Origin of the sequence: uncultured Paraglaciecola sp. (genome assembly GCF_937123705.1) — a bacterium.
Classification (GTDB): domain Bacteria; phylum Pseudomonadota; class Gammaproteobacteria; order Enterobacterales; family Alteromonadaceae; genus Paraglaciecola.
In genome coordinates, this window is the sequence record NZ_CAKZKO010000098.1 from 57672 (window position 1) to 115342 (window position 57671).

A 57671-nucleotide genomic window follows, 5' to 3' on the forward strand; every position below is an offset into this window, starting at 1 on the left:
TCTGTTGGAAGTTGATAGTAAATCATCATTTGTTTATGAAAGCGCCTATATGGCGCTTTTTTTATACCCAAAACTAATCTAATATTTTATCTCTAATCGTTTTTATGGATGAATAACAATGAAATGGCCCAACCTAAAGCATCTTCACTACTTAGTTGTATTACACCAAGAACAGCATTTTCACCGCGCCGCAAAGCACTGCCATGTGAGTCAATCTACATTAAGTACGGCGGTACAGAATCTTGAAGAGCTATTTGGTGCTCAGTTGTTGGAGCGAGATCATAAAAACTTTGTCTTTACCCCTTTTGGTATAGAGTTGGTTGAACGCAGCAAGGCCTTACTAGTAGACGCTCATGAATTGATGGATTTCGCGCAAAGTGCCGGTAATTGGCAAGCTGGCAACCTCAAAATTGGGGTTATTCCCACCATTGCGCCTTTTATATTTGAAGGTTTGATTAATACCGTGAAACAACATCTGCCTGATATTCGATTGCAACTGCAAGAAGACACCACGGCTAACTTGTTAACCCAACTCAATGAAGGCGGGTTAGATCTCCTTATTTTGGCCTTACCTATAGATACACCCGGTTGTAAACAATTGATTTTAGGTCACGACCCTTTTCATTTAATAGCCCACAATGATCTATTAAAAACTAAAAATCAGCCCCTGAATGTGTCTGATTTACCAAAGCAAAGTATTTTCTTACTGCAACAAGAACATTGCATGACCGGACATGCGGTAAGTGCTTGTGGTTTACAACATAGTGAACAAGTGAGTACGCTGGCAGCCAGCAGTTTGTACACCTTAGTACAACTTGCTAACAGTAAACTGGGATATACTTTTATGCCGGAATTGGCTATTCATAATAATATTTTGCTTAATACCCCTTTGGTCGCTATGCCCGCTGAAGATAAAGCCTATCGCGAAATCGGAATGGTATGGCGAAGTGGTACTACACGAGTCAGATTATTTCGTTATTTGGCAGAATTAGTCGCACCGCTCATGCCAATGAATACTTTGATCCGTTAATATCTAAATTATTTTTGTAAAAAATAAACTTTTTGATTTTGTCCCTCGACTTTATGTATGAAAAGGGAAAACGCCCTCTATCTGGGAACTAATAAAAGTGTTTGAGAAAACCGATGAACAGTTAATAGCAAAAGCACTGCGAGGCAATAAATCGGCCTGGATGAGTTTGTTAAAACGCTATGAAAAACAAATATACAATTACGGCATGCGCATGACGGGGAAAAACGAAGATGCACTGGATTTGATGCAAGAGGTGTTTATATCGGTGTTTCGTAATTTGTCGAGTTACCGAAATGAGGGCAGCTTCAAGAGTTGGATGTTTCGCATTGCCCATTTTCGTTGCATAGAATTTTACAGGCGCAAGAAACCCATGCAGGGCTTAGATGATGCCCCAGAGATTGAAAGTGAAGCAATCAGCGCCGCAGATAGCATTCACACATCTCAGGAAAACAAACAGTTAATTAGCGCCATGCAACAACTGCCGCTGGCACAAAAAGCAGTGGTGGAATTAAAGTTTTTTGGGCAATTTACTTTCGATGAAATTGCCGAGCAAATGGGGATTTCAGCCAATACGGCCAAGTCGCGCTTATATGGTGCATTAGATAAATTGAAAAGCTTAATGGAGGTTGAGTATGCCTGAATATACCGCACAATCAGATAGATCTAAATTAAGTAACGAGCAGTTGCTTGGGCTGTGGGCAGAACAGCAACTGTCTTCACAACAACAAAAGGTATTTGAACAGCGCTGCCTAGACGATAGTGATTTTGCTAAACAAGTTGAGGCATTTAACTTGTTTTCAATGCAAACAGATCATTACCAGTCTATGGATGTGCCTAATTGGGATAGAGACAGCTCATTTGATATGCCAGATAAAGCAAAATGGTGGCAATGGCAAGGACTACCTACCTTATCTTTTGCTACTTCTTTGTGCGCTATTGTAATGGTGTTATCGGGATTGCAAGTCCATACCGATAACGGCGCCATGACCATTAGTTTTGCCCCTAAGCAAAATCAACAGGATATCGATAAGTTAGTGAATGACCGTTTGGTTGAATTTCAGCAATCGCAACAACTGGCATTAACAACCTATACCCAAAATTTGCAGCAACAGCAATTAGATACCAGCACCCAACTGACTCAATATCTGTTAGAAGCAAGCCGTCAAGAAAGGCGCGAGGACTTTGCTGAATTAATCAAGTATGTGAACCAGCAACGAGGCGATGATCAATTGTTTTATGCCCGTCAACTAAATCAATTGCAACAAGATATATATGCCCAGCCTGAGTTATCAGGTACCGGCAACATTAACGAGTAAGGAAGTAATCATGAAGTTATCCATTAAAAAAACGTTTTTAGCTTTAGCGTTTAGCAGCTTAGCTATGAGTTCATCTCTAGCCCAAAATAGTGCAACCAATATGAAAGAAATACGCAATGAGGTGGGCATCATGCTCAATATTTTACAAGCCTCGTTGAAACAGCAAAGTTCTAAAAAAAATATGCGTTTTAAGGCCCATGCTGTTTTTTATCTCGCTAATCAAGGTGTAGTGTTTGAAATTGGCAGTAGTCGACGTGGCGGTAATTGGTTTGATATTGATTTAGGTGGGTTAAATGACTTAATGAGCAATCTTCCTATTGCATCGAGTTCCCGTAATATGAGTGAAGATGAACTTAATATTAATATAAATGAAAATGAAATCGAAAGAATGGTCAAAAACTTTGTCACACATGGGGATGATTATGATGATGATTTTAGTGACAAAATGCGTGATTTAAATGACGAACAACGAGATGTAGATTGGGAGAAAAGGGAGCTTGAACGAACTCGACGAGACTTAGATTTTGAAAAAAGAAATGCAGACTCGGATCGTCGCAAAGAAATAGTCAAAGAAATGGCCAAGTTAAATAAGGAAGTGACAAAACTAGAAGCCAAAAAAGCGGAATTACAGAAGTTTCACAATGAATTAGAGGCGCAGCGTAACCAAGAAATGGTTAATCGTCGGGCTGTGAAGAAAAAGCTATACAAAGAATCACTTGCTATATTTGAGGATACCATTGGCGATATGCTGTGCCGTTACGGTGCAGGGCTGCGCTCTTTAGCTGATGACGAGAATATTACATTCTTATTATCTGATTTTATTGATGCGGATGATGATAGTGTCATCAGATCTCACGACAAAGTGTATGTATTCAAAAATAAAGATGTTAACGACTGTGTTACCGGTAAATCGGATAAAAATAAATTGCTAGCGGCGGCTAATAGTTACATCTTCTAGTTAAAACCATTTTGCCCCAATTAACTTGCTAGTCATACAAAGTGGCTAGTTATTATATGCGGATTGGTAACCCTAAGGTTAGTTGCAAAATTTATTGTTCTAAAAAGTCAGCTTCAAGCTGACTTTTTTATTACAAACCGATAAGCTAGCAAAATATCAGCCACATTAATGTTATGTCAATGTGGCCCAAAATATTTTAGTTAGGACGATACATGACACCTTCTGTAGTAATTAGCGGTTCTGGATTATGGAAACCCGATCATAGCATTAGCAATGAAGAACTTGTCGAAGCATACAACGCTTATGCTGAACAGTTTAATCAGCAAAATCAACAAGCAATTGAGCAAGGAGAATGTGCATCTAAACCCTTATCAAGTGCCGAGTTTATTGAGAAAGCTTCGGGTATCAAAAGTCGGTATATTTATATCAAAGACGGGGTGTTAGATATAAACAGAATGCGCCCCAATATTCCTGAGCGTTCAGAAGACGCGTTGTCTGATCAAGCCGAAATAGCCATTCATGCTGCTAAAGATGCCTTAAAGTCGGCCAATAAGACCCCTGAAGATATTGATGTGGTTATTGTGTCTTGTGCCTATACCCAAAGATCGTACCCAGCTTTAGCCATTGAAGTGCAAGGTGCCTTAGGTATCAAAGGCTTTGCCTTCGATATGCTAGTCGCCTGCTCTGCGGCGACCTTCGCCTTACATCGTGCTTATGAAATGATAGCGGCGGGTACCGCAAAGTCTGTTTTAGTCATCAATCCAGAGTTAACCTCTCCACAAGTGAACTATTGTGATCGCGATAGCCATTTTATCTTTGGTGATGTAGCCACAGCTATGGTGGTAGAAAGTGCTGATACCGCTGATTCAGAGCATATGTTTGAAATTATGAGTACCAAAGCGGTGACTCAATACTCCAGTAATATTCGTTCGAATTTTGGTTATGTAAGCCGCGCTAATGATGCCGACCCATTTGCTGCTGACAAACTGTTTCATCAACAAGGGCGTAAAGTTTTCAAAGAAGTCTGCCCTATGGCGGTGGAACATATTTCTGAGCATTTAAGTCGCCATCAGCTAAATTCAGATGATGTTTCCAGATGGTGGTTACATCAGGCTAACATCAACATGAATACTCTTATCAGTCGTAAACTACTCGACAGACAACCTTCATTAGAAGAGGCGCCTATAGTATTAGATACTTTTGCAAATACCGCTTCTGCTGGCTCAATTATCGCATTTTGTTTAAATCACAAAGATTTAAACTCCGGTGATGTTGGCTTGCTGTGTTCGTTTGGGGCAGGGTATTCAATCGGTAGTCTAGTCATAAAAAAACGATAGAGGGCTCACTATGATCGCAACAGTTGGTTATGCAATCAGTGCCCTTGGTTATGCTTTTTTATTGTTGCTGCTGCTAACTGTTCGAAAATCTGGATTAGCGAAATACCTGTTAATTCTTGCTACAGGTGCTACTTGTTTTTGGTCTATTTGTCCTTTTATCTTTGCACCGTTTTCCCTCGATAAGCTTATTCTTTTCGATAACATTAAAAATTTGTTCTGGTTGCTGTTTTTAGCGTCATGCCTAAAAGACAACTTTACAAACATTGTCGAAGTACTCGCTCGAAAAGAAACTTGGTTGATTTTACTTCTCCCTATAACGGCTATTATTTTACCTTTTTTAGGTGTGAATGATGAATCTTGGTGGTTTCTTTTACAAACCGTAATACCTTTGCAAGTACTTGTATTACTTGAAGTTATTTATCGTCAGTCGGGTGACAATAAGTGGTCTTTAAAACCACTAATCATCTATTTGGCAGTCACCAGTATTTTTGAATTTGTGACTTTTGCGAATGCTTTGATGGTGGAACAAATTCATATCAATTACATCACAGCAAGAGGGTACATTTACACCGCCATGATCCCGTTTTTAGTGCTGGCCATTAGACGGGTCAAAAATTGGGGAGTAGAAATTTATATTTCCCGAGACGTAGTGATGCATAGCACCTTGTTGATGGTAGCAGGTGGTTATTTATTTGTGATGGCGCTGCTTGGTTATGCCGTTAAGTACTTTGGAGGCCAATGGGGAGCGACAATCCAAATAGTGCTTATTGCTTTGTCTTTGGCGTTGTTGGTCACTTTGTTTCTTTCTTTAAGTTTTCGCACCAAAATAAAGGTATTTATTACCAAACACTTTTTCGCCAATCAATTTGACTACAGACAAGAGTGGCTAAGGCTCACAGATTGTCTCAATACCAAAGAGGCAGATGGTAATGTTTATGCAACAGCACTACGAGGTCTTACTCAGGCAATTGATTACCAAACGGGTAGTTTTATTCAGATCCAGAATGGCGAATTAAAAATGCTGGCACACATCGATATGCCAGATTTAAGTGATGCCGAGCAAAGTGTGCTGTTCGAGTTTTGTGCTTTTTTTAAAGCAAAAAATTGGATCATTGATATGGATGAGCTCAGAACAAAACCCTATGTTTACGAAGGACTGAAGGTCAACCATGGCTTGCTCAATAGCGTCACGTTTCAGTTGGTTATTCCCATCTATAAAGAGCAAGAATTTTGGGGCTTGGTAGCTATGCAGGGTTCAGAGAACACCAGCAAAAAACTTAATTGGGAATTAAGGGATTATTTAACTGCGGTCAACGCTCAAATTTCGAATTTTTTGTTTCATCACCAGGCGGCAGAAGAGCTTGCAGAAAATGCACAATTTGCCGCATTTACTCGTATGTCAGCTTTCATCGTGCATGATTTAAAAAATGTATTGGCACAGATTGACCTGATTTTATCAAATGCCGAACAACACAAAGATAATCCCGAATTTATAGCGGATACCTTTGAGACCTTAGAGCATACTAAGGCTAGAATGGATAAAATGCTGCTGCAATTAACCGAAAAAAACGCCTCTCAAAATGGCTCTGATAGTTTAGTTTGCTTATCAGAGTGTATTAAATTGGTAGTGGAACAAAGATGTGCATCTTATTTACCTGAGCCTAAAGTCATTGTCAGCAGTGAAACTCAAGTTGTTTTAGACAAAGACAAGTTTAGCAATGTGGTCTATCACTTAGTAAGCAATGCCCAGCAAGCCACAAGTGACGATGGTAAAGTTGAAATTTTTATAGAATTATCTGTCGATGAGAAACATATGTTGATCAATATTGTGGACACGGGCTGCGGTATGAGCGAAGATTTTATCCAAACACGTTTGTTCAAGCCTTTTGATACGACTAAGGGTAACGCTGGTATGGGCATTGGTGCATTTGATGCTAAGGCCTTCCTAGAAAAAATAGGTGGCCATTTATTGGTGAAAAGTGAGTTACAAAAAGGTACTACATTCACATTACGCATTCCAACTAACTAGGACAAAAGGCCCTAGATTAAAACAAAGGATTTTGACAAATGGATAAGATTTTGGTCGTTGATGACGATTTAGGGATCCAAAAACAATTAAAGTGGAGCTTTTCGGGCTACGAGGTTATTTTTGCTGAAGACAGGGCCTCTGCCATCGCGCAATTAAGGCGTTTTGAGCCTAAAGTTGTCACCTTAGATTTAGGCTTACCACCGGATCCCAGTAATGCCACAGAAGGGTTAGCCACCTTAGAAGAAATATTAGCCTTAGCTCCTCAAACCAAAGTCATTGTGGTAACAGGCAACAATGATAAGACCAATGCTTTAAAAGCGGTCAATTTAGGTGCCTATGATTTTTATCAAAAACCCATAGACTCAGATACTATTCAAATATTGGTAAGCCGTGCTATCAACCTGTTTGACTTAGAATTGGAAAATCGTCATCTAGCTAAAGTGGCGCCTTCAATGGATAAGATCATTGGCCAAAGCGAAGAACTTCTAGCAGCAAGTAAAAAAGCCGAGCGTATCGCCCAAACAGACATCAGTACCTTATTACTGGGCGAAAGTGGTACAGGTAAAGAAGTGTTTGCCCGCAGTATTCATGAACATAGTTTGCGCAAAGATGAAGCTTTTGTGGCAATTAACTGCGCCTCTATTCCAGAAAACTTACTCGAAAGTGAACTGTTTGGGTATGAAAAAGGTGCTTTTACTGGTGCCAATAAAACCACCCCCGGCAAAATAGAAAGTGCCCAAGACGGTACCTTGTTTTTAGATGAAATTGGCGACATGCCAATAGGTTTGCAAGCTAAGATGCTACGTTTTTTACAAGAGCGTGTAATTGAACGAGTGGGAGGGCGAACCGAAATTCCAGTTAATATTAGAGTGATATGCGCTACCCATAGAGATATTCCCACTATGGTAGCCGAACAAACTTTTCGTGAAGATTTGTTTTACCGCGTAGGAGAGATCAGTATTCTCATTCCCCCTCTTAGAGCGCGGGACAATGACGTAGTACTGTTAGCTAAAACTTTCTTGGTTCAATATAATTCTGAGTTTAAAACTAAACTAAAAGGGTTTAGTGAATCGGCGATTAAAGCCATGAAGCAACATCAATGGCCAGGAAATATTCGTGAACTTCAAAACAAACTTAAATCAGCAGTCATTATGGCAGAAGGCTCTCATATTCAAGCCGAGGACTTGAATTTAATGGTGCGTGATGATGCTCCAAGTATCGATACACTGAATTTAAGAGAAGTACGAGAGCAAGCCGAGAGTCGCGCTATTCGCAACGCTTTTTTGGTGGCAGAACACAATATGTCCAAAACCGCTGAATTACTAGGTGTTACGCGACCCACCTTATATTCTCTTATTGAAAAATATCATTTAGAAGATGTTAAAACTGGCACCTAGCTGCATGACTTGGCCTAGGTTGATTTTATTGTGTTAAAAAACAATGTTGTACAATCAACTTTGGCTGTTTTTACGCTTATTTTGTTTTGGTGGTTGGGATATGCACTAAGTCACTTTATAGCGTTACCTCCTGCATTACTTGGCCTGTTACTACTATTCTTCGCCCTAGTGATTTTGCGACGGGTGCCTACAGCCCTAGAAAACGTTAGTCAATTTTGCTTAAAACACCTATCTCTATTTTTTATCTCCCCTTTAGTGGCCGCTTGGTTTTATGCCGACCAGCTAGGTGAGCAGTTATGGTTGTTTTTGTTTGGCATAGTGCTGAGTACTTTTATTAGTTTGTGGATAACCTCGTGGTTAGGACAACGTTTCTTTGGCAAGTTAGACGAATCAGCTAAGCAGGACGACTAAGATAAATACCATGAACCAGCAGTCATTATTGTCCTTCTTCACTGTTATGGAACTCATATGGATCTTAGGTACGGTACTGGCGTACGGGTTGGCGCTGGGGGCTTTTAAATATGTTGGGCACAATATGGTGTTCCATCCCATAGTAGTAGGTGCAATTTTGATTACTGGGATCTGTGCTGTGAGTGACACGCCACATCTTGCGTATCAGGGGTATGTGAGCCCTATTAACTGGTTGCTTGGACCCGTTACTGTGGCATTGGCCATTCCTTTGTATCGGCAAATTAAACAGATAATGACCACTGGTATAAGAGGGATCTGGGTGATTGTCATCGGTGGATTCATGGCACCTTTGATTGCCTTCATTTGCTTGAATAGCCTGGAGTTTTCTGACCCAGTTAGAATGTCGGTACTTACCAAATCAATCACTACCCCCTTGGCAATGGATACCGCAAAAATGATAGGTGGTTTACCCGAACTTGCCGCTGCTGTCGTTGTGTTTACTGGCATCATAGGCGTGATGTTTAGCCAAATGATTTTTAAGCTTACAGGTTGTAAAGATCCTCGAGCGAAAGGCTTAGCTTTAGGCACTGTATCTCATGCAATTGGCACCGCTAGGGCGCATCAGTTAGATGCAAAAATAGGGGCTTTTTCGACTATGGCGTTATGCGTTAATGGCATACTCACCGCCATAATATTGCCCGTTGCTTTTATGTTGCTGGGTTAAATGCCACTTGCCAATCTAATGACGTTCTACTGGCGCATAAATTGCTTATCATTTTCTTTTGTCTAAAAAGGTAAACGATTGTTCATGGCTATTATCCACAATAAAAAATTTCTGATTGTTTGCTGTGTTTTATCTTTTTTAGGGGGGTGCTCTGGCAGTACCCTCGACAGTGAGACTGACGCTCCTGCTCCTAAAGTCTTGGTGAATGCTGGAGGTGACGTGTCAGTTGATGAACAAAGCACTGTTATTTTGAACGTACAAGCGAGTGGCCAAACCGATGAACTGCGCTATTCATGGAGCGTAACACCCGACCTTCCAATAGTGCAGGAGGATGATACTTTAGGCACAGCTAGCTTTATCGCACCTAGCACTAGTGAAGTGATGACCTATACCTTTAGAGTTGATGTGACAGATGCTTCTGGCAATAGAGGCAGTGACACTGTGGTATATCAAGTTAATCCAGTGAATGCTTCTCCCCTTGCCATTATTCAGGTCAGTCCATTGTTAGGGGACCCTAGTATGCCATTTCCCGCGGGTTTTGACATAGTACTCGATGCCTCATCAAGCGATGATATTGATAGTGTTTCGGACAGCAATCCTATTGCGGCATATTTGTGGCAACAAACGGCCGGAGAGCCGGTTTTAGGTGGCATTAGTTTGCAAGGTGATAGCCTAGCTTTTACTACACCGATTATCGCACAAGCCAACGTCATAACTATAAGCCTGACGGTCACCGACCAAGAGGGCGCCGAAGACGTGGAAACCCTGACCCTTAATATTAAAAGTGCGGGAGAAACATTACCTGTTGTGGATGCTGGGGTGGATCACGAGGTGTTTTCTGGTGAAAGCATTAACCTGTATGGCAGTGCTAGTACCTCAATCGCTGCTTCTGAGCCCTTAAGTTTTATATGGTTGAATGACTCCGAGAAAGATCCTCAAGTTGACGACTTTAATGCATTGCAAACGGCGGCTATTGCGCCGCAGGTAACAGATATAGAAACCGTTACTTTTACCCTAAGAGTAAAGGATGCGCGAGGGAATTCAGTGGATGACAGTCTAACAGTGCGGATTAAACCGTTGCCCATTCAACCTCTAAATGATACAGGGGTTATTTTACAGGCGACAAACTCCGAAATATTGAGCGATTTTCAAGGTGATTTTCCCGGTCAAGATGGACAACGTGGTCAAGATATCATCCATACCAATAACATGTCGGCAAAAGCCGGTGCCGGTAGTCAAGGATTTGATTTTACTCGATTAGATCTCATTGGCGACGAGGTAGACGATGAAACGTCTACTTGGCATTGTGTGCGGGATAACATTACTGGTTTGATTTGGGAGTCAAAGGCTAGCGGCTCAAGCAGTGGTTTACATAGTAGCAGGCACCGCTATTCTTGGTATCAAAGTAACGATGTTAATGGTTTTGATGGTGCCCAAAATGGCACGAGCACACGTTGTTCTATAGGCAACTGCAACACCGAAAATTACATCGCTGAGGTGAACTCCCAAGGTTTATGTAACTTTAGAGATTGGCGTTTACCGACTCACAATGAGTTGTTATCAATATTACATCTTGGAAAAACCACTGCACCTATGATCGATACCGATTATTTTCCTTATACTGGCACGTCCCAATCTTCTGCCCTTTGGTATTGGACCCAAGACGCGAGTGCCGACGGTATCAGTAATGAACAAGCACACAGTGCATGGGCTATAGATTTTGCTTCGGGCGATGATCATTTTTTAAATAAGATCAGCGCTGGGCGCGTTCGATTAGTTAGGGCAGGGCGTTAGTATGAAAATTGTTTGTTTTTTAGGTGTGTTTTTATCATTTTTGGTCAATAGCCAAACCTGTTTGCCTAGCTTTGACGTAAGTCTTAGCAGTGAAAAATTTGTCGATAACGGTGATGGTACGGCTACCGATCCCGCAGTGGGATTAGTATGGATGCGTTGTAGTCTCGGCCAGTCTTGGGTAAATGAAAGCTGTACAGGGGATGCCACTGAACTGACTTGGCAACAAGCCTTGCAAGCTGCCCATGGCTATGAGTTTGCTGAACAAACTGGTTGGCGCGTGCCAAACATGAAAGAACTAGCCAGTTTGACTGAGCGAAGTTGTGTACGCCCAGCCATTAATGAGTTATTTTTTCCCAATACCCCTTCTGATGATTTTTGGACTTCTACTCCTTCTGTTGTCGATGCTGAACGAGCTTGGGTTATAGCCTTCTTTAACAGCAGTAATTCTCTTAAAAATAAAGATTTGTTTGTTTTCACGCGTTTAGTACGAACTGCAGATTAACTTTAGTTTTCTCTGTCCTGTCTTATCTTATATTGCTTTTATTGTGATTAAAGGCACACTACTAGCTGATTTATGATAATCGGTAATTTATGCGTTTTTTATTTTTTACATTGTTAATTTTAAGTACTTCAGTTTTGGCCGGAACCGAATGTGAGGTGTCCCTCGATTATGGTGTGGTTGTGAACGATAGGCAGATCAGAGTTATTGGTCCAGGTGGCCGCACTGAATATCAAATTAACCATCCTTCACAACTCATTGTACAAGGTGAGTGGATTGATCTTAATAAACAACAGGCCCATGATCTTGCTGAGCTATCAACGGGAATTCACCATGTTGTACCTAAAATGATATTGCTGGCAAATGAAGGGGTGGAACTTGCTATTGAAACCATTGAGCAAGTCTATGGTGGCTTAGTCAAAGACGATGAAAGTCAGAAAAAACTGCAAAAATCCCTTAAACGTGTACAAGTTAGTGTTAAAGAAAGATTTATTCGGGCTAATGACAATTTTTATATGGGCCCTGGCAGTCTTGAGCAAGTTGATGACTTAGTCGATCGTGAGCTAGAAGAACAGCTTGAACAAGCCATTAGTACCTCTGTTGGGGGCATTTTATCCGCTATAGGGGGGCTGGTTACTAATGGCAAAGGCAGTGAAGAAAAAATTACCGCCATTGCTAAACAATTAGAAACTATGGGTGAAGAAATTGGGGAAACAGTAGGACCCAAAGCCGATAGTCTCAAACTCAAAGCACAATGGTTTTGTAATAAATTTAAAGAGTTAGATAAAGCCGAAGACAGGTTAAGAGGCTCTATAAAAGAATTGGCCCCTTATAATGTTCTACAAACAGGGACTAATGCCTATTTGGTTGAGTAGTACTGGTGCAATTTGAGCCTTATACCATCATCTCTAATAACGTATTTAAATAACGCCTACCTAAAGGTGTGACTTGCCATTCATCTTTTGATTCGATTAACAAACCGCGATTTAAGGCACTTTGTAGATTTTGTTTAGTGGCATGATCTAACCGCACTCCAGTAAAATCCGCGTAGTCCGACTTAGGGCAAGGTTCTAGTAAGCGAAAGCGATTCATAAAAAATTCAAAGGGTAAGTCTGTTGCTGGTACCACTTTTTTATCGCTAAGATAACTGCGGGTTAAATCCATATAGCCTTTAGGATGTTTAACTTTTACGGTACGAATTATCTTATTCTCATCGGCTAAAGTGATTTTTCCATGGGCGCCGCAGCCTATGCCTAAGTAGTCACCAAAACGCCAATAATTTAAGTTGTGCTGACATTGTTGCCCTTTTTGGCTGTAGGCGGAGATTTCGTATTGCTCGAATCCCGCTTGCTTTAATAGCGCATCTCCTTGCTCTTGAATGTCCCATAGTAATTCATCTTCTGGCAACTTAGGCGGCTTGGAATGAAACTGGGTATTTGGCTCTATGGTTAATTGATACCAAGACAAATGTGGCGGCTGTAGGTCAATAGCCGTGCTTAAATCAAACAATGCATCTTCTAAAGATTGTTTGGGTAAGCCATGCATCAAATCAATATTAAAACTATTTAGGCTAATATTTTTGGCAAGCTTTGCCGCTTTTAGGGCTTGATTTTCATCGTGAATACGCCCTAATGCCGATAATTTAGTCGGTTGAAAACTTTGTATGCCAATAGATATGCGAGTAATACCTGCTTTAACGTAATCGGCGAAACGCTGGCTTTCTACTGTACCGGGATTGGCTTCCATAGTGATTTCAGCATCATCCAATAAGTTGACGCGGTCTTTAACTCCATCCAAAAGCGTTTTAATGGCCTTAGCAGAAAACAAACTGGGTGTGCCGCCGCCAATAAAAATGCTGTGAACGGCTCTATTACCTACCAGTTTTGCATCCTGTTGTAAGTCATCTAACAAATGGCTGACATATTCGACTTCGGGCAATTGCTGCTGTTTTTGTCCGTGGGAATTAAAGTCACAGTAAGGGCATTTTTGAACGCACCAAGGAATATGAATATACAACGATAGGGGCGGTAGTTTTAGTAAAGTTTGCTGTGTTGGCAAGTGGTTAGCCCAGGTGATTTTGTAGTTGTGCAAGCAAGATTTTTAATGCCTTACCACGATGGCTCATTAGATTTTTCTGTGCTGCAGATAATTGCGCCGAGCTACAATTTTGCTGCTTCACCCAAAATACCGGATCGTAACCAAAACCATTTTCACCTTGTTGCTCTGTGGTGATGTCTCCGTGCCATTCGCCTTGGCAAATAATTGGTGTGGGGTCGTTTTCATGGCGCATAAAAACCAACACACATAAAAACTTGGCTTGGCGTTGATCCTTTGGAATATTGTCCATCACATCAAGTAACTTGGTGATATTGCTTTGATCCGTAGCTTGCTCGCCAGAATAACGGGCTGAGTACACCCCCGGCTCGCCACCAAGGGCGGCAACGGCTAGACCCGAGTCGTCGGCAATGGCTGGTAAACCTGTGTGTTTGGCTGCGTGGCGCGCCTTGATAATAGCATTTTCGACAAAAGTAGTGCCGGTTTCGGCTACCCCAGATACAGCAAATTCACTTTGGGGCACCACTTCGATGCCGAGAGTAGACAACATACTCGCCAGCTCTTTGACCTTACCTTTATTGCCTGTAGCCAACACCACTTTATTGATATTTTTATAATCCATCATTTAAGACTTAGGCCCTCGACCTTTCTTTTTGCGGCTTTTGATTTTAGCGGTACGTTTAGCCTTTAAAACCGCTTTTTTGGTTTTATTACTGACCTTTTTCTTGGTGGGTGGTTTAGCTTCTTTATTGGCTGGGCGCAATGCGGCAATCACCCTACGTTTAAGCACTTGCTCGGTGTAACGTTCAATTTTTGGCACTATGCCAATATCGTGCGCTTCGACCAAAGAAATTGCGGTGCCTTTGTTGCCCGCGCGACCAGTACGGCCAATGCGGTGTACATACACATCGGCAGTGCGCGGCATATCAAAGTTTATCACGTGGCTGATGTTATCTACGTCTATGCCTCTAGCCGCTACGTCTGTAGCGATTAATATTTTCACATCGCCCTTTCTAAAGCGCTCCATCGTCAGGTTGCGTTTATCCTGAGGCATTTCGCCTTGCAGCCAACAACAATCAATATCCACCGACTGTAACTGCCCGACTAAGGTCGCTAAGCGCTCCCGTGTTTTTACAAAGACAATAGCAGTTTCGACCTGCGTACTGAGGATGTGGATCAGTAACTCAAATTTATGAACGGCATTATCTGCCAAATGGATCCATTGGTGGATCACACCTTTTTCTTTACGACTTGAATTGGCTTCAAGCTCTACTGGCTCATTTAAAAGCTCATCAGAAAAACGCGCGATACCCGTGCCTTCTAATGTGGCTGAAAACAACATAGTCTGTTTACGCCAGCGCGCTTCGGCGGCAATTTGATTCACCACGGCAGAAAAACCCATGTCCAACATGCGGTCGGCTTCGTCCAAAATTAGGCATTCTATGTCACGGCAATCAAAACTTTCTTTTTCGATATGCTCAAATAAACGCCCTGGTGTGGCCACTAATATATCTAAATTTTTCTCTAGTAAGTCGCGGTCAGTGCCATAGTTAATGCCACCGGTGATAACTCCAGATGCAAGATGTGGTACATATTTGCTGATAGCTTTGGTTTGCTCAAATATTTGCAAAGCTAATTCTCGGGTAGGAGTTAGAATCAAAATCCTTGTGGAACCCGGTTGCCGCCTTGGGTAATCCAATAAAAATTGGTAAGCAGGCAATAAAAACGCCGCGGTTTTACCTGTGCCAGTAGGGGCTGAGGCTAAGATGTCTCTACCGTTCATGGCTTCTGGGATCACCAAAGATTGAATGCTGGTGGGCTCTTTGTAACCTAAATCTGCCACAGCATGGATTAAGTCATCGTCTAGTTCTAATTGGTCAAACATTTATGTGTAAGCCTTGTTTTATCGTTGGCTTGGAAATTGTGGGGGATTATAAAGCAGTGGCGATAGAAATGCTTATTGATTTTTACAATGCATTTCCAAGCTTCTGCCAAGCACATTGTTATAGAGTTGAGTGAGTTATCATAACTAGATTATTTTAAAAAGCGCATTGGGAATTGGTGTTGTTTAATTGTATTGAATGTCAGTTGGATAATAATGCAAGGCAATGGCATTAATTTCGTTTTAGAGGCTTTAAAAAGGTCACAAAATTTAGCTCAGTCGTTTATTACATCAAGTTTTCATGTTATCAATAAGCAATATAGATTAAACCACTGTGCGGCTAAGAATTTACAATTACAAGCTAATTGGTTGGATCAAAAACCAGCCACGTTCGATCACACCACTACGGAGAGAGATATATGTCAAATGAAGGTTATCATGAACCATTAGATGAATTATCAAACGAAACAAGAGATATGCATAGAGCTATTACATCCTTAATGGAAGAGCTCGAAGCCGTCGATTGGTACAATCAACGAGTTGATGCTTGTAAAGATGAAGAGTTAAAAGCAATTCTAGCTCATAATCGAGATGAAGAAAAAGAACATGCAGCAATGGTGCTGGAATGGATTAGAAGAAAAGATCCTCGTTTTGATAAAGAGCTGAAAGATTACCTTTTTACAGATAAGCCTATTGCTCATAAATAAAGTAAATAACCCGAACTCGGGATAAGGAATGTCGAAAAATACAGATTTACATTTATATTTCAAAGGCTTACTTTTATTAAAATTAATACAATTATTCAAATCATGGGTAAGTGGTGCTAGTTTTGTTCTTATCAAGGCGTTCATTATGTTGTGTAGTCACTCTACACTCATGATGAACAACGAAGATAGGGGCAAAAATAGCGCTACTTACAGGCGTTTCTTATCCCGAGTTCGGGTTAAATAACAAAGCCAATGGCCCATTTGATTGGAAGTCGTTGGCTTTCTGTTTGTGTCGATAGCGTAAGCTGTATGGAATATTCAGACATTGATTTCGCAATTGCCAAAGTGGGTTGAAGTTGGCGCTTTTGTAGTATGCAAAATATCAATTTATGGCATTGTTGTTTTCTGTAACCGGTTGCTTGTTAATTGCGATTGTCTATCGTCTATCGTCTATCGTCTATCGTGTGTATGTTAAAAGTTATAGTTAACCAAAGTGGATTAAGTATGTTCAAGAAAGCTTTTTTAATACTTTTTGTTATGCTGTTTTCTATTTCAGGAATGACAGAAGAAACAGAGAATACCAAATTTTTCATCGTTCACTTTGAAGTGGGAGACAATTGGGACAAATCACTGCCGCCGCAACAGCAACCTAAATTTCGTGAGCATTCTCAAAACCTCAATCGATTGCGAAAAGAGAAAGTGATTGTGTTTGGTGCTAGATATACAGATTTAGGCGTTATTATTGTTAAAGCTGACTCTTTGACAAAGGCCGAGGCAATGATTTCGGTGGATCCTGGCGTGCAGTCGGGGATTTTTATTTACAAAATTGAGAAGCTAAATATTTTTTATCCTTGGGAGCCCTAATTTTGTCTAATGAGACAGCCAAAATAAAGCTCTTACTTAGGTTAGACCCAAGGTGCTCTCTATAATTGGATTTTTGGCTTTCAAGTATTTAGCCACTATGAAATGTTGTTGTTAATCTAGCAGAGCCATAAGGTAAACATGCATTCAATCGACTATTCAAAATTTTCCCTCGATGAGTTATTAGACGTGAAAAGTAATATTGATAAGGCTCTTTACTCTGAACGATATAAAGCCTTGTTGAGTGAGATATCTAAGAGGGAAAAGCAAGCCCAAGCCCTGTCATTTGATATGAGTGAGAACAAGGCAATAACACCTACTCAGTTAGAGCAGGTGAATGGTCACCAATTTAATTATTTTGAGGGTGAATATCGTTGTACCTTTAAAAGGGTGATGGTGGTTAATGCAATTGGGCTGTTTTTCGGGGGCATAGTGAGTCTAATGTCCAAGGAGCCTAGCTCGGCGAGTTCGCTTGATTTTGGTTTGTTTGCTTTATTTGAATGTATGACTTTTGCTTGTTTAGTCACCACTTTGTATACAGGTAAGTCACTGTCGAATTCAGGTATTGTCAATATAAAACGTCATTATATTTACGTTACGATCTCACAAATAATGTGGAGCTACTTGTTTTTTCTAGGGTTAATTATTGGTTTAAAGCAATTTGCCTAGTGCGCGGCATAAGTTAAGGTGGTGCTATCTTGCGCTTTTGGTATCAATTAAAGGATAAGTTATGGCCATTACAGGTGAATGTTTCTGCAAAAGTGTTCAATATAAGATTGATGGTTTACTTCGTGATGCAAGGTCGTGCCATTGTTCTCGTTGCCGTAAAGCTTTTAGTTCGCAAGCATCTTCATACGCCTTAGTGAATGCTGATGAATTTAAATGGTTGCAAGGAGAAGAGTTGTTAACTAGTTACGAGTCACAACCTGATTTTGGCTTGTGCTTTTGTAGCTTATGTGGCTCAACTTTATGCGGAACGTATCAAGGTGAGGTGCATGGCGTAACCTTAGGCTGTATTAATGGCGACCCCCAAATAGAGATAGGGTACCACCTATTTGTGGGCTCTAAAGCTAGTTGGGAAGTCATTCCCGATGGTATCAAAACATACATCGAAGGCCCTCCAAAAAATTAAAGGAGGGTATTTAATAAGTAGGTTGATGTTCCGGTAACCTCATAGGGTTTATTTGGTAAAGCGTCAGAGCTTATGTTGCTTTGGGATAATTCATATTTTTCACATTTGGAGTGGTTCATTGTATGCGTTTGTTTCTAACTCGTTGTCTATTGGTTTTTACATTATTTTCAACTACTGATTTATTTGCCACAACAACAGTGGTTAAAGCTGGATATGTTTTAGATGTGTACTCAGGCGAGTGGCAAAAAGATCGATTGATTTTTATTGAAGATGATCGCATTAGCAGTGTGCAATCTAGTGCAACCACAATTCCCGAAGATGCGATTATTGTTGATTTAAGCCAGCAGTATATTCTTCCGGGCCTGATGGATATGCATACCCATTTAGTCGGTCATTTAGACACTGATTTTTATGCTCATTTATTCCAATCTCCCCACCGTGCTGTGATTGGCGGAGTGGTAAATGCTCAAAAAACCTTAATGGCAGGCTTTACCACAGTAAGAAATTTAGGTGCATCAGACTATACCGATGTGGCGCTTCGAAACGCCATTAATGCTAATGAAGTTCCCGGTCCAAGAATAGCTGCGTCTGGCCCTGCATTAGGGATCACTGGTGGACATTGCGACGGCAATGCACTCAATCACTCTTTTGAGTCTAAAGCAGATGGTGTGGCAGATGGACCTTGGGCAGTGCGCCAAATGGTGCGCAAGAACGTTAAGTATGGTGTCGATGTTATTAAGTTTTGTGCCACCGGTGGCGTGCTCTCAAAAGGCACTAAAGTGGGCATGCGCCAGTATACCCTCGAAGAAATGCAGGCTTTAGTTGACGAAGCACACATCCATGGTAAAACCGTTGCCGCGCATGCCCATGGCACAGAGGGCATTAACTTTGCAATTCAAGCTGGAGTTGATTCAATCGAACACGCCAGCTTTTTAGATAAAGAAAGCATTCAGCTTGCCAATAAAAATGGCGCTGCATTTTCTATGGACGTTTACGTGACCGAATATATATTATCTAAAGGCATAGAAAACGGTATCCCACAAGAAAACATCAATAAAGAGCGTAAAGTGGGTACAAAGCAACGACAAGGTTTTACCATGGCGGTGAAATCAAAGGCGAAAATGGTATTTGGCACCGACGCAGGCGTTTATCCCCATGGTGATAATGCCAAGCAGTTTTCCCGAATGGTCAAGTTTGGCATGACGCCCATAGAAGCTATCCAGGCTGCAACTATCAACTCGGCTACGCTGCTTAATTGGCAAGAAAATCTTGGCACTATCCAAGCTGGAAAGTTAGCCGACTTGATTGCGGTTAAGGAGGATCCACTTAAGGATATTGCAGTGCTTGAGTCAGTCGATTTTGTGATGAAAGCTGGGGTAGTTTATAAACAGTGAACACTTAATTGTGTAAAATTTTGATAATGAGACAAAACGAGGAAACGTGAGTATTTATGGATCTTATTTTTTTTGACTTAGATGGTACGCTGCTAAACGATGCATCTGAAATATCAACGTTTACCAAAGAAACACTTGCGCTATTACAAGACAAAAATATCGCCTACACCATAGCAACGGGCCGTACTATGCATTCGGCTCAGCGCATTTTAGCGGGGCATGTTTTTGATTTACCACAAATTTACAATAATGGCGTGACCTTATGGGATCCCCAAAAACAACAACTTACCCTTGAAAATCAACTTAACCACAAAGAAATTTCAAATATAATTGATGTAGCCGCTACCCATGGCATTACTCCTTTTGTTAATGTTATTGATGCCTATAAACATTTTATTTTTCATTCAGAAACTCGCCACGATATTGAGCAACAACTGATTGATAACTACTTTTCTGGCTCTAACGCGCAACTCATGCCCTTAGCAGCCATGCCAAGTCAAAGCCAAGCGACCAATATAAGTATGATTGGCCATGCTCAAACTATTAAGAGTATGTGGCAAGAGCTGAATACCCATGATCAACTTGTAGCCTATGTTGGGCAGGCGCTTGCTGGTAATGATTTTTGGTGGATGGATGTTCATCATCAACAAGCGAGTAAAGGTGCTGCAGTTACTAGTTTAAAAGCACAATTGGATGCCAGTAAGGTTATTTGCTTTGGTGACGGTGAAAACGATTTAAGTATGTTTGCCTTAGCCGATGAAAGTTATGCACCTGAAAATGCTAAGCTCGAAATCAAAAACTCTGCGACATCGGTTATTGGCCATAATCATCAAGATGGCATTGCACATTTCTTACGAGAGCGTTTTTCGTTGTAGCTTTATGAGCTTTGTTCTTTAGATTTATTGCCATTTTTATAGAAACTTAAATCTGAAACCAAAGATTGTAAATCTAGATTTTCATCCGATCTGATAGACTCTAAAAATCGATAAATGGGTATTAGACCTAAATATAATTTATCGCTAACGCTAAGTTTGCAGTATAACACCCAAAGCAGCGGCGCGCGTTTGCTCGTCCAACCCGAAGAGCGATACTGCCTTTGCTTGTTATACGCAACAAGATCATTACATCAGTTTAAGCGCTGCATAAGGAGCAATATTTAGAATAATAATGGCCATTTTAAAATTACCTAAATAGTTAAAATACAGCTCATCTAGTTTCTCACTTGGAACCGCAGAAATTTTTGAGTGTATGGTTTTAATAGGCCCCCTAAACCCCATTAACGCCAAAGCCGTAAATAAATATATACCCAGATTTACTACCGTACACCAGCCCGCAAAAGTTGTGATTACCTGTATATTTTCCATTTCAATTTCCTCTTGGTGTTGATTTTTAATTTCGTATAACACCCGCATTAAGCGCCAATGTGCCACTGTTCGCCTGAATTGTTTTGTTAGATGCCCGTTCTAAAGATGAGCAATGCACTTAATTTCAATTTTGAGTTCAGGCTGAACAAGTCCAGCCACCTGGACAACTGTCTGGCTAACTTCGGGCATACCTCCATATGCAGATTCCCTTTCTCCATAAACGGTTTCAACGTTTCCCATTAATTCGTCCATATTAGTAACAAAAAATGTTTCATCAACGATATTGCTCATATCTGCCCCGAACTGTGATAAAACATCCTTCATATTTGCATAGGCGATAGCTGTTTGTTCGGCAATGTCTAGAGGAACCGTTCCGTTACTATCTATCCCAACTTGTCCTGCCATATATAGAATATTTCCAACTCGAGTACCTTGAGCAATGAAATCCTTGAATGGGCCACTTCGATAAGTTTTCTTCTCAATTGTCATGATAAGTATTCCTCTAAGTTTATGGGCATTTAACGCATTGCAATAAAGGGAAAAGCAGAGCGACAGCGAGGCTTTCCCAATGAGTGAAACGAATGTGGTTAATTGTTTTGCTAGCTGCTGATTTAATGGGTGCCCGACAACAAACCAGCGACACTCAAATCTTCATCGATTTCTGGCCAGTGAATGCCGTCATCATCACCGAGTAATTCCCAATTGGCGAGCTGCTCAGGGGTTGCTTGCGATAATAGAGGAAACCACACTAATGGCGCCGAGATTGTACGACCATTAAGTAATTCAACAATTAAATCAGAGTCAGTGCATTTAATAGTATGAGCTTGCGGGTGCAACTCAACTGCTATAGTGCTCATTCCAAGCCTCCAAAAATACTTCTTTATTTTCAGCAACTAGTTGCTGAAGCTTACGTAATTCTATTCGAGAAAACCGTGTTGAACTAGCTAAAGTTACTGGCTTTAACTAAAATTTAGCGAACATATTCTCTCGCTGTATGTGGATGTGTGCAGGTTCACCATTTTCGTTACTATAAAAGAAGAAACGAAGGGACCAATTCTTAAAACCGTAGGCATAAGTTGATTCTATTGAAACTATTCAAACTAGGCAAATAATTAAGCAACGCCCCAATATGGGGCTAAAAATAGTTTGCTAAAATGTGAAGCGAAGCGGAACCGAGCAAATTGTTTTTAGTCCCGCTTAATTGGCTTATAAGACCTTTTCTACTGACTTATTTTCAAGTTTAGCTTGACTTTTATAGGTAAGAGAGTGAACAGCAGTATTATATTTACTTTTCATTTCACCTTTAATCGATTCATGAACTTTTTCAAGCTCAATATCCATTTCATCTACAGTATCTTCAAACCCTTTCTTTAGTTGCTTTAGAACAGGAATTGAATCAATTGTTGCCCATGTGGTGTTCTTTAAAAAACCTCTCAAAAACTCCCCACTAACCATAACAGAAAAATAGGAACCATCTTTATTTTGCTGAAGTAAAGTTACCAGTCTTTCTAAATCTATTTTAGCGCGGATACTGTCGATTTCGCCTGAGGCTACCATTTGAGCAATTATATTGATTAATGAGTCAAATAACTCTTCAAGTTTTCCGTCTTTTTTGTGTCTTTCATATAATTGATCAAAATCGAAATCTTCATCACCTGAATTTTCAGTAAAAGCCCACTGATGGCTATTTAATTGAGCAATTAATGGTATGATTTTTTGAAATGCAGTAAATGTAGCGTCTGTGTTTTTATAACTTCCAGAGTACCATTTAGTTCAACGGATAATTTCTTTTAACCAGTTAGGCTGATCTTTAATAGATAGTGCTCGTGCTAAATCCTCTGCCGCCGAATTACATTGATCAGCTTGGACTTTTTTAGAATAAATATTTTCTTGCACTAACCGAAGAAAAATATTTAAACTGTCATTGTTCATTTGACTCCTAAACCTCGACAGGTCCTATAACGCCGCCAACACAGGCCTAGCGAGAGCGAAGTCCAGCCCATGCGTTTTTTACATGTGCGATTGCGCTTGGCTTTGTTATAATACACTACCAACCCACTGCTCTAACCCAAGAGCTTCCATGATAAATTCAACGGATAAGGCCGCAAGAATCATCCCCATTAGCCGTGTTAGCAGGGATGCTCCGCCTACGCCTATAACTTTAATAATGGTGTTTGATAAAAGCAGAAAAATCAATGTAACCAATAAAACGGATAACATTGTGATCGTAGTGATAACTTGCTCTTCTATTGTGTATACCTGATTATCAGTAATCAAAATTACAGCTAAAATGGCTCCCGGAGAAGCCGTGGATGGGATTGCCAATGGAAATACGGATATATCGTGGCGGGGTTCAGCTGCTTCTTCTGATGAGTTTTGTGAAAAAACCATCTGCAACCCGAATAGAAAGAGAATAATACCGCCGGAAACTTGAAAAGAAAGAAGGCTAATACCCATAGCGCCGAGCAATAGCTGGCCTATAACGATAGCTCCAATTAAAATTAACGCTGAATAGATAATTGTCTTAAAAGCAGTCTTTCTTCTATCCTTTGCAGAAAGCTTCGAAGTCAAGCCAACGAAAAGCGCCATAGTTCCGATCGGATCAATAGTAGCCCAAATAATTAGGAAATCATGTAGCACTTTATCGATCATGTAAATTCTGCCTTTTTGTCAAAACAATATTAATAAGACGCAAAAGCCCGTGTTTAAACACAGGTCATTGTGTTTGATTTATAAGCCCATTTTTAGCATTGGGCGTAACCTATTGCAAATCCTAAGATTTTTGTCTGACTATTTTTAACATTGTCAAAATACGGCAATTACCTAAGATCTTGCATATATATGGGTGCGGACTAAGACTGTGCTTAATTACCGTCAATGTTTAAGGAAATACCGTGGAAAATCTCTTGTTTTAACATTCATTTCAGAATGGGTGTAGCATCGGCATTAGGTTAAACCAATGAGAGTGACATACAGTGGATTTGTCGTTTCACTTGATTTCACCAATTGCGTGTTCCATTTCCAATAAGTGACAGTTAAGAATTACAGGGAATAGTCACTCGTAAAAAACTGTTCAATTTATCATTGACTCAAATTATTTAAACGTTCTAGACTTCTCTCAAATTCAGCCAAAGGCGGCATTCCCATTTGGTTTCTTAATTGGTCTACACTGTCGCGGTTTTTAATGGGGGCAAAGATAACCTTGTCGTTAACCACCTTAGCTTGGGTGCCAAATACCTGTTTTTTCCCTAATTTAATAGACACCTTATCGGTAAATTCGGCCACGTCTTTTCCCTCAATCCCATCTTTGTTTATGTATGATTGAATAATCAAAGGCAGCAAATTTTGTTGAAATGCTAGATCGTTAGAGTGTTGCGCTAAGCTAAACGCCGCTAATACGCCTTTTTCGCCTACTTGTGATTTTGATGGCCAGCCATGTAAAGCAATGATTTCCTTTAGCGTTTGCGAATGTAGGTTTTCTATATTTGACGTTAATGACTGAAGTGCTGGTGGAATATCTGTGGGAGCATAATGACTTATGTCTTGCTGGATTTGGCGGTTTTGTTCAGCCATCTTTAGTAGCTGCTGTTGTAATTGGGTATTCGTTTGCGCCAGTGCAGCAAACGAATAAGAAACCCATACAAAACAAACCATAACCGGCAAAAATAGCGTGTTAAGTCGATTCGCATTTTGATTTGCCATTTTGTACTGCACTTAGCTTAGATATCGCTGTTTTAAGCCAGCGTAAACTTTGTCACTATAATCGGTTAACTCAATATCTAAACTGTTTAACACCTCGACCAAATGTTCGTTGTCTTCTCGGCCATTCCAGAGCTTTTGATAAGTGCCTTCTTTATAACCGTGGTCTTGTCGAAAGAAGTTCAGTACGTTTTTGCCCACGTATTGGCGATATAACTCGTCGGAATCCATTTCTGCTTGTTCAACAATCTTTAAAAATAATGGCACATCAAAACGTTTAGCAGCACATAAGCCGGCCATTAATTCGAGATTATCGAGAATATCTTGTTCAGTGAATACATACTCCTTGCCATCGAAAGTGACTTGAGTACGATTTGAAGCCAGTTGCTCGGCTATGGTAGTGGCCGATTGTTGAATATCACCGTTAAATCCGATAATGATATCCGACAACGCAAAATGCCAAATATCCACAAGTTCCATTTGTAGTTGCGGCAAATCTTTGCGCTGGGCTTTCCACCATTTCCAGCCGTGGTGCTCTATGCCTTCGACCGATTCAATCATAGCGGCCCGTAAATAAGCATAACCTGCGCTAAGCCAAACTGGGTTAACCTTTTTATTCATGCCGTCTTGCAGCGATAACATAGTGGCGAGTTGGGTTGAACTGAGCATAATGCAGATTGTCCTTTTGTAATTTTTATAAATTGTTATAAGTATTTTTGAAAGTCTGAATAGCGCTAATACGCTGTTGTTCGGTTTGCTCTTTAATGGCTTTGCCTTGGTATCCTTGGGCCACTATGGCTTTAATATCTACGCTGACTGCTGCCTCATAAGCCTGCCAAATATATTCAGCGTTGGGGTAGTCGCTATTTTCAAAGCCGGTCCTGCCTCTGGCATCGGCTTTACAGGCCAATAAAAAATCGGCAAACCTTTGTGGTTTGCGCCAAACATCACAGCGATTCAACATAGTGAGTACAGTGCTGGCTTTTAATTCAAAAGCGCGGTGTAAATGGCTATGAAACTCGCCCACCATTAATCCAAGTTCCCGGCAGTCATTAGGGGCTTTTAAGCGGTCACATAAGGTGTTGATTGCCTTTAAACCGAGTTTTTCATGGCCCTGATGTGATGGCCATTGGTCGGCTGGGGTTAGGCCTTTACCTAAATCATGTACCAGGGCTGCAAATCGTACACTGAGTTTATCCGACAGTTTTACGGCTTGCTGCAACACCATCATAGTATGAATGCCAGAGTCAATTTCGGGGTGCCACTTGGGTGGATTAGGAATACCCCATAGTGTGTGTAATTCAGGGAACCACACAGCTAAGGCCCCACAGGTTTTAAGGTTTTCAAAATAGACGTCTGGATGAAGCTCCAACAGACTGCGAGCGGTTTCTTGCCACACCCGTTCGGCGCTGAGGGCGGAGAGTTCACCAGAATCGACTATTGATTGCATAAGCGCCATGGTTTCTGGTGCTATGCAAAACCCTAAGCTGTGATAACGTGCCGCAAATCTAGCCACGCGCAATACTCGTAGTGGATCTTCTACAAAAGCGTCTGACACATGGCGTAGCAATTTATTGTTTAAATCTTGCTGGCCATTATAAGGGTCGATGATATTGCCTTGGTCATCCATTGCCATTGCATTAATGGTTAAATCTCGGCGTAATAAATCTTCTTCTAAGGTTACTTTACTTGAAGCGTCACAACTAAAGCCGGTGTAACCCGCGCCTACTTTTCGTTCGATGCGGGCGAGGGCATATTCTTCTTTGGTTTTAGGATGTAAAAATACCGGAAAATCAGCGCCCACAGCTTGATAGCCTAACGCTAACATGTGTTCGGACGTGCTACCAACTACCACCCAGTCGCGGTCTTTTATGGAGCGGCCAAGCAACTTGTCGCGCACCGCACCACCTACTAAATACGTTTGCATAAGAACCTAAAATATTTCATTAGGGGTATTATGCCTTAGACCTTGGCATTGCAGAAGTCACATAGAAGCAAAATCAGGATTAAAATAGCCATAGTCTCTTTGACAATACCTAACTAACTGGGTAGTTTAGGCGCAATATTTATACGCTTGCTTTTTCACGGACTTGTCTGCTTAACTTATGTACCTCAACTATTTTGGATTATCAGATAATCCGTTTTCCATCGCCCCTAATCCCGACTATTTGTATATGAGCCCGCGGCACAAAGAGGCCTTAGCGCATCTAACTTTTGGTTTGCGTGAAAGTGGAGGCTTTGTGATGCTAACGGGTGAAGTGGGCACCGGAAAAACCACAGTCTCTCGCAAGTTAATGCAGCAGTTACCAGAAAACACTCAAGTGGCGATGATTTTAAACCCTACTTTGTCGGCGCTAGAATTGCTGGGCACTATATGCAACGAGCTGGGCATCGAATACAAACGTAAACATGCCAGTCTTAAATATTTTACCGACCAAATTCTTACCAAGTTAGCCAATAACCATGAGCACGGCATCAATACTGTGTTGATCGTGGATGAAGCGCAACACCTGTTACCTGAAGTTTTGGAACAACTTAGATTACTCACTAACCTAGAAACCAATCGCGAGAAACTCCTTAAAGTGGTGTTAATTGGTCAGCCAGAATTACAACAATTGCTTAAACGCAATGAATTAAGGCAATTAGCCCAGCGCATTACCGCTCGTTATCACTTACTGCCATTAAGCTCTGCCGAAGTGGGAGCATATATGGGCCATAGATTAGGGGTGGCTAACGGCGACATTAGTGTGTTTTCAAATGCCACCATTCGCGCCGCGTTTGATATTACCGGCGGGATCCCTAGGGTGATTAATTTATTGTGTGATAGAGCATTAACCTTAACTTTTACGAAACAAATTCCTGTGGTTCCTCAACATATTTTTGTTGCGGCCGCCGAGCAAATTTTGGGTGAGGATGTGGTGAAACAACGACAAGGAAAGCGCTGGACTTATACCTTGTTGGGCTTGTTTTCAGTGGCGACAGTTATTGGCTATTTAGTAGGTCAGTTCAATGCTTAAAAATATCGATATTCAAAACTTACAATCAGGCATGGTGATTGTGAAAGTCACTAAGCAAAATGGGCCGATTAAAATTAAAAAATCAGGTTTAGTGACTAGCCAAGATATGGTGCAAGGCTTGATTGAAATGGGCGTGCAACAAGTGGCCATCGATCCCGACCAGACCGTTGAAGTTGAAGCGCCAACGATTAAAAAGTCTGCCACCCGCAGAATGCTTGAAAGCAATAACGCTACCCAGGCTCGTACTGATGATGGCGGCTCAGAGCAGTTTCATCGCAGTTTGTTTTTACCCTCAGTGCAAAGTATTCCTTCGGCTTGGCAGTTTTATGCTAAGCGTTATGGCGTAGCGGCCTTTATTACGCTAGGCGGGCTAGGGTTTGGTTGGACCTTAGCCAATTACCAATCGGTAGCTTTAATATTTAGTCCTGAGCCTGCTAAAACGGTAGTAAATATTGAATCGCCCGTTACTGAGTCTGAACAGCTTAATACTCCAATCAAGGAAGTCATATCAGAAGCTACCTCAACGAATAAACAACCTGATGTCACCGCCTCTACAACGCAACAGTCAGCTACTATTCCACCAGAAACGACACAAGGTGCTGTGGTACCGGACAATACCCCAACCACCACTTCCACCTCTGAGCCGCAATCGCAAATTTCTGCCGATGTTTTAGCGAGATTTAGAAAAGCCGTGACCGAAATTGAGGGAGCACCTACACCACAGGTGCCCGTTGATGATCCCCCCAATAATGACAATGTTCCCAGAATTGATCAGCTACCTGCTTGGGTTATGACAAGACTGCCTAGCATGGCTTTTTCGGCGCATATGTATGCATCTGAGGAATCTGAGAGATGGGTGAGGGTGAATGGTACAAGAATGGTTGAAGGTGATAAAATTGATGGTGAAATTGAAATTGTCCGCATCGAACCCCAGCGAGTTATTCTAAATTACTCTGGACAAACCTTCGCGATGGCTGCCTTAACAGACTGGTAAAGAAGTGATTATTCAAACCGATACGCTAACTTCTAGAATATCGGTTTAAGGTCAAATTGTGTTAAAACGTCTTTTTTAAGAAACTCGACAAGTTTAGCCCATGCTCATCAGAAGAGACGCTACTTTCAATTTTGTCATTCACTTTGGATAAATCAACTTGGGTCACTTCATCTAATTGAGTAGTAAGGTTAAAAAACACCATTACCACGGGTTTTGATGGTTGCTGAGGATTGAGGCGCAGCACCATGGCCAGTTTACCGCTAGCCAGCTTTATGACCGAACCTATTGGATAAATGCCAATACAACTAATAAACTTAGTCACTAGCTCCGTGTCTAACCCCAAATCTTCATTTTTCATTTTTTTAAGGGCATCAGCAGGGCAGTACGCTTCGCGGTAGGGCCTGGTAGAAGTTAATGAATCATAAGTATCCACTATTGCAGCCATTCTGCCATATTGAGATATTTGCTCACCAATTAAACCCTTGGGGTATCCACTACCATCGAGTTTCTCTTGGTGCTGCTTGATTACTGTCAGGCTGATGGTATCAATACTTTCAAAAGGCTCTAACAGTTTTAAGGCAATATCAACATGGGTCTGTACTTTCTGGGTTTCTTGCTCGTTCAAATCATCTGCTTTTTGGGTTAATAGTAGCGGCATTTTGATCATACCAATATCCATTAGTAAAGCCCCAGCTCCCAAATGCCTTAGAGTATTTGTTTCAATTTCAAGTGAACGACCAAACATCACCATTAATACCGCACAACTGATACTGTGCTCTAATATATATTGGTCACTTTCTTTAAGCATAGTAATAATGCCCAGCGCATCACTGCATTCAAATGCACTCTTAACAAGCTCTTCGGTAATAGCATTAACATCATCAAGATCGGTGATTTTACCTTTGGATACCTGCTTAATAATGCGTGCTTGGATTGATTTAGCTTGACTATGAAGTTTAAGTGAATTGGCTAATTGTTGCTTATAACTTAAACCCGAAGCGTTAACGTAATTGTCTGGCTTGTTGGTTTCTTTTTCTTCTTCCTTAAGATGAGTACTTTTGGTGAGATCAATTTCAAGCTGTAAAATCCCCTTTTTAGCAAGTTCATCAATGGCTTTTTGAGTGGTAATTTTACCGGCAGAAGTTACAGAAATCTTACCGGTTTGTTGAGTCACTTTGACGACAAACATACCAACGACTAACGCATCCATATTGACCAGTTCTAACATAGCATCATTTTTTGAGTGAACAGGTGTTCAATTCTTAGAGAAATAGACATTGCAGTCAAGGGGCAAGGCAAATAATTATAGGTAACTGGCAATTAAAAACTGACGACCTTGTTAAGAACAGCAGATAGCTGCTCTTAACGTCAAAAGTGTAGGCTGTATCCTTCTTACGCTATCCAACCTTTAGACTTAGCGCTATTAGCCAGCCACACTAAATAAATGGCGATAACAATAACCATAATGGGCATGACCATAGCGCCTGGCCCATAGATTTCAAAAGTTTTTGCCATAAAAAACGCATGGAACATCTGCACCGATACACCTGCTAAAGAGATCACTAATATTGGCAAGGCAATGGCTTTTTTGAGCGTCAAGGCAATACAACCTAAGGCGCCTCCTATTACTGCACAACCAAAGGCAATGTTGACCCAAAGCGGGATGTCTTGGTACAGCATTTGTTCTTTGTCAGGCAATGCAGCGATTTGTTCAGGGGTCATTAACATTTGCATAACGAAAGCCATTACGCCTAAAAGGTTCCAGATCACCATGACTACGGCCAGAATTAAAAACCATTTTGGTGCGCTGATACCTGAGTTATTTATTGTGTCGTTCATTTAATATTCTCTTATTATTTGTTGATCCGTCAATTGATGTTAACAGCTTGTTAATTTTTCGCGAGTTTCTTTATTGCTTATCCAGAATTTATTAGGTTAACTTAGCGTTGTACAAGTACCACACGGCGATTTTGAGCCATTCCTATGGCTTCTTTATTTGAAGCTACCGGTGAAAGAGGCCCTACACCATGGGCAGAAAGTCTTGAAGGTTTAATCCTAAAGTCTTTCTGCAGTGTTGACTTAACCACTGCAGCGCGACCTTTGGATAAATCCATGTTGTAACCGAGTTCACCTTGGGAATCAGTATGTCCAACAACCAAAAAACTTACTTCAGATTTTTGTTTTAATAACGCAGAGATAATTTCAAGCGCATCTTTTGAAGAAGCCTTTAGCGCAGTCTTGTTGGTGTCAAAATATAGTCCTTGAAGCACCACAAAGCCCTTTTTCTCTAAATCTGAGTTCATAGAATCAAGATTAAAAGAGACTTTGTCTGTTTCCATTGCGCGCTTTTCAATTACATGAACATCTGAATATTTATCTCCCACACCTATCACCAACACGGCGCTATATTTAGCGTTATCTAAATTGGCTATCAAATAACGGCCCGATTTGTTATAGATACTATGAATATTAAATGTTGAACGTAAGCTAGCCCCAACATATTGATCCATACACTGCCGGTTTTTACCTTGATTACACTCGAATGTAATATCTGTCCCTTGCTGATCTAGCGCTTGTCGATAGTTTCGGTAGATTTCAAGTGTGCTGCGTTGTGCCGGATTAACATACAAAATTTGGGTGATTTTGCCTTCCAATGTTTCGGTTATATAGCTTTTTTGCTGTTTGTCGTAACCCCTAAAAAGTTCATATTCATCAAATTCTTTACTCTTTTTACTGTGGATTGTTGAACCTTGATAGGCGGCAATAAGCGGATGATCTGTATGTGTTTTTTTTGCTGGAAAACTTTGAGTAGAATAAAAACAAAGCAAGAATACTGACATCACTTCAATATTAAAAAATAGTTTCATGGTTGCACCAAGGTTAGCCGCGTTTTGTAAAGCTTATATGCCAATGTCAATAATTCAAGCATGCCCAAACCATTGATATTGAATATACGTCTAGTTATCCAATACTCAAAATTGCGAAGAAATAGAAAATGTATTCTGGCTTTTACATGCTTTGCCAATTACTCTAACCTCTTGTTATTTAAACATTAACATTCTGCAATCATAGACATTTTAAGAACGAATAACTTAAGGTTTTATGTGCAAAGAATTTTGGGGATATTATGGGTAAAAAAATACTGGTTGCCGTTTTAGCAATTTTAGCGGTAATTTATATTGGTTTTTGGGTAACGGCGCCCAGTTCAGTGGATGCGTCGCAGTATCAAGCTTTGGTAGATAAATATGACGTACAAATAGTGCGCGACAAATATGCCGTGCCTCATATTTTTGGTGCCCGTGATGTCGACGCTGCTTTTGGTCTAGCTTATGCCCATGCTCAAGATGATTTTGCCACTATGCAAGATGTATTGCTTGTCACCCGAGGAAAACTGGCGACGTTACACGGTGCTGATTCTGCCACTACCGATTATTTGGTGCAGTTTATGGGGGTGTGGGATGTGGTGAATGCCGGTTATGACACGCGTATTTCTCAGCAAACCCGCGATCATGCCGAAGCTTATGCTGATGGCGTTAATTACTATGCTTCTCAAAACCCAGAAAATATTGCTGCTGGACTATTACCCGTTACTGGCAAAGACATCATTGCGGGATTTACCTTTAAAACCCCTTTATTTTATGGATTTGATCAAGCGGTAGCGGCGGTAGTTGAAGGTAGGTACGGAACAGGTTTAGACAAACTTGCTCATTTGCAGGTCACCAATGATCCGCAACCTGACTTAGGTAGCCAGGGTATTTCTATTGCACCTTCTCGCTCTGAAGATGGTTATACCCGTTTGTTAGTGAATTCTCATCAGCCTTTGACTGGCCCTGTTGCTTGGTACGAAGCGCGGATAAAAACAGATGAAGGTTGGGATATGGCGGGCAGCACTTTTCCAGGCTCGCCGCTAATTTTACATGGGCATGGACCGACATTGGGTTGGTCTAGTACAGTCAATAAACCTGATTTAGTCGATGTGTATCAGTTAACTATTAACCCCGACAATGAAAATCAATATTTACTGGATGGCACATGGCAGGATTTTGAAATAGAAGATGCTGCCATTGACGTGACGTTTTGGGGGCCTATTCGCTGGACTTTTCATGAGACGATTTATCGTTCTAAGCATGGTCCAGTATTTAAGACAGAAACCGGTGCGTTTGCGCTGCGCTGGGCAGGTATGGACGAAGTGCGTACCCTCGAACAGATGTTAGCCATGAACAAAGCGCGCACCCACCAAGATTTTGAAGCAGCGTTATCTATGACGGCCTCACCCAGTATTAACCATGTATACGCCGACAAAGACGGCAATATTGCTCATTATTACAATGCCATGATGCCAAAACGTCCCATAGGCGAAGCGTTTGCTGATATTGATTGGACAGGGTTATTGCCTGGTGATCGCTCAGATCTCATTTGGCAGGGCTATTACCCGTTTGAGCGTATGCCGCAAACGGTTAATCCACCATCGGGTTATGTGTATAACGCAAACAATACGCCTTACCGCTCGTCGACTGGGCAAGGTCAACCACAAGCAGCTGATTATGAGCCCTCAATGGGCATTCAAACCAATATGACTAACCGCGCCTTGCGTATTGAAGCGTTATTTGGCGGTGATGAGTCAATTAGCCGCGACGAGTTGCATAGTTACAAGTACGATAATCGTTATGCCAAAGGCTCTGTGGCTGATCTTATTATAACGCGTTTATTGGCTATGACGTTTGAGCCTAACAGTGACCTGCATGCGGGGCAAAAATTGCTACAAGATTGGGATTTAAGCACTGATGCCGACAGTCGTATGGCAGCGTTAGGGGTGATGACAACTGGCCCGTTTATTATCGCTGATATGCAACAACAGCCAGAGCCTGACTTAACCGAAACCTTTCAAACAACCTTAGATCTACTGCAAACGCACTTTGGTCAGATCGATCCTAAATGGGGAGACGTGAATCGATTGGTACGTGGCGACAAAAGTTGGCCACTGTCGGGAGCACCCGATGTATTACGTGCGGTATACGGGGTATTTGACGAAGACGTGAGTCAGCAACAGGCCGTCGCTGGAGACAGCTACATTATGTTTGTTGAATGGGCACCAGATGGCACACTGTCATCTCATAGCATTCATAATTTTGGTAGTGCAACCTTAGACGCCACATCAAGTCATTTTGATGATCAAGCGCCCATGTTTGCTTCTGAGAAAGAGCGCCGTTTACCCTTGGATAAGGCCACGCTTATGGCTGAGAAAACTAGTGAGTTACGACTGGGTGGTGGGTCGTAAGCTTTAGCTTTTTATGCCCTGTCGGGCACTGCCGTCCGTGGCAGCTTTCGCATAGAATCCCTTCTATGCGACCTACTTTTTTTCAACAGCCAAAAAAAGTAGGCAAAAAAGGCCGCTCGACACAAAGCTCTTCTTCCAATTATTAGGCAAATTTAGCGGGTCGTTTGCACTTGCTCCCTGCAATGGCAAACTCAATTTACATCCATGTAAATTGCCCCACTAAATTCACCTAATAATCGGCGAGCCTTCATTCGAGGGACGAGCAAAAAGATAGAGCATCGTCTACGCCGATAACGCTTTGTTTTCTTTGGTGGCACCGCCACTGCTTTCTCGCCTGTAAAGTCTTTTTGTGCGGTTAAAAACTTTAGGAGCGGCGGCATTTTTCTGGGTACTCTATTTTTTGCTGTTGACCAAAATTTAGGGACAAATTTAGAACGCACTTTAGTGCGGCCCGCAGGGTGAAATACATGGATGTATTTCATAAAAAAGAGTACTTGGCTTGAAGGGATTCAAGTCAAAACAGGCAAGGAGGCCTGTAAGCGTTAGCGCATGCTTTTTATGCCCTAAACGGGCACGATATCCCTATCGTTTTTCACATAGAATCCCTTATATGCGACCTACTTTTTTTCAACAGCCAAAAAAAGTAGGCAAAAAAGGCCGTTCGACCCAATGCTCTTCATCCACCAAATGGCTCATTTTTGCAGGTCGTAATAATTCGTTCCAGACGAGCTATTACTCAATCGCCTGTCCATGGCGATTGACCTACAAAAATGAGCCATTTGGTGGCGAGCATTCAGTCGAGGGAACTGCAAAAGATTAAAAGCATCGGCTTTGCCGACAAAGCGTAGTGTTTTTCGGTGGTTTCGCCATTGCAATATGTTACAAAGTTAGGTGATTAGCCCAAAAGTCGCTGGATCCCCGATAAAAGCACTCGGGTATGACGTAGAAAACAGTGAATGGCTTATTTAACCGTCGTCCTCGCGAATGCGGAGACCCAGTGACTTTGTGTACTATGTTGTCGAGTAAAGTGCTTACCCCAAAAGTCGCTGGATCCTCGATAACAGCATTCAGGGATGGCATAGAGAATAGTGACAAAAGCTACTGGTTCCTGCCTAGCCTAAAAACCTAACCAATAGCCAAAATACTTCTTAATTGATCGCCCAACAGACCCGGTAAGATCCCAAGCACAAGTAAACCTGCAGCAATACAGCCAATCCATATCTTAGTTAGGTAAGCGCCTGAAGCCTGATAAATGTCTCCCTCTGCAGGAGCAAAAAGGGTGAAAATTACTCGTAAGTAATAATACAGCCCCACCGCACTGCCCACTAACATGGCCGTGACTAACCACCAAGCTGAAAGCTTAACTGCCAGCGTTAACAGATAAAATTTGCCAATAAACCCTATGGTAATTGGCATACCAGCCAAGGACAGAAAGGCAATAGTCATCACTGTCGCTAGCCAAGGGTGTTTCCAAAACAAACCTTTTAGTTGCGGCAATTCATCTAAGTCTTGTTGGTCGTCCAGTTTGGAAACCAAAGTTAATACCGCAAAGATTAAAATGGATGCGACCAAATAGGCCAACAAATAATAACTCACCCCTTCGAGCACTAAACTATGGTCAATGCCCATGGCAATAACCCCTGCCACGAGTACGTAACCCATGTGGGCAATAGCCGAGTAGGCCATCAAACGTTTTAGATTTTGTTGTTGCAGCGCCAGCCAATTGCCAAACAGCATGCTGGCAATCGCCATCCAGCTCAGCATCCGCACCATATCTGCCTCAAAATCAGCAGGCACTTGCAATATTAGTTTAATAAACAACGCAAAAACAGCCGCTTTGGACAGACTAGTGAGCAGTAAGGTGGAATTAACGGGCGCACCTTGGTACACATCTGGTGTCCAAAAATGTAACGGTACCAGAGACAATTTAAAGGCCAATCCGGCTAACACTAATACAAAGCCACTTTTGGCCATTAAACCCATAGGAGAGTGCAGCATATCCACTAACATTAGCTGGCCGCTGCTGGCATACAATAAGGCGAAACCCAACAATAATACACTTGTGGCCGCACCCGACAGCAATAGATACTTCATTGCACCTTCAAGGGCCAATTTACGTTCGCGGTTATAGGCCAGCATGGCGAGCATCGACAAACTCATTAATTCAATGCTGAGTATCACACTGCCCACATGGCGAGACATCACTAACAGCATCGCGCCTAAGCAAGACAGCAACAGCAGTAGATAAAACTCTTCTGCCACTTCTTTGCTATTTGCTCCCATGTATGGCCCTTGCAGCAAAGCCACAGAAATAGCTACCATCAAGAGTAATAAGCTAAAGAAGCCACCTATAGGTTCGTATTCGAACAAAATTGTGATGGTTTTGATGTCTGTTGGATATTGGCAAACCAGTGCTGCGAGTGCTAATAAAAGCGTTATTAGACTCAAACCCTGAGCAAAAAAATGACTGCGCTTGATACTCGCTTGGATCATCAGCGCCAAAATACCTGCACTAACTATTAAAACCGGCAACAATAACCATAATTCTTGCATACTCATGGGCGTACCTCTGCAGCGCTTAGCATTAAGCTGTTTATGGTTTCACTACTCAAGTCCAAGACTATATGCGGCTGTAATCCGAAATATATTAAGGCAACCACTAACAGGCTAGTGAACACCAGTTCTCGCATATGTAAGTCAATAATCTCAATATTGGCCGGCCCTTGAAAAGCCCGTTGAAATAGGTGTAAGCCATACACAGCTGACAGCACTATCCCCAAAGCTGCCACTATGGTTTGCAGCGGAAACTGCTGATAACTGCCAAGCAAGGTGAGTAGCTCACCATTAAAGTTCGCCATGCCCGGCATGCCAATGCCAGCCATCACAAATATCAAGGTCACTGTGGCCATCTTGGGGGCGCTGGCCCACATGCCACCCATCTTGCCAAGCTCTCGACTATGAATACGATGTTGGATCAAACCAGCCATGCTAAACAAAGCCGCGCTACTGATACCATGAGCGACAATAGTTAAAATCGCACCTTGCAGAGCCACTTCATGCCAACTAAAGAGTGCTAAGAGTACAAAACCCATATGACTGATACTTGAATAGGCTACTAAGCGTTTAAAGTCAGTTTGACTGTAGGCCATGAGCGCGCCGTAAATAATACTCACCACGCCCAAACTGACCGCAATGGGCGCAAACTCCATAGTGGCACTGGGAAAAAGCGGTAACACTATGCGAATTAAGCCGTAAGCGCCGGTTTTTAGGAGTATGCCTGCCAGTAACACACTGCCCGCTGTGGGTGCTTGGGTGTGCGCATCGGGTAACCAGCTATGAAATGGCACCATAGGTAACTTAACCGCAAAGGCAATAAAAAAGCCTAACATCAACCAAAACTGCATGTTGTCGGGTATGGTTAATTGCTGCAATTCAGCCAGATTAAAACTCAATTCGCCAGTTTGACTTTGATGGAATAAAGCTAAGGCAATGATAGCAATCAGCATCAACAAACTGCTGACTTGGGTAAAGATAAAAAACTTCAATGCCGCATAACGGCGATTCTCATGACCCCAAATTAGAATAAGCGCGGTCATGGGCAATAACATCACCTCCCAAAACAAGAAAAACAAAAACAAATCGGCGGCTAAAAATACCCCAATGATACCTGCCACACTGAACATTAGATTGAAGTGAAAGAAACCGCGGTGTTGCTCAATATCTTTCCAAGAAACCAACACCGCTAATATGGCCAAAGCAAGGGTCAGCGTCACCAGTAATAAAGCCAGCCCGTCGTATAACAAGGCAAAATGAATATTAAAGCGGGCAAACCATTCCCAGCTAAGAGTACTTGTGCCTTGGCTGCCTAGGTAAATACTAAAAATCAGCAGGGCAAACAAACTAAAGAGGGTAATCCAGTTGCCAGAACCTTTGATTTTTTTCTCACTGCCCCAAGCGCAAACGCCCAGTATCAATGGAAGCCAAATCAGAAAACTTAACGCCACCATAATAACCCTCCTAACATCAGGGCACAGCCAGCGAGAGTGCCAAATAAATACCAGCGTACTTTACCGTTTTGACTAACAACCAATATTTCATTCAAACTGAAGTTAAACCAACCTACAAAATGATAAAAATGGTCAATCACATCGCTTTTGTTGATACGGGCAAAGAGTTGTAAGGGCTTAGTGAAAATTTGCTCATAGAGCCAGTCGAACCCCAAACCATCGCGGCAAAAATGACTGATGGTCCCTTCGTTTGTTTGTTTAGGTTGGCGAGGGAAATACAATACCCAAGCGAGCATAAAGCCAACCACAGCCACGGCCACAGGCATCCATTCAATCCAAAGTGGTAAATGTGGGTGTTCAGCGGTACCAAACACCAAACTAAAATCTAAACTCACAAAACCGCCTATCACCGCTAACGTGACTAAAGGTAATAAAGGCACCACAAATTGGCTGGATGGGGAGTAATCAGGCTCTTTTAAATCATGATTGGCTGGGCCAAAACACACAATAAAGAGTAAACGAAAACTATACAGGCTAGTCAAAAATGCCCCAAGCACGCCTATCCACCATAATGTTGGCCCTGCGGTATGAGCTTCGTAAGTCGCGGCCAGTATGGCTTCTTTACTGAAAAAACCCGAGCTACCAGGAAAAGCCACCAGAGCTAACAATCCGATTAATAAGAAGGTTGAGGTTAAGGGTAAGCTTTTATACAAACCACCCAACTTGAAGATATCTTGTTGGTGGTGCATTTTTAAAATAATACTGCCGGCGGTCAAAAATAGTAGTGCCTTAAAAAATGCATGGGTCATCAGATGAAAAATAGCGGCATCAAAAGCCAGTGCACCTAAGCCTAAAAACATATAGCCAATTTGACTCATAGTGGAATAAGCTAAAATACGTTTGATATCTGTTTGGGCGAGGGCAGCAATACCTGCCAATACTAAGGTTAATGCGCCAATCCATGCGACTATGTTAAGTACCCCTTCTACCTGTAAAAACAGCGGATGCATTCTGGCTATTAGATACACACCAGCCGTTACCATAGTGGCGGCATGAATTAATGCACTCACCGGAGTAGGACCTGCCATGGCGTCGGGCAACCATGTTTGCAAAGGAAGCTGCGCCGATTTACCGACCGCGCCGCCTACCAATAACATACAGGCCAGCCATAGTGTGGATTGTGAAATTTCCTGAGTGGACGTTACAATGGTATTAATATGCAAACTGCCAAACTCATTGAATAAAATTAGTAAGCCAATCATCATGGCGGTATCGCCAACACGGGTCACAATAAAGGCTTTTTTTGCGGCCACCACGTTTTCAGCTTTGTGTTGCCAAAAACCGATAAGCAAGAAACTGCATAAACCTACGCCTTCCCAGCCTAAATACAACAACACTAAACTATCGCCTAGTACTAGCATCAACATGGCAAACACAAAGAGGTTCATATACACAAAAAAGCGCTGCATATCTTTGTCGTCGAACATATAAGCGGCGGCATACCAGTGGATCATCCAGCCGACACCGGTAATTACCCCTGTCATCACCAGCGATAACTGATCCAGCTGTAACCCAAAGTGCAGCGGCGCATCAGCAATAGGCAGCCAATTAAATAACACTTGTTGAAAGGCGGTGGCACCCATCTCAAAAAATTCGATACCAATAAGCAGGGTTAATATGGCTGCACAACCCATAGAGCCCACACCCAGCAGCGCCACTAACATAGGCGAAAGGCGACCCGCCAGCAGCAACAATATCAGCGACGAGACAAGAGGCAATAGTGGCACAAGGAACAGTAAGTCTTGCATAGTTATCCCTTCATCTCCTTGAGTTTATCTACATCTAAATCACCAATGTGTTGACGTAGCCGAATGAGTAACGCTAACCCTAGCCCCACTTCGGCGGCGGCAATACTTAAGATAAGAATGTAAATGACTTGCCCATCGGCCTGCTGCCATATACTGCCCGCTAAAATAAAAGCTAAAGCGCCAGCATTGAGCATGATTTCCATGGACATCAGCATAAATAAAGTGTTTTTACGGCTAAGTAAACCCACAAGCCCGATAGCCCAAAGTAAGGCTACCAGCACAAAACCCTGTTCAATAGGAAGTGTCATTATGAGCCACTCCTATTTTCGGCATCGTGTTTAGGAAGCTCTTTGGCTAGATGATAACCACCGACTAATCCTGCCAATAGCAAGAAGGAGGCGATCTCAACTGCGAGTAAATAAGGGCCAAATAACAGTGTGCCTACCGCTCTGGCGTCAACTAGTTGTATTTGCGCCACGGTCTGGGAGTGTGTTGCCCATTCTTGTTGAGACAGGATCACAAAGACAATTTCACCAAGCAACACCACAGTTAACAGGCTAGGGCCAACCCAGCTTTGCCATGTTAACCATTGCTCCTCTCGGTCGATGTCTGTTTGATTAATATTAAAAATCATCACCGCAAACACAAAGAGCACCATAATCGCCCCCGCATACACTATGATTTGAAGCGCTGCAGCAAAAGGTGCGCCGAGTAAATAAAAGCACATAGCCAAAGCCAATAAACTCACCACTAAATACAGCAGCGCATGTACCGCGTTTTTATTGGTGACCACAAACAGGCTGGCGATAACGGCTATGCTGCCGCTGACGTAAAATAATAATTGCGCACCCTCGATATTCACGGCATTAAACTCCTTACGTCTATGGGAGGCTTTTCTTGTTCGGCTTGCCCTTTATCTTTGCCTTTTACGCTAATTCCGGCATGGTGATAGAAATTGTAGTCGGGCTGTTTGCCGCAGCCGTCTATCAACAAATGTTCTTTTTCGTACACCATGTTTTGCCTGTTGTATTCAGCCATTTCCACATCAGGTGTCAGTTGAATGGCGTAAGTAGGGCAGGCCTCTTCACACAAGCCACACATAATGCAGCGAGAAAAGTTGATCCGAAAAAAGTCGGCGCGCCAACGGCCGTGATCGTCTTCGGTTTTTTGCAAAGAGATACAATCTACTGGGCAAGCTACCGCGCAAAGATTACAAGCAACACAGCGCTCTTCGCCGTCTGGGTCGCGGGTTAATACAATACGACCACGATAACGGGGGGCTAAATAAGGTTTTTGTTCTGGGTATTGCACTGTGTCGGTGCAGTCGAACAAATGTTTGAATACGGTCCAGATGGTTCTAATTTGGGAAAGCATCTTAAAAGTCTCCCCATAGTTTCACCACTGCTGTACCCACTAAGTTGAGTAGTGCCAGTGGTAACATCCACTTCCAACCAAATTCAAGCAGTTGATCAAATCGCGGCCTAGGCAGAGCGGCTCGAAGCAGAATAAAGAAACAAATGAGGCTCATGGTTTTTATCACAAACCACACAAAAGGCGGTAACCAAGGGCCTTGCCAACCACCTAAAAATAGCGTGGTGATCATCATCGAAATCAACATCATGCCTAGGTATTCACCGAGGAAAAATAACGCAAATTTAATGCCTGAATATTCAGTGTGAAACCCTGCGGTTATCTCTGTTTCTGCTTCAGGCAAGTCAAAAGGTAATCTGTGGCTTTCTGCAATGCCGGCAATCATAAAGACCACAAAGCCAATAAACTGCGGCACCACAAACCACACATCTTGTTGCGCCAGCACTATATCGCTCAATCTAAAACTGCCACTTAAGATCACTACACCTAAAAGTGAGACGCCCATAAACACTTCGTAACTGATGGTTTGCGCCGCCGCCCGCATGCCGCCAATCACCGCATACTTGTTGTTAGACGCCCAACCCGCCAGTACTACCGAATACACTGCCATCGAGGTCATGGCCAAAAAGAATAACAGCCCAATATTGCTGTCAGAAATCATCAAACCCGGCGCCATGGGTACTACGGCAAAACTCATGAGTATTGCCATCGCGCCAATTAACGGAGCCAGTATAAACACAGGTCTATCGGCAAAAGGTGGGATCCAATCGTGTTTAAAGAGGATTTTTATCAGGTCAGCCAGTGATTGCAATATGCCAAAATAACCCACGCGGTTGGGGCCGTATCTTTGCTGAAAAAAACCTAACAAGCGCCGCTCAAACCATACCAACATAGCGGCCGTTGGCACTAAAATAGCCACCATTAAGGCAATGAGTAGCATTAAATCGAGTTCAGGCATTAGATGACTCCCTCAATAAAATGGATGGGGATGGTTTGATCTTGCACCAGTAGTTTATCTTGCTGTTGTTGCTTATCGGCTTGGTGTTGAGTCTGTTGCTGCAACATCAACGCTTGGTATGCTTTAATCTGTTTGCTGGTGGCAACCGTGAGTGATTCGCAATGCTCTAATTCGAATAACTGATCGGCGGGCACATAAACCAATAAAGAATTAACTGGTACGTGTGTACTGATTAACAATTGCAAAGGCGTAGTGTTTTTATCGCAGTAAATAAGTTGCTGTTGTGAAAATCCCATTTTTTTAGCATCCAAAGGCGCCATGACTATTTGCCCTTGCACCTTGAGCTGTGCAATAGGCAAGGCATGTAAACTCAAATTATCGCTGCCAAATACCTTTTGTAGCGGCAATATTTGCCATTGTACTTTGCTGCTTTTCGACCAAAGCGCTTGCCACTTAAACCATTGATCGCCTTTTTGTGCGGTGATGCAGCGCACACCTTGTTGCTTTTCAAGCTCACTACTACGGTATTCGTCGTGAAACTTATGATTGGATTGATTTGAGTTCCAACCCGGTGACCAACTGTAAGGCAGTGGAAATGCGTCTTTTTGCCCGGCTTGGGTGCCTTCCATACTGTGTTTGTATGGTGCATTTGCTTCGCCAAAAGGTTTAGGCTCATGCACAGTTTGATTAGCAAGCATGGCAGTACGGCCACTTGCTCTAGGTGTTTGTAGTGCTAGTTGGCTCTGATGATGTTGTTCAAAATATTCACCCAGCACAGGATGTTCTTGACTAAGTTGCTGTCGTAGCTCACCTAAATTATCGATATCAGCTAATGAATGTTGACGCAATTTGGCGATATTCACCAACCATTGCCAAGCAGGCAAACATTGCCCTGAAGGTTTGGTTGCAGGCAGTCGAGATTGGATCAATCCTTGATAATTCAGCTCTGAACCACTGCACTCACTAAAACTAGATACCGGTAAGTTGATTTCGTTTTCGCTAGGCTCGCCAAGCTGACTTAAACGCACTACCTTATTGGCACTACTACGCCATTCATTGAGTTTGTTATCGAAAGCGGGTGAACAATGATCCAGAACAAACATATTAGTTTTTTCTATTACCATGTCGTCAACACTCAAATATCCGTTTTGGGTAAGCAGACCTAGCCCTAAGGTATTGGCTTCGGGTGGAACGATGCACAGCATGGCATTATCAGCAGAACTTTTGCCAGCACTTTGGATCTTAAGGGCATGGCGAATATTGCTGGCTGCGGCTAACAGCGCAGGGTTGTTGGCCGACCAACCTGTGACTATTAATGGGCGTTTGGCGGTTTTTAGGATCTCAAGTAATGCTAGGGTTTCTGGCGCAACTTTACTGACTTTAGGTTTAGGCGAGCGTTCGCTGAGTAAATTTGCCAACAAAAATCCCTGTTCGGCAGCTTGTTTAGGGTCGCATACTAAGTTAATCGTCGCTTGTTTTGTCAAATCGTTTTCACCATAACCAAAGATGGCCATAGGCACCGGATGATTAGGTTGAATAGCCCTTACCGCTGCATCTTGCCAATTGGGTACTCTAAGCTTTTCTGCTTGTTCTTTGGCATTGCTCAATAGTGCTTGGCGGATGGATAAGGCAATACGTGGGGCGCTATTGTTAACGTCTTCAGCCAAAATGATGATGGCATCGGCTTGCTCCATTTCGGCCAGACTGGCGGCTTGCCATTGGCTTAAAATTGAGGTGTGAGTGGCTAATAACTTTTCTTGTTGGCTATCGAGCCCTGGATTGAAGTTTTCTTTACCCACCAATTGTTGTAAGGCAAAGTTGTCTTCCAAACTGGCTTGACTGCTGCCAATACCAATGCAATGGCCTTTATCTTTGAGGCGCACATTAAGTTCAGTATCAGACCAGTTGCTTGGATTTTTATCTACGGTAATTGACAGGCGACGGGCTTCGCTATTCACAAAAGAAAACCCATAACGGCCACGATCACATAAAAAATAACCGTTTAGATGATCATTCAAACGATTGGTGACCCGCCGCACTGAGCCGTAACGCTCTGAAAGACTAGTATTACAACCCACCGAGCAATGCTGACACACTGACGGAGCGCTTTGTAAGTCCCATTTTCGGCTATAGTGATCACCAAAAGGTTTGTCGGTAAATACACCTGTAGGACAGACTTCTACTAGGTTTCCTGCAAATTCGTTTTCTAATGTGCCGTCACACTGGCGACCAAAATAGACCTTGTTACTCGAAGCCTGCGCCGCTAAATCTGTGCCACCGGCGTAATCTTTATAAAATCGTTCACAGCGATAACAGGTAATACAACGATTCATTTCATGTTTGACTAAAGGGCCCAAGTCTTGATTAACAAAGGTGGTTTTTTTGCCTTTGTATTGACGTTCATTATGGCCAGTCATCACTGTCATATCTTGCAAATGACATTCACCCCCTTCAGCGCACACTGGGCAATCGTGGGGATGATGGGTCATCAGTGCAGCAATCACTTGCTCCCGAAATTCGGTTTCGGCCGGCTGCGTCATACTTACGCGCATACCTTCGGTGACAGGGGTCATGCAAGCAACGATCATTCGTCCTCGGGTATCATTTTCGTCTTGATACTGAGTCATTGCACATTGCCGACAAGCGCCAACTGAGCCCATGGCGGGGTGCCAGCAAAAATACGGCAGATCCTTTTTTAACGATAGACTGGCCTGTAACAGGTTTTGCCCGTCCTTCACTGTATATTCTTGATTATCAATAAAAATTTTGGCCATAACTTAATGCCCGTGAGGACACCCCTTGTGATCAATATGCTGCTGAAAATCATCGGCGAAATATTTCATTCCACTGCGCAATGGCTCAACTGCACCCGGTGCCAGTGCGCAAAACGTTTTACCTATCCACATAAACCCGCATAACTGCTGCAAGGCATCGAGGTCATCTTGGGTGCCATGACCGGCTTCAATGCGACTTAAAATTTCTACCGCCCAGGGCAAACCATCGCGGCAGGGTGTACACCAACCACAGGATTCTTGAGCAAAAAATTTGAGTAAATTTAAGATCATGCCCACAGGGCAATGTTGGTCATCAAGGGCAATCATGATACCTGTGCCCATACGACTACCGACTTTGGCAATGGCGTCATATTCCATAGGGGTGGATAAATGCTCTGGCATTAAAAAATCGGTGGATGCGCCCCCTGGTAACCAGCCCCGCAGGGTGAGTCCATCTTGCATGCCGCCCGCCAGTTCCAAAATTTCAGCGGCTGTGGTACCCATTGGCAATTCCCACAAACCGGCCTGTTTGACTCTGCCACTGATGCCAAATATTTTAGTGCCTGTGTCTGCACCACCAGAAAGTTGTTTATACCAATCCACGCCATGATTTAAAATGCCCGGAAGATTACACAAGGTTTCACAGTTGTTGACTATGGTGGGACGGCCGAATAATCCGACGACTTGGGGGAAAGGCGGTTTAGCCCGTGGGTTGGCGCGTTTGCCTTCTAAGGCGTTAATAAGCGCGGTTTCTTCGCCGCAAATATAACGCCCAGCGCTGGTGTGTAAATGAAGCGCTAAAGAATAGCCGCTGCCATTAATATTGTCGCCGAGTATCCCTGCCGATTTGGCTTCATCTATCGCTTGTTGTAAGCGCGTGGCACAAAGGCGATATTCGCCCCGCAAAAAGATATAGGCAACGTTTGCACCTATGGCATAGGCAGCAATCATCATGCCTTCGATTAATAAGTGTGGTGCGCCTTCCATCAACCAGCGATCTTTAAAGGTGCCAGGCTCCATTTCGTCGGCGTTACACACTAAATATTTGTTTTTGGGTGCATCTTCACCCATAGGTACAAAGCTCCACTTCATACCTGTCATAAATCCAGCGCCACCACGGCCTTTAAGTTGTGCGTCAGATACTTGTTGTTGCACCTCTTGAGGCGGTAATTTTAAGGCATTGATAAACCCAGCATAGCCCCCGTTTTTTTTGTATGCGGGTAAATCTTGCGGGTTAGCTAAATCAAGATATTGGCTAAGTGGCTTATGCATTGTTGGCTCCACTTAATCTTTGTAGCAATTTATCGATGGACTCGATAGTCAGGCTTTCAACTAACTCGCCGTCCAACATCAAAGCAGGGGCTTTATCGCAACAACCCAAACAGACATTAGGCAGCAAGGTAATTTTGCCGTCTTTGGTGGTTTGCCCAAATTCTATTTTGAGGGTTTGGCGTAAGTGATCGGCAATGGTCTTAAAATCGTGTAACCAGCAACTTACGCTGTCGCATAAGTGGATAACATGTTCACCAACGGGCTGGCGGTATATCAAGTTATAAAAGGTGGCCACACCTTCTAATTCTGTGGCCGACATGCCTAACATATTGGCGATGGCATACAGGCTTTCATCACTTATCCAGCGCCGCTGTTGTTGTACAATTTGTAATGCATCTATGGCAGCGGCGGGACGAATTTCGTATAAAGCACATTCGTGCTCAATTAGCTCAATCTCTTTTGCTGACAGCACATCACGGTAATTTACGTTCTGTTCGTCAACTTGTTTAATCGGGATCACATTGCTCATCTGTCTACGTCCGCCATAACAAAATCTATGCTGCCGATAGTGGCAATTAAGTCCGCTATCATCTGACCTTTAGCCATCACTGGGATCATCTGTAAGTGTGGGAATGAAGGGGTGCGAATACGGGTGCGATAACTCATAGTACTGGCATCGCTGGTTAGATAATATGCATTGCTGCCTTTGGTGGCTTCCACTTCTACCATAGCCTCGCCTGCAGGTATGACTGGCCCCCAACTTACCCCTAAAAAGTGCGGGATAAGGGTGTCGATATCCTGCATAGTACGATCTTTGGGTGGCGGTGTGGTTAACACATGGTCAGCTTTATACGGACCTTCGGGCATGTTTTGCACACACTGGCGAATGATACGCATGCTTTGGCGTATTTCTTCTACTCGCACCGCGCATCTGTCGTAACTGTCACCTTTAGTACCTAAAGGCACCTCAAAATCGAAATTTTCGTAACCGCTATAAGGGCGCTTTTTGCGGAGATCCCAATCAAAACCTGTGGCCCGTAATCCAGGACCTGTTACGCCCCAAGCGATGGCGGTTTCGGTGTCATAGGCACCAATGTCAACGGCGCGTTTTTTAATGAGACTGTTTTGCATCACCATTTTGTCGTAGTCGGCCATTCGCGCTGGCATATAATCGAGCCATTCGGTGACCATTTTGTCCCAGCCTTTAGGCAAGTCGGCCGCAAGGCCGCCAATGCGAAACCAGGCAGGATGCATACGCGCACCGGTGATGGCTTCAATGATGCCAAATAACTTTTCGCGATCGACAAACATGTAGAAAATGGGTGACAACGAGCCGATATCTTGAGCAAAAGTACCGTAAAACAGCAAATGACTAAGAATGCGGAACATCTCGCACATCATCACTCTAACTACTTTAACCCGCTCAGGCACTTGTATTCCGGCAAGTTTTTCAATGGCCATGACATAAGGCAGGTTGTTCATTACCCCGCCTAAATAATCAATTCTGTCAGTGTAAGGAATGTAAGAATGCCAGCTCTGGCGCTCGGCCATTTTTTCAGCGCCGCGATGGTGGTAACCAATATCGGGAATGGCTTCTACTATCTCTTCACCATCAAGTTGCAACATGATCCTAAATACACCGTGCACACTTGGATGGTTGGGGCCTAAATTCAGCCACATAAATTCTTCAGGATTGCCTTGAGGTTTAAGACCCCAGTCAGCGGGATTAAATTTTAGCGCTTCTTGTTCTAAGTCGCGCATATCATCCGGTAAACTAAATTCACCCATTTCGGTGGCGCGGGCAGGGTGAGTTTTACACAAGGGATGACCTTGCCAAGTGGTTGGCATCATGATGCGTCGTAAACAAGGGTGGTCGCTGAATTTTATGCCAAACAAATCCCATACTTCGCGCTCATACCAGTTTGCGTTTGGCCAAATAGCACTGACACTTGGCACTTCTTTAGAGTCCGTTGTTAACGCCACTTTAATGCGAATATCCTGATTTCGTCCGTAGGAGCGTAACAAATACACCACAGTAAAGTCCCGTCTGTGGGGGATCACATTGTGCTGGCGTGTGGTTTCGTCTATCGCGGTTAAATCAAATAAAAAATCGAATGCTTGGTCAACTTTAGAGCGTAACACTTCGCACAAGGGTTTTAGATCTTGCGCGGCTACCCATAAAGTAGTGATTTCATCAGCGGTTTGCTCTTCCTGTAACACCACAGCAGGCAAACAGGTTTTAATGTCATCCAATAATTGGGCTTTAGAAGGCTGCTCCATAACTACACTCTATCCGGCGGGGTAAGGTCTGTAGTACGCATCCGCTCGCTAGTATGTAAGTCTCGTTGACTCGGTTTTGCCACTTGGCTAACCGTTTGATCGCCTACTACCCAGCTTAAGGGCCGTTGCTCTCGGCCTATGGCATCTTGCAATAACATTAAACCTTGCATCAGGGCTTCGGGGCGGGGAGGGCAACCCGGTACATACACATCCACAGGTAAAATTTTGTCGACCCCTTGTACCACAGAATAAATGTCGTACATGCCACCAGAGTTGGCGCATGAACCCATAGAAATCACCCATTTAGGCTCGAGTAATTGGTCGTATAAATGTTTAACCACAGGCGCCATTTTGCGAAATACCGTGCCAGAAATCACAATCAAGTCGGCTTCTCGTGGTGTAGCTCTTATTACTTCTGCCCCAAAACGTGCGATATCGTGACGGGCCGTAAAGCTGGTGGCCATTTCTACGTAACAGCATGATAAACCGAAGTTAAATGGCCAAACTGAGTTTTTTCTGCCCCAGTTGATCATGTTATTCAGGGTAGTAAAAACCACATTCTTTTTGATGTCTTCTTGTACGCTTGCATCAATCACCGGGATTTGCTTGGGTACTATATTGGGGTCGCTGAGATTCCAATCCATTAACGTTGCTCCGGAAGATGTCTTTTAAGAATGTTGAGGGCGCCAATTCGCCATAAATAAACCAGCGCAATCAGTAGGATTATCATAAACACTAATGCCTCGATAAATCCGGTGACGCCTACCTGCTCAAAGGAGATAGCCCAAGCAAAAAGGTAGAGTGTTTCGAGGTCGAAAATAACGAAAAAAATGGCATACAGAAAAAAGTGATTGGCAAATTTAACCCGCGCACCGCCAAGGGATAAAATGCCGGATTCATAAGGTAAGTGAGTGGAGTGGCCTTTAGTTCGAGGCCCAAGCAGGGATGATGCAAACATCACCGCGGCCAACAACAGCAGTGTAAAAGTAAAATACAACAAAATCGGCCACAATTCGGCCAGCGACTGCATCATCTTCATTATCCCCAAAAAAACGTTTAGTGCTTTCGGTCGTTAGTGCCGAAATCTCCGCTTTTGGATCTACTGCTCATATGATCTGTAGCGGTTGTATTGGTTAATCTTTTTCTAGCATTAAAATAGATAACTTTGACCAAGAAAAACCATCAATACTTAAGCCTTTAAGTTTTTACAATAAATTAACATTATATTAATATTTGCTCAGAAGATACTGATATTTGTATGTATTTTGTACATCGAAGTCTTGAAATTGAACAAAACTATGCTTGTAGTGCCCGGAACCTTAGCTGTAATTTTGGCCTAAGATTAGCTCTCATGGGACTTGCGTAGGAATTAGAATGGAGTATTTAAGTACTCGTTAAAGGTGCGGAATTTTTTAGGGGGACTCAAATAAAAATTGCTTCTCACGATAGTACGAATTGAAATAGCACTTTTGCAGATTTAAACATCAAATTAGCTCATTTAAACACTTCATGGCTAATTTGATGTTGGACTTCACTTATTGCTAGTTGTCTAACTCTTCAACAAACGCAATCGCTCTACCAATATAGTTGGCAGGGGTAAGGCGCTTGAGTTGGGCTTTAGCATTATCCGGTAAGACTAAGGTATCAATAAAGTCGGCCATTATTTGCTGGTTGACTTTTTTACCTCGGGTTAGCTCTTTGAGTTTTTCATAGGGCTTCTCGATACCATAACGACGCATCACTGTTTGCACGGGTTCGGCTAATAATTCCCAGTTGTTGTCTAGTTCGTCTTGTAAACTTTGTTGGTTTACTTCTAATTTACTAATGCCTTTTAGCGAAGACTGATAAGCAATAATCGCATAGCCTACACCTACACCTAAATTTCTTAAGACAGTTGAGTCGGTTAAGTCTCGTTGCCATCTAGAAACCGGAAGTTTGCTGGCTAAGTGTCCAAACATGGCATTGGCTAAGCCTAAGTTACCTTCTGAGTTTTCAAAATCAATAGGATTCACTTTGTGTGGCATGGTTGATGAGCCAATTTCGCCGGCAATGGTTTTTTGTTTAAAATGTCCAAGGGCAATATAGCCCCACACATCTCGATCAAAATCTAACAATATTGTATTGAAACGAGCGATAGCATCAAATAACTCAGCAATGTAATCGTGGGGTTCAATTTGAGTAGTATAAGGATTTAAGGTTAAGCTTAAACTAGTCACAAACTCTTGTGCAAAAGTGTGCCAATCCAATTCAGGATAGGCGCTGAGGTGGGCATTATAGTTACCTACTGCACCATTTATTTTACCGAGAATTTTTACTGCGGCTATTTGATCGCGCTGACCTTGTAATCGGATCATCACATTTGCCATTTCTTTACCCATAGTGGTAGGAGAGGCTGGTTGTCCGTGGGTACGTGCCATCATTGGTACTGATTTTAGTTCTATCGCTAATCGTTTCAGCTCAGAAATTAGTTTGTCGCAATAGGGTAAAATGACCTCATTGGTCGCTTCAGTTAGCATTAAACCATGGGATAAATTGTTGATGTCTTCTGAGGTGCAGGCAAAATGAATAAATTCATTAACTGCATGTAATTCAGGGGTATCGGCTACTTTTTCTTTTAAAAAATACTCTACGGCTTTGACATCATGATTAGTGGTACTTTCGATATCTTTGATGCGCTGAGCGTCGCTTTCTGAAAATTCGCTGACAATATTATCTAAAAATGTATTGGCCTGTGAACTCAGTGCTGGTACTTCTTGAATACCTTGAGTCGCCGCCAACTTTTGTAACCAACGAACTTCAACAATGACGCGATATTTGAGCAAGCCAAACTCACTAAATATATGTCTTAACTCAACGGTTTTGTTGCCGTACCGTCCATCTACTGGAGAAACAGCAATGAGTGACGAGAGTGCAGATGGGTTCATGAAATACTCCTAAATTGGCATGTTGAGATGATGTAAAGTGTGTTCTGCGCTATCTAAAATTTGTTGGCGATTAAACAGTATGTGACGGCGTTTGCCACCCAATTGCCGCCATAATACAGCGGCTCTTATCCCAGCCAATAATAAAGCGCGCACTTTATGCTGATTGTCTGGACGCTGCAATATTGCTGGTACACCGGCCACTTGGATTTTTCTTGATTCAGGGCTTATTAGGTCTGTATAAATGCTGGCCAAATTGCTTTGCAATTGACTATCAGTTTGGTCCAAATGCAGTTGTTGCCTTTGAATATTGGAGATGCGTTCGCCTAACGAAGCCATCATTTTTTTGTTAGCACTAAGTTTACGCTCGATTGATAATAAATTAGCAATATAGCGGGTGACTTCAACGTCTTTTTTAGTTGATTCATTGTTAAGTTGTGCCAGTAGTGTTTTGTAACCTAAAACAATCTGACCAAGATCACCAAATACCTGTTCGGTATTTTCCGAGTCAGTAATAATGACACTGTTGGTGGATGTTACTAACGCTTGATGATCAAATTCTTTGCCACGAGCGATATGTTTAACCAAGGACGCTGCTTGACACAAGCCGGCAAGGGCAATGTTACTTTCATAAAAACGGTGTTTATTGCTACTCATTAACGGATGTAATTCTCAATTATGCCACCACCCAAGCAGATTTCGTTTTGGTAAAAAACGGCTGATTGGCCCGGAGTGACGGCTTTTTGTGGTTCATCAAATTTAACCAACACACTGCCATCGGCATTAGGTGTAATTAAACATGGAATATCCTGTTGGCGATAACGGGTTTTTACAGTACATCTAATGGCTTGCTGAGGGCCTTTACGATCTACCCAGTGCAATTGATTTGCATTTAATCCCTTTGAAAAAAGGCGCGGATGATTGGCGCCTTGGCCTACAATCAAGACATTACGCTCAATGTCTTTGTCCACCACATACCAAGGATCTTCGCTATATTCCTTCATGCCACCTATTAACAAACCTTTACGTTGCCCTAAAGTGTGATACATCAAGCCTTGATGTTGTCCAATCACTTGACCTTCGGCAGTTTCTATTTCACCAGGCTGTGCCGGTAAATATTGGGCTAAAAAGTCGGTAAATTTTCGCTCCCCAATAAAACAAATGCCGGTACTGTCTTTTTTATCATGGGTCACTAAATCTTGTGCTAAGGCGATTTCTCGTACTTTTGGTTTTTCTAAATGGCCAATAGGAAACAGGGTTTGCGCCACATGTTCTCTCCCTAATGTATATAAAAAATAACTTTGATCTTTGTTATCGTCTAAACCGCGCAGCATTTGCCAATTGCCTGTTGCATTAGAGCGCTGTACATAGTGACCAGTAGCAATATAGTCGGCATTGAGTTCTTCAGCTGCGAACTCAAGAAACGCTTTAAACTTGATTTCTTTATTGCACATGATATCTGGGTTAGGCGTACGACCTGCTTTATACTCAGCTAAAAAGTACTCAAATACATTATCCCAATACTCTGCGGCAAAATTAATGGTATGCAGTGTGATGCCTAACTTATCGGATACCGCTTGGGCATCTTTTAGGTCTTCTGCTGCAGCACAATATTCTTCGTTGTCGTCTTCTTCCCAGTTCTTCATAAACAAGCCTTCCACTTGGTAGCCTTGTTGTTTTAACAAATATGCGGAGACAGAAGAATCGACACCACCAGACATGCCAACCACCACTTTAATTTGACTATTGTCTGGTGTGTCTTGGTTACTTTGGGAAGTTGAAATCATAGATTATTGAATAATGACGTTGAGGCTTAAAAATGGAGCCGAAGTTTAGCAGTTCTTGATGGGGAAATCATCAGCTTAATCAGGGGATTTGCAAGGTTAAAGGTGTTTAAATTAAGGAAATTTTAACTTAAATTTTCGATAAGTGGGTTCTTGAGTCCGGTTTTTAAGACATATATGGTGAATTCGATTTCTGCTTATCTTATTAAATTGGTGATTCACCGCTCGCACCTATAAATCCCTAATGTTTTTCATCACATAGAACCGAATGTTAGTCCCTAAAAGTTAACACAAAATCAAATGAGAAACTAAAAAATATATAATATTCAATGCTTTAAGGTTTTTTGGTGGTACACAGAATGTTACATCTAGGCATAATTGGTTTACAGCTTTTTACTCATAATCAATCCAAACTGAGTCTAGGTATTACGCCTAATTTCACAAATAAGGATAGGATTATGTTTAAATTTAAAATGATTGTTACTGCAGTGTTTTGTACTTTGCCGTTACTTGCTAATGCAGGTGTAACTTATGTTGTTGGCGATAACTCAACTGAAAGCCGTTTATGTGTCAGTGCCGCTATGGATTCGCCGATTGGGTTTTATAAAGCTTCCAGAGACTCGGGTAAAAGCATGCATTATATTTCTAATAATATTTCATGTAATGATCTAGTGATGGCGGATTTTGCTTATCAAGTTGGCAATATCAAAAACGCTAAGCGTTTGTCAAAATTTCAGAAGCGTCGAGGTCAAGTTAATATAAAAGAAATCGCGCAAGTTCGTGCTGACGAAGTGGAAAACACTGATCGCGTTGTAGTGATCTATGGCCGGTAAGATAGCCAAACTTAGGCATGACGTGGCAATAAAAGTGTCACGTCATGGCTGAGTTTTGAAGATGAGTAACTGTTCATAGGTAATAGTTTTTTCTATGGCTTGGCATTTTTTAAATATGTTGTTTTACACTTCAATATACGTCCCGTTTGCAATTCCATCAATGGTCCAGTCTCCAATCCGATAACGCACTAATCTTAAGGTGGGAAATCCAATATGGGCTGTCATGCGTCTAACTTGACGGTTTCGACCTTCTGAGATTGTAATGGAGAGCCAACTAGTGGGTTTGTTTTGCCTAAAGCGTACCGGTGGATTGCGCGGCCATAAAATAGGTTCGTCAATTAATTCAACCTTGGCGGGTTGGGTGCAACCGTCTTTTAGATTCACTCCCTGACGCAGTTGTTGTAGGTCTTGCTGCTGTGGTACACCTTCCACTTGCACCCAATAGGTTTTACTTGTTTTATGTTTAGGCGAGGCGAGTTTGTTTTGTAATTTACCGTTATTAGTGAGTACTAATAACCCTTCGCTGTCTTTGTCTAATCGCCCTGCTGCGTAGACTTCTTGGATGGGAATATAGTCTTTTAAGGTTTGCCTTCCTGCTTGGTCAGTAAATTGGGTCAGCACATTATATGGTTTATTAAATAACACTACTCGAGTCTTTGCAGGGCTTGCTGAGTTTTTTTTTGAACGAAAATTGGGCGAATTTGGCATATGTTTAACTACGAGATAACTGCATAAATTGGTTGTTAGGTAGACAATTTTAAGTGAAGTTTGGGTTACATTACAAAATATACAAGCAAAACTTTTACTTAATTGTCCAATCCATATATTATTCACGATCTATTTAGACTAGGTCTAGTTTAGACATTTTTTATTTCGGTACAAAACACCCACTCATAGCGACGTAAAATCGCAATTTATGCATATTTAAGCGTAAATAATGGGTTGTCGGTGCTTTGCCATTAACATGAGGCTTATAATGACGATTTCCAAGTCAAAGATTATCTACACTAAAACGGACGAAGCACCGGCACTTGCTACTTATTCACTGCTTCCCATTATTCGCAGCTTTACTTCAAGCGCTGGCATTGAAGTCGAATTATCCGATATTTCATTAGCGGCACGTATCTTATCCGTTCTTGGCGATCTTCTCCCTGCCGATCAGCAAGTACCTGATGCATTAGCTGAGTTAGGTGCTTTAACTCAAGAAGCATCTACGAATATTATTAAGTTACCAAACGTGAGTGCTTCTATTCCTCAGTTAAAAGAAGCCATCAAAGAATTGCAAGCTAAAGGGTTTGCTCTTCCAGAATTTCCGGAAGAACCAAAAAGCGATGCAGAAAAAGACATTAAAGCACGTTACGGAAAAGTTTTAGGTAGTGCGGTAAACCCAGTATTACGTGAAGGTAACTCTGATCGTCGTGCACCAACAGCCGTGAAAAATTATGCTAAAAATAATCCTCATTCAATGGGAGCTTGGAGCCAGGCATCGCAGACTCACGTAGCCCATATGCGTGGCGGCGATTTTTATTCTGGCGAAAAGTCAGTCACAGTAGCTAAGGCTGGCCACGTTAAAATAGAATTTACTGATAAATCAGGGAATGTCACCGTACTAAAACCAAAAGTTGATTTATTGGCTGGCGAAGTCATAGACGGCATGTGCATGAGCAAAAAAGCATTATGTGAGTTTTTTGAGACTCAAATTGAAGATGCCAAAAATACCGGTGTGTTGTTTTCTTTGCATGTAAAAGCCACCATGATGAAGGTTTCTCACCCCATTGTTTTCGGACATTGCGTTAAAGTGTTCTACAAAGATTTATTTAAAAAGCATCAAGCCTTGTTTGATGAATTGGGTGTTAATCCAAATAATGGCTTAGGCAGTGTTTACGATAAAATTGCCACACTTCCTGAATCACAGCGCACTGAAATTCAACGTGATATCAATGCCTGTTATGCCGACCGTCCACCTATTGCGATGGTTAATTCTGACAAAGGTATCTCAAACCTGCACGTACCTAGTGATGTGATTGTTGATGCCTCTATGCCAGCAATGCTTAGAAGCTCTGGGCAAATGTGGGGACCGGATGGCAAGTTGCATGATACTAAAGCGGTTATTCCAGAAAGTACTTATGCCACTATTTATCAAGAAGTGATCAATTTCTGTAAGACTCATGGTGCATTTGATCCTACGACTATGGGCACAGTGCCTAATGTAGGTTTGATGGCGCAAAAAGCCGAAGAGTATGGTTCACACGATAAAACCTTCGAGATGACCGGTGATGGTAAAGTACAAATTGTTGATCAAGACGGCACAGTGCTTATCGAACATGCTGTTGAAGAAGGCGATATTTGGAGAATGTGTCAAGCCAAAGACGCACCTATTCGTGATTGGGTTAAGCTAGCGGTGAATAGAGCTCGCCAATCGGGTATGCCAGCAGTATTTTGGTTGGACGATGAAAGAGCACATGATGCTCAATTGATTTTGAAAGTGACTGAGTATCTAAAAGAGCATGATACCGATGGCTTAGATATTTCAATATTATCGCCTGTTCGCGCGATTCGCTACTCAATGGAAAGAGCGATTCGTGGATTAGATACTATTTCGGTAACGGGTAACGTATTACGGGATTATCTTACGGATTTATTTCCAATCTTAGAGTTGGGAACTAGTGCTAAGATGTTATCTATTGTGCCTCTTATGGCCGGTGGTGGCTTGTTTGAAACAGGGGCAGGTGGTTCAGCTCCTAAGCACGTTCAACAGTTTGTTGAAGAAGGTCATTTACGCTGGGATTCATTAGGTGAATTCTTAGCCTTAGCTGTGTCTTTGGAAGACTTGGCCATTAAAACTGACAACAGCAAGGCTAAAATCTTGGCCGGTGCTTTAGATCAAGCAACCGAAAAATTGCTTACCAATGGTAAATCACCCTTGCGTAAAGCGGGCCAGTTAGATAACAGAGGAAGTCACTTCTATTTAGCCATGTACTGGGCCGAAGCATTGGCTAACCAAGCTGACGATCAAGAACTAGCGACTAAGTTCAAACCTTTATTCGAGTCTTTGTCAGCTAACGAAACTAAAATCTTGACCGAAATTGATGCCACTCAAGGTAAAGCGGCAGATATTGGTGGTTATTACTATCCAGATGATGCGTTAGCGACACAAGCAATGTGCCCAAGTGCGACATTAAATGGTGTATTAGCGGCAAATTAAGCAAATACTGGCCTCATATTCTGGGGCCTTATTGTTAACCCACACAAAAAAGCAGACGTTACAGTCTGCTTTTTATTATCAAAGATAAAAATCTTATCTTTCAGGCTCACCTTTGAAATCAATATTCTCTGCATGTAGTCCTTTAGGACCTTGCTGCACTTCATATTTTACTTCTTGGCCTGCCTTGAGAGAGCGATAGCCCTCCATTTGTATTGTTGAATAATGAGCGAAGATATCTTCACCGCCATCATCTGGTACGATAAACCCAAAACCTTTGGCATTATTGAACCATTTTACTTTTCCGACTGCCATACTTCTGCTTCCTTTTAATCCCTTGAACTAATACCACTTTGCCCCCACACTTAACCTTAGGGAAAGACATGTTAACTACTCAATACAACCGTCTAATGAAAATGTAGGTTTTTTAACCTGTTATTGTCAAGGTGAATTTGATATTTCGTTAAAATTAGACCCATTGACAACTTTTATTTCAGTATTTTGACTAAGCAAGTGGACTATGAGTAAAGACAACATCATCGATATTGAGCGCCAAAAAGACATCGACGCCGTTAAGAAGAAA

The 57671-nt window shown here is 42.2% G+C and carries 60 protein-coding genes (2 of these 60 cut by a window edge); 25 read left to right on the top strand and 35 right to left on the bottom strand.

Annotated features, from left to right (window positions below; genetic code table 11):
• The 13 genes from Q0688_RS13180 to Q0688_RS13240 form a co-directional block, all read left to right on the top strand.
• Positions 1-15 carry the 3' end of a tetratricopeptide repeat protein gene (locus Q0688_RS13180; RefSeq protein ID WP_299077356.1) on the top strand. The gene continues 1305 nt to the left of window position 1, outside the view, so 15 of the gene's 1320 nt are visible here — the last part of the coding sequence; its start codon lies beyond the left edge, outside the window; it ends in the stop codon at positions 13-15.
• A gap of 103 nt (positions 16-118) precedes the next feature.
• On the top strand, positions 119-1030 hold the full coding sequence (locus Q0688_RS13185) for a hydrogen peroxide-inducible genes activator (RefSeq protein ID WP_299077360.1): 912 nt from the start codon (positions 119-121) through the stop codon (positions 1028-1030).
• Positions 1031-1127: 97 nt separating this feature from the next.
• Entirely contained in the window at positions 1128-1670 is a 543-nt protein-coding gene (locus Q0688_RS13190; RefSeq protein WP_299077363.1) for a sigma-70 family RNA polymerase sigma factor, read from the top strand.
• Entirely contained in the window at positions 1663-2346 is a 684-nt protein-coding gene (locus Q0688_RS13195) for a hypothetical protein (protein WP_299077366.1), read from the top strand. The genes Q0688_RS13190 and Q0688_RS13195 overlap by 8 nt, the downstream gene beginning before the upstream one ends.
• 10 nt (positions 2347-2356) lie before the next feature.
• Complete coding sequence (locus Q0688_RS13200; RefSeq protein ID WP_299077369.1) at positions 2357-3304, top strand: hypothetical protein; 948 nt, start codon at positions 2357-2359, stop codon at positions 3302-3304.
• A gap of 212 nt (positions 3305-3516) precedes the next feature.
• Complete coding sequence (locus Q0688_RS13205) at positions 3517-4641, top strand: beta-ketoacyl-ACP synthase III (protein WP_299077372.1); 1125 nt, start codon at positions 3517-3519, stop codon at positions 4639-4641.
• 10 nt (positions 4642-4651) lie between these two features.
• Positions 4652-6670, top strand: coding sequence for an XrtA/PEP-CTERM system histidine kinase PrsK (prsK, locus tag Q0688_RS13210; RefSeq protein WP_299077375.1), 2019 nt, complete (start codon positions 4652-4654; stop codon positions 6668-6670).
• A gap of 38 nt (positions 6671-6708) precedes the next feature.
• Complete coding sequence (prsR, locus tag Q0688_RS13215; protein WP_299077378.1) at positions 6709-8067, top strand: PEP-CTERM-box response regulator transcription factor; 1359 nt, start codon at positions 6709-6711, stop codon at positions 8065-8067.
• 30 nt (positions 8068-8097) lie between these two features.
• Positions 8098-8478, top strand: a complete 381-nt coding sequence (locus Q0688_RS13220) for a CidA/LrgA family protein (RefSeq protein WP_299077381.1) — start codon at positions 8098-8100, stop codon at positions 8476-8478.
• 10 nt (positions 8479-8488) lie between these two features.
• A complete protein-coding gene (locus Q0688_RS13225; protein WP_299077384.1) occupies positions 8489-9202 on the top strand; it encodes an LrgB family protein in 714 nt (237 codons plus the stop codon).
• A gap of 84 nt (positions 9203-9286) precedes the next feature.
• Positions 9287-10996 (top strand): DUF1566 domain-containing protein, encoded by a 1710-nt coding sequence (locus Q0688_RS13230; RefSeq protein WP_299077387.1) that lies wholly within the window; start codon positions 9287-9289, stop codon positions 10994-10996.
• Between the two features lies 1 nt (position 10997).
• Positions 10998-11498: a DUF1566 domain-containing protein gene (locus Q0688_RS13235; protein WP_299077391.1), complete on the top strand. Its 501-nt coding sequence runs from the start codon at positions 10998-11000 to the stop codon at positions 11496-11498.
• Positions 11499-11587: 89 nt separating this feature from the next.
• Positions 11588-12370 (top strand): YggN family protein, encoded by a 783-nt coding sequence (locus Q0688_RS13240; RefSeq protein WP_299077394.1) that lies wholly within the window; start codon positions 11588-11590, stop codon positions 12368-12370.
• Positions 12371-12389: 19 nt separating this feature from the next.
• On the opposite strand, the gene hemW is transcribed toward Q0688_RS13240, so the two are convergent.
• The 3 genes from hemW to srmB are packed head-to-tail and all read right to left on the bottom strand — an operon-like array spanning position 12390 to position 15435.
• Positions 12390-13553: a radical SAM family heme chaperone HemW gene (gene hemW / locus Q0688_RS13245; RefSeq protein WP_299077396.1), complete on the bottom strand. Its 1164-nt coding sequence runs from the start codon at positions 13551-13553 to the stop codon at positions 12390-12392.
• Between the two features lie 4 nt (positions 13554-13557).
• Positions 13558-14175 carry an XTP/dITP diphosphatase gene (locus Q0688_RS13250; protein WP_299077399.1) on the bottom strand — a complete coding sequence of 206 codons (618 nt, stop codon included), beginning with the start codon at positions 14173-14175 and terminating at the stop codon, positions 13558-13560.
• The gene (srmB, locus tag Q0688_RS13255) at positions 14176-15435 is read right to left on the bottom strand and encodes an ATP-dependent RNA helicase SrmB (protein WP_299077402.1); all 1260 of its coding nucleotides are present in this window, start codon (positions 15433-15435) and stop codon (positions 14176-14178) included.
• A 416-nt stretch (positions 15436-15851) separates the two neighbouring features.
• Here srmB and Q0688_RS13260 point away from each other — a divergent pair, with 416 nt between their 5' ends.
• From Q0688_RS13260 to Q0688_RS13285, 6 genes are all read left to right on the top strand, one after another.
• Positions 15852-16139, top strand: coding sequence for a ferritin-like domain-containing protein (locus tag Q0688_RS13260; RefSeq protein WP_299077405.1), 288 nt, complete (start codon positions 15852-15854; stop codon positions 16137-16139).
• Between the two features lie 468 nt (positions 16140-16607).
• The gene (locus Q0688_RS13265) at positions 16608-17003 is read left to right on the top strand and encodes a YciI family protein (protein WP_299077408.1); all 396 of its coding nucleotides are present in this window, start codon (positions 16608-16610) and stop codon (positions 17001-17003) included.
• Positions 17004-17141: 138 nt separating this feature from the next.
• Positions 17142-17669 (top strand): hypothetical protein, encoded by a 528-nt coding sequence (locus tag Q0688_RS13270; RefSeq protein WP_299077410.1) that lies wholly within the window; start codon positions 17142-17144, stop codon positions 17667-17669.
• 61 nt (positions 17670-17730) lie between these two features.
• Positions 17731-18132, top strand: a complete 402-nt coding sequence (locus Q0688_RS13275; RefSeq protein WP_299077413.1) for a GFA family protein — start codon at positions 17731-17733, stop codon at positions 18130-18132.
• 122 nt (positions 18133-18254) lie between these two features.
• Positions 18255-19526, top strand: a complete 1272-nt coding sequence (locus tag Q0688_RS13280) for an amidohydrolase family protein (RefSeq protein ID WP_299077416.1) — start codon at positions 18255-18257, stop codon at positions 19524-19526.
• A gap of 56 nt (positions 19527-19582) precedes the next feature.
• Positions 19583-20401, top strand: a complete 819-nt coding sequence (locus Q0688_RS13285) for an HAD family hydrolase (protein WP_299077419.1) — start codon at positions 19583-19585, stop codon at positions 20399-20401.
• Between the two features lie 246 nt (positions 20402-20647).
• Here Q0688_RS13285 and Q0688_RS13290 read toward each other — a convergent pair whose 3' ends face one another.
• The 10 genes from Q0688_RS13290 to Q0688_RS13335 all read right to left on the bottom strand — a co-directional run bounded on the left by Q0688_RS13290 (position 20648) and on the right by Q0688_RS13335 (position 26516).
• Positions 20648-20890 carry a DUF6868 family protein gene (locus Q0688_RS13290; RefSeq protein WP_299077422.1) on the bottom strand — a complete coding sequence of 81 codons (243 nt, stop codon included), beginning with the start codon at positions 20888-20890 and terminating at the stop codon, positions 20648-20650.
• Between the two features lie 99 nt (positions 20891-20989).
• Positions 20990-21379, bottom strand: a complete 390-nt coding sequence (locus Q0688_RS13295) for a RidA family protein (protein ID WP_299077424.1) — start codon at positions 21377-21379, stop codon at positions 20990-20992.
• 122 nt (positions 21380-21501) lie between these two features.
• Positions 21502-21747 (bottom strand): DUF2442 domain-containing protein, encoded by a 246-nt coding sequence (locus tag Q0688_RS13300; protein WP_299077426.1) that lies wholly within the window; start codon positions 21745-21747, stop codon positions 21502-21504.
• Positions 21748-21853: 106 nt separating this feature from the next.
• Entirely contained in the window at positions 21854-21985 is a 132-nt protein-coding gene (locus Q0688_RS13305; protein ID WP_367179797.1) for a DUF4160 domain-containing protein, read from the bottom strand.
• A 111-nt stretch (positions 21986-22096) separates the two neighbouring features.
• Positions 22097-22447, bottom strand: coding sequence for a hypothetical protein (locus Q0688_RS13310; protein ID WP_299077428.1), 351 nt, complete (start codon positions 22445-22447; stop codon positions 22097-22099).
• A gap of 216 nt (positions 22448-22663) precedes the next feature.
• Positions 22664-22822 carry a hypothetical protein gene (locus Q0688_RS13315; protein WP_299077430.1) on the bottom strand — a complete coding sequence of 53 codons (159 nt, stop codon included), beginning with the start codon at positions 22820-22822 and terminating at the stop codon, positions 22664-22666.
• A gap of 105 nt (positions 22823-22927) precedes the next feature.
• The gene (locus Q0688_RS13320) at positions 22928-23542 is read right to left on the bottom strand and encodes a MarC family protein (RefSeq protein ID WP_299077433.1); all 615 of its coding nucleotides are present in this window, start codon (positions 23540-23542) and stop codon (positions 22928-22930) included.
• Between the two features lie 429 nt (positions 23543-23971).
• Positions 23972-24592, bottom strand: a complete 621-nt coding sequence (locus Q0688_RS13325; RefSeq protein WP_299077435.1) for a DUF6624 domain-containing protein — start codon at positions 24590-24592, stop codon at positions 23972-23974.
• Positions 24593-24604: 12 nt separating this feature from the next.
• On the bottom strand, positions 24605-25258 hold the full coding sequence (locus Q0688_RS13330; RefSeq protein WP_299077437.1) for a dUTP diphosphatase: 654 nt from the start codon (positions 25256-25258) through the stop codon (positions 24605-24607).
• A gap of 25 nt (positions 25259-25283) precedes the next feature.
• A complete protein-coding gene (locus tag Q0688_RS13335; protein WP_299077439.1) occupies positions 25284-26516 on the bottom strand; it encodes a multifunctional CCA addition/repair protein in 1233 nt (410 codons plus the stop codon).
• 178 nt (positions 26517-26694) lie between these two features.
• Here Q0688_RS13335 and Q0688_RS13340 point away from each other — a divergent pair, with 178 nt between their 5' ends.
• Positions 26695-27606 carry an AAA family ATPase gene (locus Q0688_RS13340; RefSeq protein ID WP_299077442.1) on the top strand — a complete coding sequence of 304 codons (912 nt, stop codon included), beginning with the start codon at positions 26695-26697 and terminating at the stop codon, positions 27604-27606.
• Positions 27599-28600: a general secretion pathway protein GspB gene (locus Q0688_RS13345; RefSeq protein WP_299077444.1), complete on the top strand. Its 1002-nt coding sequence runs from the start codon at positions 27599-27601 to the stop codon at positions 28598-28600. The genes Q0688_RS13340 and Q0688_RS13345 overlap by 8 nt, the downstream gene beginning before the upstream one ends.
• A gap of 61 nt (positions 28601-28661) precedes the next feature.
• Here the strand turns inward: Q0688_RS13345 and Q0688_RS13350 are convergent, their stop codons facing one another.
• The 3 genes from Q0688_RS13350 to Q0688_RS13360 form a co-directional block, all read right to left on the bottom strand.
• Positions 28662-29828, bottom strand: coding sequence for an HD-GYP domain-containing protein (locus Q0688_RS13350; RefSeq protein WP_299077447.1), 1167 nt, complete (start codon positions 29826-29828; stop codon positions 28662-28664).
• Between the two features lie 164 nt (positions 29829-29992).
• Positions 29993-30439, bottom strand: coding sequence for a hypothetical protein (locus Q0688_RS13355; protein WP_299077450.1), 447 nt, complete (start codon positions 30437-30439; stop codon positions 29993-29995).
• Between the two features lie 101 nt (positions 30440-30540).
• Positions 30541-31467, bottom strand: a complete 927-nt coding sequence (locus tag Q0688_RS13360; protein ID WP_299077452.1) for an OmpA family protein — start codon at positions 31465-31467, stop codon at positions 30541-30543.
• A 260-nt stretch (positions 31468-31727) separates the two neighbouring features.
• Here Q0688_RS13360 and Q0688_RS13365 point away from each other — a divergent pair, with 260 nt between their 5' ends.
• The gene (locus Q0688_RS13365) at positions 31728-33878 is read left to right on the top strand and encodes a penicillin acylase family protein (RefSeq protein ID WP_299077455.1); all 2151 of its coding nucleotides are present in this window, start codon (positions 31728-31730) and stop codon (positions 33876-33878) included.
• A 191-nt stretch (positions 33879-34069) separates the two neighbouring features.
• Here the strand turns inward: Q0688_RS13365 and Q0688_RS13370 are convergent, their stop codons facing one another.
• From Q0688_RS13370 to mnmA, 17 genes are all read right to left on the bottom strand, one after another.
• Positions 34070-34360, bottom strand: coding sequence for a hypothetical protein (locus tag Q0688_RS13370; protein ID WP_299077458.1), 291 nt, complete (start codon positions 34358-34360; stop codon positions 34070-34072).
• Positions 34361-35003: 643 nt separating this feature from the next.
• Positions 35004-36437, bottom strand: a complete 1434-nt coding sequence (locus Q0688_RS13375; RefSeq protein ID WP_299077461.1) for an NADH-quinone oxidoreductase subunit N — start codon at positions 36435-36437, stop codon at positions 35004-35006.
• Positions 36434-37885, bottom strand: a complete 1452-nt coding sequence (locus tag Q0688_RS13380) for a NuoM family protein (RefSeq protein ID WP_299077464.1) — start codon at positions 37883-37885, stop codon at positions 36434-36436. The genes Q0688_RS13375 and Q0688_RS13380 overlap by 4 nt, the downstream gene beginning before the upstream one ends.
• The gene (gene nuoL / locus Q0688_RS13385) at positions 37873-39693 is read right to left on the bottom strand and encodes an NADH-quinone oxidoreductase subunit L (protein WP_299077467.1); all 1821 of its coding nucleotides are present in this window, start codon (positions 39691-39693) and stop codon (positions 37873-37875) included. The genes Q0688_RS13380 and nuoL overlap by 13 nt, the downstream gene beginning before the upstream one ends.
• A 2-nt stretch (positions 39694-39695) precedes the next feature.
• Positions 39696-40004: an NADH-quinone oxidoreductase subunit NuoK gene (gene nuoK, locus Q0688_RS13390; RefSeq protein ID WP_299077573.1), complete on the bottom strand. Its 309-nt coding sequence runs from the start codon at positions 40002-40004 to the stop codon at positions 39696-39698.
• On the bottom strand, positions 40001-40555 hold the full coding sequence (gene nuoJ, locus Q0688_RS13395) for an NADH-quinone oxidoreductase subunit J (protein ID WP_299077470.1): 555 nt from the start codon (positions 40553-40555) through the stop codon (positions 40001-40003). Before nuoJ ends, nuoK begins: the two co-directional genes overlap by 4 nt.
• On the bottom strand, positions 40552-41067 hold the full coding sequence (gene nuoI / locus Q0688_RS13400) for an NADH-quinone oxidoreductase subunit NuoI (RefSeq protein ID WP_299077473.1): 516 nt from the start codon (positions 41065-41067) through the stop codon (positions 40552-40554). The genes nuoJ and nuoI overlap by 4 nt, the downstream gene beginning before the upstream one ends.
• 1 nt (position 41068) lies before the next feature.
• The gene (nuoH, locus tag Q0688_RS13405) at positions 41069-42022 is read right to left on the bottom strand and encodes an NADH-quinone oxidoreductase subunit NuoH (protein WP_299077476.1); all 954 of its coding nucleotides are present in this window, start codon (positions 42020-42022) and stop codon (positions 41069-41071) included.
• Positions 42022-44796, bottom strand: a complete 2775-nt coding sequence (nuoG, locus tag Q0688_RS13410; RefSeq protein WP_299077479.1) for an NADH-quinone oxidoreductase subunit NuoG — start codon at positions 44794-44796, stop codon at positions 42022-42024. The genes nuoH and nuoG overlap by 1 nt, the downstream gene beginning before the upstream one ends.
• A gap of 3 nt (positions 44797-44799) precedes the next feature.
• Positions 44800-46068: an NADH-quinone oxidoreductase subunit NuoF gene (gene nuoF / locus Q0688_RS13415; protein WP_299077482.1), complete on the bottom strand. Its 1269-nt coding sequence runs from the start codon at positions 46066-46068 to the stop codon at positions 44800-44802.
• Positions 46061-46597, bottom strand: a complete 537-nt coding sequence (gene nuoE / locus Q0688_RS13420) for an NADH-quinone oxidoreductase subunit NuoE (protein WP_299077485.1) — start codon at positions 46595-46597, stop codon at positions 46061-46063. Before nuoE ends, nuoF begins: the two co-directional genes overlap by 8 nt.
• Positions 46594-48348: an NADH-quinone oxidoreductase subunit C/D gene (nuoC, locus tag Q0688_RS13425; RefSeq protein WP_299077488.1), complete on the bottom strand. Its 1755-nt coding sequence runs from the start codon at positions 48346-48348 to the stop codon at positions 46594-46596. The genes nuoE and nuoC overlap by 4 nt, the downstream gene beginning before the upstream one ends.
• A 2-nt stretch (positions 48349-48350) precedes the next feature.
• Positions 48351-48992, bottom strand: coding sequence for an NADH-quinone oxidoreductase subunit B family protein (locus tag Q0688_RS13430; RefSeq protein ID WP_299077490.1), 642 nt, complete (start codon positions 48990-48992; stop codon positions 48351-48353).
• Complete coding sequence (gene ndhC, locus Q0688_RS13435) at positions 48992-49387, bottom strand: NADH-quinone oxidoreductase subunit A (protein WP_299077493.1); 396 nt, start codon at positions 49385-49387, stop codon at positions 48992-48994. Before ndhC ends, Q0688_RS13430 begins: the two co-directional genes overlap by 1 nt.
• A 502-nt stretch (positions 49388-49889) precedes the next feature.
• Positions 49890-51272 (bottom strand): adenylosuccinate lyase, encoded by a 1383-nt coding sequence (gene purB / locus Q0688_RS13440; protein WP_299077496.1) that lies wholly within the window; start codon positions 51270-51272, stop codon positions 49890-49892.
• Positions 51273-51281: 9 nt separating this feature from the next.
• The gene (gene hflD, locus Q0688_RS13445) at positions 51282-51926 is read right to left on the bottom strand and encodes a high frequency lysogenization protein HflD (protein WP_299077498.1); all 645 of its coding nucleotides are present in this window, start codon (positions 51924-51926) and stop codon (positions 51282-51284) included.
• Positions 51926-53056, bottom strand: a complete 1131-nt coding sequence (gene mnmA / locus Q0688_RS13450; RefSeq protein ID WP_299077501.1) for a tRNA 2-thiouridine(34) synthase MnmA — start codon at positions 53054-53056, stop codon at positions 51926-51928. Before mnmA ends, hflD begins: the two co-directional genes overlap by 1 nt.
• A gap of 455 nt (positions 53057-53511) precedes the next feature.
• On the opposite strand from mnmA, the gene Q0688_RS13455 reads away from it, so the two are divergent.
• Entirely contained in the window at positions 53512-53886 is a 375-nt protein-coding gene (locus Q0688_RS13455) for a DUF3718 domain-containing protein (protein ID WP_299077504.1), read from the top strand.
• A 123-nt stretch (positions 53887-54009) separates the two neighbouring features.
• Here Q0688_RS13455 and Q0688_RS13460 read toward each other — a convergent pair whose 3' ends face one another.
• The gene (locus Q0688_RS13460; protein ID WP_299077507.1) at positions 54010-54594 is read right to left on the bottom strand and encodes a pseudouridine synthase; all 585 of its coding nucleotides are present in this window, start codon (positions 54592-54594) and stop codon (positions 54010-54012) included.
• 268 nt (positions 54595-54862) lie between these two features.
• Here Q0688_RS13460 and Q0688_RS13465 point away from each other — a divergent pair, with 268 nt between their 5' ends.
• Entirely contained in the window at positions 54863-57091 is a 2229-nt protein-coding gene (locus tag Q0688_RS13465; RefSeq protein WP_299077509.1) for an NADP-dependent isocitrate dehydrogenase, read from the top strand.
• 93 nt (positions 57092-57184) lie between these two features.
• On the opposite strand, the gene cspD is transcribed toward Q0688_RS13465, so the two are convergent.
• Positions 57185-57403, bottom strand: a complete 219-nt coding sequence (gene cspD, locus Q0688_RS13470) for a cold shock domain-containing protein CspD (protein WP_007619891.1) — start codon at positions 57401-57403, stop codon at positions 57185-57187.
• Between the two features lie 205 nt (positions 57404-57608).
• On the opposite strand from cspD, the gene clpS reads away from it, so the two are divergent.
• Positions 57609-57671, top strand: the 5' portion of a protein-coding gene (gene clpS / locus Q0688_RS13475) for an ATP-dependent Clp protease adapter ClpS (RefSeq protein ID WP_299077515.1). Its footprint extends 258 nt past the window's final position; only the first 63 of its 321 coding nucleotides appear in the window; its start codon is at positions 57609-57611; its stop codon lies off the right edge, out of view.

Excerpts from the sequence above, each read along its gene's own strand:
- Q0688_RS13265 (WP_299077408.1), top strand. The coding sequence starts at position 16,608 with ATGTTAAAAGTTATAGTTAACCAAAGTGGATTAAGTATGTTCAAGAAA.
- Q0688_RS13365 (WP_299077455.1), top strand. The coding sequence starts at position 31,728 with ATGGGTAAAAAAATACTGGTTGCCGTTTTAGCAATTTTAGCGGTAATT.
- Q0688_RS13235 (WP_299077391.1), top strand. The coding sequence starts at position 10,998 with ATGAAAATTGTTTGTTTTTTAGGTGTGTTTTTATCATTTTTGGTCAAT.
- nuoI (WP_299077473.1), bottom strand. The coding sequence starts at position 41,067 with ATGCTTTCCCAAATTAGAACCATCTGGACCGTATTCAAACATTTGTTC.
- Q0688_RS13325 (WP_299077435.1), bottom strand. The coding sequence starts at position 24,592 with ATGGCAAATCAAAATGCGAATCGACTTAACACGCTATTTTTGCCGGTT.
- Q0688_RS13375 (WP_299077461.1), bottom strand. The coding sequence starts at position 36,437 with ATGAGTATGCAAGAATTATGGTTATTGTTGCCGGTTTTAATAGTTAGT.
- Q0688_RS13295 (WP_299077424.1), bottom strand. The coding sequence starts at position 21,379 with ATGACAATTGAGAAGAAAACTTATCGAAGTGGCCCATTCAAGGATTTC.
- Q0688_RS13370 (WP_299077458.1), bottom strand. The coding sequence starts at position 34,360 with ATGAAATACATCCATGTATTTCACCCTGCGGGCCGCACTAAAGTGCGT.
- hflD (WP_299077498.1), bottom strand. The coding sequence starts at position 51,926 with ATGAGTAGCAATAAACACCGTTTTTATGAAAGTAACATTGCCCTTGCC.
- prsK (WP_299077375.1), top strand. The coding sequence starts at position 4,652 with ATGATCGCAACAGTTGGTTATGCAATCAGTGCCCTTGGTTATGCTTTT.
- srmB (WP_299077402.1), bottom strand. The coding sequence starts at position 15,435 with ATGTTTGACCAATTAGAACTAGACGATGACTTAATCCATGCTGTGGCA.
- Q0688_RS13465 (WP_299077509.1), top strand. The coding sequence starts at position 54,863 with ATGACGATTTCCAAGTCAAAGATTATCTACACTAAAACGGACGAAGCA.
- Q0688_RS13290 (WP_299077422.1), bottom strand. The coding sequence starts at position 20,890 with ATGGAAAATATACAGGTAATCACAACTTTTGCGGGCTGGTGTACGGTA.
- Q0688_RS13260 (WP_299077405.1), top strand. The coding sequence starts at position 15,852 with ATGTCAAATGAAGGTTATCATGAACCATTAGATGAATTATCAAACGAA.
- Q0688_RS13240 (WP_299077394.1), top strand. The coding sequence starts at position 11,588 with ATGCGTTTTTTATTTTTTACATTGTTAATTTTAAGTACTTCAGTTTTG.
- Q0688_RS13355 (WP_299077450.1), bottom strand. The coding sequence starts at position 30,439 with ATGAACGACACAATAAATAACTCAGGTATCAGCGCACCAAAATGGTTT.
- Q0688_RS13285 (WP_299077419.1), top strand. The coding sequence starts at position 19,583 with ATGGATCTTATTTTTTTTGACTTAGATGGTACGCTGCTAAACGATGCA.
- Q0688_RS13380 (WP_299077464.1), bottom strand. The coding sequence starts at position 37,885 with ATGGTGGCGTTAAGTTTTCTGATTTGGCTTCCATTGATACTGGGCGTT.
- nuoL (WP_299077467.1), bottom strand. The coding sequence starts at position 39,693 with ATGCAAGACTTACTGTTCCTTGTGCCACTATTGCCTCTTGTCTCGTCG.
- purB (WP_299077496.1), bottom strand. The coding sequence starts at position 51,272 with ATGAACCCATCTGCACTCTCGTCACTCATTGCTGTTTCTCCAGTAGAT.
- prsR (WP_299077378.1), top strand. The coding sequence starts at position 6,709 with ATGGATAAGATTTTGGTCGTTGATGACGATTTAGGGATCCAAAAACAA.
- Q0688_RS13360 (WP_299077452.1), bottom strand. The coding sequence starts at position 31,467 with ATGAAACTATTTTTTAATATTGAAGTGATGTCAGTATTCTTGCTTTGT.
- Q0688_RS13430 (WP_299077490.1), bottom strand. The coding sequence starts at position 48,992 with ATGGATTGGAATCTCAGCGACCCCAATATAGTACCCAAGCAAATCCCG.
- nuoH (WP_299077476.1), bottom strand. The coding sequence starts at position 42,022 with ATGCCTGAACTCGATTTAATGCTACTCATTGCCTTAATGGTGGCTATT.
- Q0688_RS13340 (WP_299077442.1), top strand. The coding sequence starts at position 26,695 with ATGTACCTCAACTATTTTGGATTATCAGATAATCCGTTTTCCATCGCC.
- Q0688_RS13335 (WP_299077439.1), bottom strand. The coding sequence starts at position 26,516 with ATGCAAACGTATTTAGTAGGTGGTGCGGTGCGCGACAAGTTGCTTGGC.
- Q0688_RS13460 (WP_299077507.1), bottom strand. The coding sequence starts at position 54,594 with ATGCCAAATTCGCCCAATTTTCGTTCAAAAAAAAACTCAGCAAGCCCT.
- ndhC (WP_299077493.1), bottom strand. The coding sequence starts at position 49,387 with ATGAAGATGATGCAGTCGCTGGCCGAATTGTGGCCGATTTTGTTGTAT.
- Q0688_RS13225 (WP_299077384.1), top strand. The coding sequence starts at position 8,489 with ATGAACCAGCAGTCATTATTGTCCTTCTTCACTGTTATGGAACTCATA.
- Q0688_RS13320 (WP_299077433.1), bottom strand. The coding sequence starts at position 23,542 with ATGATCGATAAAGTGCTACATGATTTCCTAATTATTTGGGCTACTATT.
- Q0688_RS13270 (WP_299077410.1), top strand. The coding sequence starts at position 17,142 with ATGCATTCAATCGACTATTCAAAATTTTCCCTCGATGAGTTATTAGAC.
- Q0688_RS13200 (WP_299077369.1), top strand. The coding sequence starts at position 2,357 with ATGAAGTTATCCATTAAAAAAACGTTTTTAGCTTTAGCGTTTAGCAGC.
- nuoC (WP_299077488.1), bottom strand. The coding sequence starts at position 48,348 with ATGGAGCAGCCTTCTAAAGCCCAATTATTGGATGACATTAAAACCTGT.
- mnmA (WP_299077501.1), bottom strand. The coding sequence starts at position 53,056 with ATGATTTCAACTTCCCAAAGTAACCAAGACACACCAGACAATAGTCAA.
- Q0688_RS13330 (WP_299077437.1), bottom strand. The coding sequence starts at position 25,258 with ATGCTCAGTTCAACCCAACTCGCCACTATGTTATCGCTGCAAGACGGC.
- Q0688_RS13230 (WP_299077387.1), top strand. The coding sequence starts at position 9,287 with ATGGCTATTATCCACAATAAAAAATTTCTGATTGTTTGCTGTGTTTTA.
- Q0688_RS13185 (WP_299077360.1), top strand. The coding sequence starts at position 119 with ATGAAATGGCCCAACCTAAAGCATCTTCACTACTTAGTTGTATTACAC.
- nuoG (WP_299077479.1), bottom strand. The coding sequence starts at position 44,796 with ATGGCCAAAATTTTTATTGATAATCAAGAATATACAGTGAAGGACGGG.
- Q0688_RS13275 (WP_299077413.1), top strand. The coding sequence starts at position 17,731 with ATGGCCATTACAGGTGAATGTTTCTGCAAAAGTGTTCAATATAAGATT.
- Q0688_RS13205 (WP_299077372.1), top strand. The coding sequence starts at position 3,517 with ATGACACCTTCTGTAGTAATTAGCGGTTCTGGATTATGGAAACCCGAT.
- Q0688_RS13250 (WP_299077399.1), bottom strand. The coding sequence starts at position 14,175 with ATGATGGATTATAAAAATATCAATAAAGTGGTGTTGGCTACAGGCAAT.
- Q0688_RS13455 (WP_299077504.1), top strand. The coding sequence starts at position 53,512 with ATGTTTAAATTTAAAATGATTGTTACTGCAGTGTTTTGTACTTTGCCG.
- cspD (WP_007619891.1), bottom strand. The coding sequence starts at position 57,403 with ATGGCAGTCGGAAAAGTAAAATGGTTCAATAATGCCAAAGGTTTTGGG.
- Q0688_RS13310 (WP_299077428.1), bottom strand. The coding sequence starts at position 22,447 with ATGGTAGCCTCAGGCGAAATCGACAGTATCCGCGCTAAAATAGATTTA.
- Q0688_RS13300 (WP_299077426.1), bottom strand. The coding sequence starts at position 21,747 with ATGAGCACTATAGCAGTTGAGTTGCACCCGCAAGCTCATACTATTAAA.
- nuoE (WP_299077485.1), bottom strand. The coding sequence starts at position 46,597 with ATGAGCAATGTGATCCCGATTAAACAAGTTGACGAACAGAACGTAAAT.
- nuoF (WP_299077482.1), bottom strand. The coding sequence starts at position 46,068 with ATGCATAAGCCACTTAGCCAATATCTTGATTTAGCTAACCCGCAAGAT.
- Q0688_RS13345 (WP_299077444.1), top strand. The coding sequence starts at position 27,599 with ATGCTTAAAAATATCGATATTCAAAACTTACAATCAGGCATGGTGATT.
- Q0688_RS13280 (WP_299077416.1), top strand. The coding sequence starts at position 18,255 with ATGCGTTTGTTTCTAACTCGTTGTCTATTGGTTTTTACATTATTTTCA.
- Q0688_RS13195 (WP_299077366.1), top strand. The coding sequence starts at position 1,663 with ATGCCTGAATATACCGCACAATCAGATAGATCTAAATTAAGTAACGAG.
- Q0688_RS13315 (WP_299077430.1), bottom strand. The coding sequence starts at position 22,822 with ATGAACAATGACAGTTTAAATATTTTTCTTCGGTTAGTGCAAGAAAAT.
- Q0688_RS13350 (WP_299077447.1), bottom strand. The coding sequence starts at position 29,828 with ATGTTAGAACTGGTCAATATGGATGCGTTAGTCGTTGGTATGTTTGTC.